The 57,671-nt window shown below is 43.1% G+C and carries 49 protein-coding genes and 1 tRNA gene (1 of these 50 running past the window's edge); 21 read left to right on the forward strand and 29 right to left on the reverse strand.

The window, feature by feature from the left end; all coding sequences use genetic code 11:
• From ACN6KS_RS01105 to ACN6KS_RS01120, 4 genes are all read left to right on the forward strand, one after another.
• Positions 1 to 1,000 carry the 3' end of an ABC transporter ATP-binding protein gene (locus tag ACN6KS_RS01105; protein WP_440961136.1) on the forward strand. The gene continues 1,196 nt to the left of window position 1, outside the view, so only the last 1,000 of its 2,196 coding nucleotides appear in the window; its start codon lies off the left edge, out of view; its stop codon occupies positions 998 to 1,000.
• Positions 993 to 1,532, forward strand: coding sequence for a DUF1854 domain-containing protein (locus tag ACN6KS_RS01110; RefSeq protein ID WP_440961137.1), 540 nt, complete (start codon positions 993 to 995; stop codon positions 1,530 to 1,532). Before ACN6KS_RS01105 ends, ACN6KS_RS01110 begins: the two co-directional genes overlap by 8 nt.
• 186 nt (positions 1,533 to 1,718) lie before the next feature.
• A complete protein-coding gene (locus tag ACN6KS_RS01115; RefSeq protein WP_440961138.1) occupies positions 1,719 to 3,041 on the forward strand; it encodes an MFS transporter in 1,323 nt (440 codons plus the stop codon).
• Entirely contained in the window at positions 3,013 to 3,927 is a 915-nt protein-coding gene (locus ACN6KS_RS01120; RefSeq protein ID WP_440961139.1) for a polysaccharide deacetylase family protein, read from the forward strand. Before ACN6KS_RS01115 ends, ACN6KS_RS01120 begins: the two co-directional genes overlap by 29 nt.
• 37 nt (positions 3,928 to 3,964) lie before the next feature.
• Here the strand turns inward: ACN6KS_RS01120 and ACN6KS_RS01125 are convergent, their stop codons facing one another.
• Complete coding sequence (locus ACN6KS_RS01125; protein WP_440961140.1) at positions 3,965 to 4,384, reverse strand: hypothetical protein; 420 nt, start codon at positions 4,382 to 4,384, stop codon at positions 3,965 to 3,967.
• Positions 4,385 to 4,537: 153 nt separating this feature from the next.
• Between ACN6KS_RS01125 and ACN6KS_RS01130 the strand changes: the two genes are divergently transcribed.
• From ACN6KS_RS01130 to ACN6KS_RS01145, 4 genes are all read left to right on the forward strand, one after another.
• Positions 4,538 to 4,915, forward strand: coding sequence for a hypothetical protein (locus ACN6KS_RS01130; RefSeq protein WP_440961141.1), 378 nt, complete (start codon positions 4,538 to 4,540; stop codon positions 4,913 to 4,915).
• Positions 4,916 to 5,176: 261 nt separating this feature from the next.
• Complete coding sequence (locus ACN6KS_RS01135; protein WP_440961142.1) at positions 5,177 to 9,550, forward strand: bifunctional 2',3'-cyclic-nucleotide 2'-phosphodiesterase/3'-nucleotidase; 4,374 nt, start codon at positions 5,177 to 5,179, stop codon at positions 9,548 to 9,550.
• 137 nt (positions 9,551 to 9,687) lie between these two features.
• Positions 9,688 to 9,771: transfer RNA gene (locus tag ACN6KS_RS01140), tRNA-Leu, on the forward strand.
• Between the two features lie 120 nt (positions 9,772 to 9,891).
• Positions 9,892 to 11,286 carry an MATE family efflux transporter gene (locus tag ACN6KS_RS01145; RefSeq protein ID WP_440961143.1) on the forward strand — a complete coding sequence of 465 codons (1,395 nt, stop codon included), beginning with the start codon at positions 9,892 to 9,894 and terminating at the stop codon, positions 11,284 to 11,286.
• A gap of 53 nt (positions 11,287 to 11,339) precedes the next feature.
• Here the strand turns inward: ACN6KS_RS01145 and ACN6KS_RS01150 are convergent, their stop codons facing one another.
• The 4 genes from ACN6KS_RS01150 to ACN6KS_RS01165 all read right to left on the reverse strand — a co-directional run bounded on the left by ACN6KS_RS01150 (position 11,340) and on the right by ACN6KS_RS01165 (position 15,851).
• Positions 11,340 to 12,680, reverse strand: a complete 1,341-nt coding sequence (locus ACN6KS_RS01150) for an FAD-dependent oxidoreductase (RefSeq protein WP_440961144.1) — start codon at positions 12,678 to 12,680, stop codon at positions 11,340 to 11,342.
• Positions 12,681 to 12,856: 176 nt separating this feature from the next.
• Positions 12,857 to 13,612 (reverse strand): SDR family NAD(P)-dependent oxidoreductase, encoded by a 756-nt coding sequence (locus ACN6KS_RS01155; RefSeq protein ID WP_094869217.1) that lies wholly within the window; start codon positions 13,610 to 13,612, stop codon positions 12,857 to 12,859.
• Positions 13,613 to 13,765: 153 nt separating this feature from the next.
• Positions 13,766 to 15,133 carry a sensor histidine kinase gene (locus ACN6KS_RS01160; RefSeq protein WP_440961145.1) on the reverse strand — a complete coding sequence of 456 codons (1,368 nt, stop codon included), beginning with the start codon at positions 15,131 to 15,133 and terminating at the stop codon, positions 13,766 to 13,768.
• Positions 15,111 to 15,851 carry a response regulator transcription factor gene (locus tag ACN6KS_RS01165; protein ID WP_094877525.1) on the reverse strand — a complete coding sequence of 247 codons (741 nt, stop codon included), beginning with the start codon at positions 15,849 to 15,851 and terminating at the stop codon, positions 15,111 to 15,113. The genes ACN6KS_RS01160 and ACN6KS_RS01165 overlap by 23 nt, the downstream gene beginning before the upstream one ends.
• 158 nt (positions 15,852 to 16,009) lie before the next feature.
• Here ACN6KS_RS01165 and ACN6KS_RS01170 point away from each other — a divergent pair, with 158 nt between their 5' ends.
• Positions 16,010 to 16,657 carry a hypothetical protein gene (locus ACN6KS_RS01170; RefSeq protein WP_440961146.1) on the forward strand — a complete coding sequence of 216 codons (648 nt, stop codon included), beginning with the start codon at positions 16,010 to 16,012 and terminating at the stop codon, positions 16,655 to 16,657.
• Between the two features lie 135 nt (positions 16,658 to 16,792).
• Here the strand turns inward: ACN6KS_RS01170 and ACN6KS_RS01175 are convergent, their stop codons facing one another.
• Positions 16,793 to 17,731, reverse strand: a complete 939-nt coding sequence (locus tag ACN6KS_RS01175) for a DMT family transporter (RefSeq protein ID WP_440961147.1) — start codon at positions 17,729 to 17,731, stop codon at positions 16,793 to 16,795.
• Between the two features lie 140 nt (positions 17,732 to 17,871).
• Between ACN6KS_RS01175 and ACN6KS_RS01180 the strand changes: the two genes are divergently transcribed.
• The gene (locus ACN6KS_RS01180) at positions 17,872 to 19,215 is read left to right on the forward strand and encodes a PLP-dependent aminotransferase family protein (protein WP_440961148.1); all 1,344 of its coding nucleotides are present in this window, start codon (positions 17,872 to 17,874) and stop codon (positions 19,213 to 19,215) included.
• Between the two features lie 230 nt (positions 19,216 to 19,445).
• Positions 19,446 to 20,924, forward strand: a complete 1,479-nt coding sequence (locus tag ACN6KS_RS01185; RefSeq protein WP_440961149.1) for an alpha/beta hydrolase — start codon at positions 19,446 to 19,448, stop codon at positions 20,922 to 20,924.
• Here ACN6KS_RS01185 and ACN6KS_RS01190 read toward each other — a convergent pair.
• From ACN6KS_RS01190 to ACN6KS_RS01225, 8 genes are all read right to left on the reverse strand, one after another.
• Positions 20,906 to 21,880, reverse strand: coding sequence for a MerR family transcriptional regulator (locus ACN6KS_RS01190; protein WP_440961150.1), 975 nt, complete (start codon positions 21,878 to 21,880; stop codon positions 20,906 to 20,908). The two genes, ACN6KS_RS01185 and ACN6KS_RS01190, sit on opposite strands and share 19 nt — an antisense overlap.
• 162 nt (positions 21,881 to 22,042) lie before the next feature.
• Entirely contained in the window at positions 22,043 to 23,140 is a 1,098-nt protein-coding gene (locus ACN6KS_RS01195; protein ID WP_440961151.1) for a polysaccharide deacetylase family protein, read from the reverse strand.
• 15 nt (positions 23,141 to 23,155) lie between these two features.
• Positions 23,156 to 24,508 (reverse strand): 6-phospho-beta-glucosidase, encoded by a 1,353-nt coding sequence (locus ACN6KS_RS01200; protein WP_094869208.1) that lies wholly within the window; start codon positions 24,506 to 24,508, stop codon positions 23,156 to 23,158.
• Entirely contained in the window at positions 24,456 to 25,469 is a 1,014-nt protein-coding gene (locus ACN6KS_RS01205; RefSeq protein WP_094869207.1) for an N-acetylglucosamine kinase, read from the reverse strand. The genes ACN6KS_RS01200 and ACN6KS_RS01205 overlap by 53 nt, the downstream gene beginning before the upstream one ends.
• A gap of 30 nt (positions 25,470 to 25,499) precedes the next feature.
• Positions 25,500 to 26,489: a LacI family DNA-binding transcriptional regulator gene (locus ACN6KS_RS01210; protein WP_094869206.1), complete on the reverse strand. Its 990-nt coding sequence runs from the start codon at positions 26,487 to 26,489 to the stop codon at positions 25,500 to 25,502.
• A 133-nt stretch (positions 26,490 to 26,622) separates the two neighbouring features.
• The gene (locus ACN6KS_RS01215; protein ID WP_094869205.1) at positions 26,623 to 28,008 is read right to left on the reverse strand and encodes an ABC transporter substrate-binding protein; all 1,386 of its coding nucleotides are present in this window, start codon (positions 28,006 to 28,008) and stop codon (positions 26,623 to 26,625) included.
• Between the two features lie 53 nt (positions 28,009 to 28,061).
• The gene (locus ACN6KS_RS01220) at positions 28,062 to 28,940 is read right to left on the reverse strand and encodes a carbohydrate ABC transporter permease (protein WP_094869204.1); all 879 of its coding nucleotides are present in this window, start codon (positions 28,938 to 28,940) and stop codon (positions 28,062 to 28,064) included.
• Positions 28,937 to 29,830, reverse strand: coding sequence for a carbohydrate ABC transporter permease (locus tag ACN6KS_RS01225; RefSeq protein ID WP_036687229.1), 894 nt, complete (start codon positions 29,828 to 29,830; stop codon positions 28,937 to 28,939). Before ACN6KS_RS01225 ends, ACN6KS_RS01220 begins: the two co-directional genes overlap by 4 nt.
• 361 nt (positions 29,831 to 30,191) lie before the next feature.
• On the opposite strand from ACN6KS_RS01225, the gene ACN6KS_RS01230 reads away from it, so the two are divergent.
• Positions 30,192 to 30,989, forward strand: coding sequence for an ATP-grasp domain-containing protein (locus ACN6KS_RS01230; protein ID WP_440961152.1), 798 nt, complete (start codon positions 30,192 to 30,194; stop codon positions 30,987 to 30,989).
• Here the strand turns inward: ACN6KS_RS01230 and ACN6KS_RS01235 are convergent.
• The 3 genes from ACN6KS_RS01235 to ACN6KS_RS01245 form a co-directional block, all read right to left on the reverse strand.
• Positions 30,984 to 32,333 carry a bifunctional folylpolyglutamate synthase/dihydrofolate synthase gene (locus ACN6KS_RS01235; protein WP_440961153.1) on the reverse strand — a complete coding sequence of 450 codons (1,350 nt, stop codon included), beginning with the start codon at positions 32,331 to 32,333 and terminating at the stop codon, positions 30,984 to 30,986. The genes ACN6KS_RS01230 and ACN6KS_RS01235 overlap by 6 nt on opposite strands.
• A gap of 14 nt (positions 32,334 to 32,347) precedes the next feature.
• Entirely contained in the window at positions 32,348 to 33,394 is a 1,047-nt protein-coding gene (locus ACN6KS_RS01240; RefSeq protein WP_094869201.1) for a hypothetical protein, read from the reverse strand.
• Between the two features lie 67 nt (positions 33,395 to 33,461).
• Entirely contained in the window at positions 33,462 to 34,040 is a 579-nt protein-coding gene (locus tag ACN6KS_RS01245) for a hypothetical protein (RefSeq protein ID WP_094869200.1), read from the reverse strand.
• Between the two features lie 431 nt (positions 34,041 to 34,471).
• On the opposite strand from ACN6KS_RS01245, the gene ACN6KS_RS01250 reads away from it, so the two are divergent.
• The 4 genes from ACN6KS_RS01250 to ACN6KS_RS01265 all read left to right on the forward strand — a co-directional run bounded on the left by ACN6KS_RS01250 (position 34,472) and on the right by ACN6KS_RS01265 (position 38,818).
• A complete protein-coding gene (locus ACN6KS_RS01250; protein ID WP_094877514.1) occupies positions 34,472 to 35,854 on the forward strand; it encodes an ABC transporter substrate-binding protein in 1,383 nt (460 codons plus the stop codon).
• 156 nt (positions 35,855 to 36,010) lie between these two features.
• Positions 36,011 to 36,853, forward strand: coding sequence for a carbohydrate ABC transporter permease (locus ACN6KS_RS01255; RefSeq protein WP_094869198.1), 843 nt, complete (start codon positions 36,011 to 36,013; stop codon positions 36,851 to 36,853).
• Complete coding sequence (locus tag ACN6KS_RS01260; RefSeq protein WP_094869197.1) at positions 36,853 to 37,686, forward strand: carbohydrate ABC transporter permease; 834 nt, start codon at positions 36,853 to 36,855, stop codon at positions 37,684 to 37,686. The genes ACN6KS_RS01255 and ACN6KS_RS01260 overlap by 1 nt, the downstream gene beginning before the upstream one ends.
• Positions 37,687 to 37,786: 100 nt before the next feature.
• Positions 37,787 to 38,818: a LacI family DNA-binding transcriptional regulator gene (locus ACN6KS_RS01265; protein WP_440961154.1), complete on the forward strand. Its 1,032-nt coding sequence runs from the start codon at positions 37,787 to 37,789 to the stop codon at positions 38,816 to 38,818.
• A gap of 164 nt (positions 38,819 to 38,982) precedes the next feature.
• Here ACN6KS_RS01265 and ACN6KS_RS01270 read toward each other — a convergent pair whose 3' ends face one another.
• The 8 genes from ACN6KS_RS01270 to udk all read right to left on the reverse strand — a co-directional run bounded on the left by ACN6KS_RS01270 (position 38,983) and on the right by udk (position 45,542).
• Positions 38,983 to 39,213, reverse strand: coding sequence for a hypothetical protein (locus tag ACN6KS_RS01270; RefSeq protein ID WP_440961155.1), 231 nt, complete (start codon positions 39,211 to 39,213; stop codon positions 38,983 to 38,985).
• Positions 39,214 to 39,237: 24 nt separating this feature from the next.
• The gene (locus ACN6KS_RS01275; protein ID WP_440961156.1) at positions 39,238 to 40,350 is read right to left on the reverse strand and encodes a GerAB/ArcD/ProY family transporter; all 1,113 of its coding nucleotides are present in this window, start codon (positions 40,348 to 40,350) and stop codon (positions 39,238 to 39,240) included.
• 21 nt (positions 40,351 to 40,371) lie between these two features.
• A complete protein-coding gene (locus tag ACN6KS_RS01280; RefSeq protein WP_440961157.1) occupies positions 40,372 to 41,571 on the reverse strand; it encodes a Ger(x)C family spore germination protein in 1,200 nt (399 codons plus the stop codon).
• Between the two features lie 51 nt (positions 41,572 to 41,622).
• Positions 41,623 to 42,735: a GerAB/ArcD/ProY family transporter gene (locus tag ACN6KS_RS01285; RefSeq protein WP_440961158.1), complete on the reverse strand. Its 1,113-nt coding sequence runs from the start codon at positions 42,733 to 42,735 to the stop codon at positions 41,623 to 41,625.
• Between the two features lie 59 nt (positions 42,736 to 42,794).
• On the reverse strand, positions 42,795 to 42,923 hold the full coding sequence (locus ACN6KS_RS01290; RefSeq protein WP_440962357.1) for a Ger(x)C family spore germination C-terminal domain-containing protein: 129 nt from the start codon (positions 42,921 to 42,923) through the stop codon (positions 42,795 to 42,797).
• Between the two features lie 75 nt (positions 42,924 to 42,998).
• The gene (locus ACN6KS_RS01295) at positions 42,999 to 43,160 is read right to left on the reverse strand and encodes a hypothetical protein (protein WP_440961159.1); all 162 of its coding nucleotides are present in this window, start codon (positions 43,158 to 43,160) and stop codon (positions 42,999 to 43,001) included.
• A 3-nt stretch (positions 43,161 to 43,163) separates the two neighbouring features.
• Positions 43,164 to 44,756 (reverse strand): spore germination protein, encoded by a 1,593-nt coding sequence (locus ACN6KS_RS01300; RefSeq protein ID WP_440961160.1) that lies wholly within the window; start codon positions 44,754 to 44,756, stop codon positions 43,164 to 43,166.
• Between the two features lie 159 nt (positions 44,757 to 44,915).
• Entirely contained in the window at positions 44,916 to 45,542 is a 627-nt protein-coding gene (udk, locus tag ACN6KS_RS01305; RefSeq protein WP_042184138.1) for a uridine kinase, read from the reverse strand.
• Positions 45,543 to 45,699: 157 nt separating this feature from the next.
• Between udk and ACN6KS_RS01310 the strand changes: the two genes are divergently transcribed.
• Positions 45,700 to 46,812 carry a threonine aldolase family protein gene (locus ACN6KS_RS01310; protein ID WP_094869191.1) on the forward strand — a complete coding sequence of 371 codons (1,113 nt, stop codon included), beginning with the start codon at positions 45,700 to 45,702 and terminating at the stop codon, positions 46,810 to 46,812.
• Here the strand turns inward: ACN6KS_RS01310 and ACN6KS_RS01315 are convergent.
• From ACN6KS_RS01315 to ACN6KS_RS01330, 4 genes are read right to left on the reverse strand one after another with little or no spacing between them, the layout of a single operon-like run.
• Complete coding sequence (locus ACN6KS_RS01315) at positions 46,786 to 48,102, reverse strand: glycosyltransferase family 2 protein (RefSeq protein ID WP_094869190.1); 1,317 nt, start codon at positions 48,100 to 48,102, stop codon at positions 46,786 to 46,788. The two genes, ACN6KS_RS01310 and ACN6KS_RS01315, sit on opposite strands and share 27 nt — an antisense overlap.
• A 19-nt stretch (positions 48,103 to 48,121) precedes the next feature.
• Positions 48,122 to 49,669, reverse strand: a complete 1,548-nt coding sequence (locus ACN6KS_RS01320) for a lipopolysaccharide biosynthesis protein (protein WP_440961161.1) — start codon at positions 49,667 to 49,669, stop codon at positions 48,122 to 48,124.
• On the reverse strand, positions 49,644 to 50,771 hold the full coding sequence (locus ACN6KS_RS01325) for a polysaccharide pyruvyl transferase family protein (RefSeq protein WP_440961162.1): 1,128 nt from the start codon (positions 50,769 to 50,771) through the stop codon (positions 49,644 to 49,646). Before ACN6KS_RS01325 ends, ACN6KS_RS01320 begins: the two co-directional genes overlap by 26 nt.
• Complete coding sequence (locus ACN6KS_RS01330; protein WP_094869187.1) at positions 50,768 to 51,799, reverse strand: glycosyltransferase family 2 protein; 1,032 nt, start codon at positions 51,797 to 51,799, stop codon at positions 50,768 to 50,770. Before ACN6KS_RS01330 ends, ACN6KS_RS01325 begins: the two co-directional genes overlap by 4 nt.
• Before the next feature lie 228 nt (positions 51,800 to 52,027).
• On the opposite strand from ACN6KS_RS01330, the gene ACN6KS_RS01335 reads away from it, so the two are divergent.
• The 4 genes from ACN6KS_RS01335 (at position 52,028) to ACN6KS_RS01350 (ending at position 57,541) form a co-directional block, all read left to right on the forward strand.
• The gene (locus ACN6KS_RS01335) at positions 52,028 to 53,254 is read left to right on the forward strand and encodes a Zn-dependent hydrolase (RefSeq protein ID WP_440961163.1); all 1,227 of its coding nucleotides are present in this window, start codon (positions 52,028 to 52,030) and stop codon (positions 53,252 to 53,254) included.
• Positions 53,255 to 53,536: 282 nt separating this feature from the next.
• Positions 53,537 to 54,670, forward strand: coding sequence for an alanine dehydrogenase (gene ald, locus ACN6KS_RS01340; RefSeq protein ID WP_440962358.1), 1,134 nt, complete (start codon positions 53,537 to 53,539; stop codon positions 54,668 to 54,670).
• A gap of 804 nt (positions 54,671 to 55,474) precedes the next feature.
• Positions 55,475 to 56,734 carry a PucR family transcriptional regulator gene (locus tag ACN6KS_RS01345; protein WP_440961164.1) on the forward strand — a complete coding sequence of 420 codons (1,260 nt, stop codon included), beginning with the start codon at positions 55,475 to 55,477 and terminating at the stop codon, positions 56,732 to 56,734.
• Positions 56,735 to 56,812: 78 nt separating this feature from the next.
• The gene (locus ACN6KS_RS01350) at positions 56,813 to 57,541 is read left to right on the forward strand and encodes a protein-glutamine gamma-glutamyltransferase (RefSeq protein WP_440961165.1); all 729 of its coding nucleotides are present in this window, start codon (positions 56,813 to 56,815) and stop codon (positions 57,539 to 57,541) included.
• Positions 57,542 to 57,671 lie beyond the last annotated feature (130 nt).

Consider the following 57,671-nt stretch of genomic DNA (forward strand, 5'->3'; position numbering starts at 1 on the left):
CGTTGGTACGCTTTTAATTTGGTATTATGGCGGCAGAACGGTGCTTGACGGACAATTATCTATTGGTACGCTAATCGCTTTGGTTACTTACCTGGGGATGCTCCTCGGACCTTTGCAGTGGGTAAGTCAAATGATCAATTGGGCCAGCCATGCGATTTCAGCAGCAGATCGGGTCTTTGAAATTATGGATACACCATCGGATGTGCCTGATACGACGAACCCAGCTGATATTGGTCGTGTTAATGGTGAGGTAGAGTTTAAACAGGTCACTTATGGATACGAAAAGCATCACCCTGTGCTCAAGAACGTGGATTTAAAAGTAGGCGCAGGAGAGATGATTGGTCTGGTCGGACATTCAGGTGCTGGGAAGTCGACCTTCATCAATATGATTTGCCGATTCTATGACACAGATGAGGGCACCATCACCATCGACGGAGTGGATATCCGAAATATTAGCCAGTCTGACCTCCGGAGTCAGATCGGTGTAGTGCTGCAGGAGACATTCCTGTTCGACGGCACGATTGCTGAGAATATCGCTTATTCTAAACCGGATGCTACAGAGCTAGAAATTATGCGTGCTGCTAAAATTGCCAATGCACATGACTTCATCGTTCAGCTACCTGATGGCTATGACACAAGGGTAGGAGAACGTGGGCATAAGTTATCCGGAGGGGAGAAGCAGCGAGTGTCTATTGCCCGAGCAATAATTCACGATCCGCGGATTCTAATTCTGGACGAAGCAACGGCTTCTGTGGATACAGTGACTGAGCGGCAAATCCAAGAAGCCATCTCGCGTCTGGTCAAAGGTAGAACGACATTCGCCATTGCTCATCGATTGTCCACTTTAAGAAATGCCAATCGGCTCGTCGTGCTGGAACGCGGTAAGATTATTGAGGTGGGTACGCATGAAGAATTGCTAGCAGTAGAAGGGGCTTACTTCAAACTGGTCGAGGCACAGAAAGAAATGTCCCAGATCAAGGGGGTAGAAGTGCATGAGTGATCCAATCAGTGTCAGTGATGAATTGAAAGCTCAAGATAAAGATCCCTATGAAATTAACATTTTAGAACCGGGTCTGATTTCCTTTAACCGTAGTCAAGGTGGGGTATTTCAAGGGGTAGTAGAAGGTAAGGTTTATGAAGAGCTAATCCTTTTTCGTATATTTCCTTTTCAATACAACACCCAGTATATTTCTGTGAGGAATTCTAAGAGTGAGGAGATTGGTGTCATTCGTGACATTGATCAGCTGGATGAGGAAAGTCGGGGGGGAGTGGACAAAGAATTGCAGCTGCGCTACTTTCTTCCCGTTGTGACCCGAATTGATTCCATCAAACAGAAGGCAGATATGTGGATTTGGGAGCTGCAAACGAATCTGGGGCAGACTCGTATCGTTATGCGTAACCTGCATGAGCATATGCAATACCCGAGTCTTAACCGCATCATTCTGACTGACGTCAATGGAAAAAGATGCGAAATTCGTGATTATTCCACTTTGGATATTCAGAGTCGGAATAAGCTGAAAGACGTTTTATAGTGGCAGAAGCAAAGTGCTTGGTAGTTTATACTACTGAGCACTTTTTTTTGATCTGTGTAAACATGCGCGGTTATCCCTCCATTTATGATGAGGAGACGCATTAGATTGGAGCAAATTTGTCACTAAACTTCCAGCATATGTGGTAATATATTACAACTAGATAATTTACTATATGGAGGTATGTGAGTGAAGCATAAATGGATGAACTCGCCGTACACCTTTGCTTATGGAATGTTTGCGATGATGGTTCCCAGTCAGGCTTTTAGTTCTTTTTACAGTTATTTTTATGTGGAGAAATTGGGCTTGGGCATTGGACTTGCTACACTGGCCAGAACAATCTTTCTGATCTGGGATGCGGTGAATAATCCGTTGTTTGGATATTGGTCAGACCGGACAAATACCCGCTATGGTCGGCGTAGACCCTGGGTGTTCGGATCGATCCCTTTGTTTATGCTGGCGTTTGTGCTGGTGTTCTCTCCCCCCGGCGGTTTATCTGAGAATGGACTCTTCACTTGGTTTCTAGTGACGCTTATTTTCTATGAGGCTGTGGCTACGGTCTTGTGGGTGAACTATGGCGCGCTGCTTCCGGAGCTCTTCCGTGGAGATCGTATTCGGGCAAAAGCCTCGGCGATTCAGCAAGGGTATCAAGTGGTCGCTCTGTTAATCGGTACGGCTCTAACGCCAATCCTTTTCGCAGCGATTAACTTCTCTAATATGGCTATTGTGTATGCCTGTGTCTTCGGCGTGTTTATGTTCTTATGCATGATGAACGTTCAAGAGAAGAAAGAGACTACTAAGACCGAACCATTGAAGCTCATTCCGGCGTTTCGGGAGACGATTCGGAATAAGAAGTTCTGGGTGTTTAATATTTCGAACTCTTTTGCCCAAACGGTGAATGGACTTGTAAGCTCGATGATTCCCTTTTATGCAAAATATGTTCTACATATTTCAGAAACACAGGTGTCTATTATGCTCGCAGCTGTCTTTGTCTCGGTTATTCCATTAGTGTTCGTGTGGTATTGGATTATTCGTAAGATGGACGGGGTCAAGGCATGGCGGCTATCGCTTATCCTATATGCTTTATCTGTCATTCCGCTATGGTTCGGTTATGATCTTGTAAGTGGTGTAGCCGCTGGTATTGTTGTCGGTTTCGGACTAGCAGGATTTCTAGTAACCCCGGCAATCGTAGGTGGCAAAATTATTGATGAGGATGCGGAGAAGACAGGTCTGAGAAGAGAAGGCATCTATACCGCGGTAAGCGGATTTATCACTCGTTCGAGCGGATTAATCTCGGCGCTGGCTTTTTTCATTGTAGGGATGATCTTTGGTTACAAGGGTGGCGATGATCCAGGGTCTGATCCAGAAGCAACGTTCCGGTATTTAATAAGCGTGGTGCCGTTATGTCTGCTAGCCATATCTGTTGTCATATCTTTTACGATTAAATTCACATTTACGGGGCAATTGAGAGGTGATGCTGACTATGAGCAAAAGATTAATCATCAATTGTGATGATTTTGGGCAAAGCCCTGCCATGAATCAGGCGATTATGCATCTGTTAGAAGAAGGAAAAGTATCTTCAGCGACGATAATGGCGGTGGCCCCTGGATTCGAGGAGGCAGCTAGATGGTGTAGCCGTAGGCAACAACGAAATGTGGGCCTTCATTTGACAATGACTAGTGAGTTTGAGGCTTTACGCTGGAGCAGCCTGACGGGGGACTCTTCACTACATGACGATGGCGGGCATCAATATAAGACGGTAAAAGAGTTTGAACAGGGGGCGCAGACAAAAGCTGTGCTAAAGGAGATTGTTGCGCAGTATGAGAGAGTGAAACAATCCGGCATCGTGATTAGTCATGTAGACAACCATATGGGAAGTTTATATGGCATGGAAACGGGACGCAGCTTGCTTCCGCAGACGTTGTGGAGAATTTCGCGCTGGGGATTGCCATCACGGTTCTTTCGATACATCCATCCTGAGGATCCCCTGTTAGGATCGCTGAAAAATATTGAACGTCCTGTTGCACTTGGATCCGGGCTGGCCGATACACTTGGAGTTCCGATTCCTGATTACTTGTTGTCGCATCCCTTTGGTGTAGATGAGGGTGAGACGTACGATCGTTTCAAAAAATCTATTATTGATAAGCTATATTCGCTACCTGATGGTGTTAGTGAAACCTATATTCATCCCGGAATCGACGATCCATGGATGCTTGCAAATATACCACATTGGGAGAAGCGAGTCTGGGAATACCGTCTACCCTTTGATGATGATTTTACCTATGCGATTCGTGATGCTAGTGTTGAATTGACGGACTATCGCTACGTACAGGAGCATCTAAAGCGCTCACGGGTAAGATCTGCGGGGATACTTTTGAAGAAACTGATAACTTCATGAGGAAAAATAAAAAGACACCTTGCGGGGTGTCTTTTGACTATCCCATTAAACCCTTCAGCCCATTCAAGAATGGAGAAATAGATCTAATCATATTGTAGCCCATTTTCATAACCGGCATTGTTCTTTGGATCATCCCTACGAAGCCCATAATTCCACCGAATCCTGAAGCGCCTGAACTTGCACCCTCGGCAGCGCCAGCAGCCCCTCCTCCCATTCCGAAGAGTGAGCCGAATAATGGCATGAGTCCGGATACGTTCGCTTTCCGGGAGCGGGAAGAAGTGTGTTTTTTTGATTTTTTGTTTTTATTTTTATTTTTACGTGGTTTGGAAAGGGTCAATCCATCCTTATCGAGGCCAGTTATCCAACCTACATACGTACGTCCATCATGAAGCGTAACGCACACAGGTCTACCCTTGAGCTGTTCAGCTCGCTTGCGAATTTTTGCTCTGTTTGACATTTGTGGATCACCTCATTGGTCTATTTAATTATATATTACTCAGATATTCCGGTGTTGCTTGTGCGAGTTCATCATTAATATGAAAATAAAGTCCAAAAATTGATGAGGAGAGGTTATAAGATTTGAATAACAATTAGTGAAGGGGGTGGAAGGGTGTTATCTGCATGGATTGGGAGTATTACTTTTGCGGGAGCGGCGATTCTTTACATATTACTGTCTTTAGGATTACCTTATGGTGAATTTGCAATGGGTGGCAAACATAGAATCATGCCCTCACAGATGAGGATTGCGTGTGCGATCTCAGTTGTTATACAATCGATTGCAATCTTGTACTTGTTGCAGGCAGGAAACGTGATTTCTATAGGATTACCTTTTGATAGAAGCGTATGTTATTTTTTCGCAGTCTATCTAATTCTCAATACCGTAATGAATATATTATCGAAGAGTAAAAAAGAAAGACTTGTGATGTCACCTTTGTCTTTAATCACGGCAATTTGCTTTGGGTTTACTGCCATCATGAGTGGGTCTTGAGAGAGTTATTGTCAGATAAAGATTCGACGCTTTTAGACCTTATGTATGCGCTTTCTTAGGGTGCATCTGTATAAGGTGTATTTTTTGTATGTCTAGAGACTCTTGATCTAATAAAAACACAATGTGACCTAGGTCTTTCTTCACACGTTATTATATTTGACACGAATTTATATTAATTTTACAATCCTATACTTTTTCGTCATGTTTGTGTGATATAATATCACCGAAATTATGTAAAAATACTAGGGGGAATAAATCTTTATGGGATGGAAGACACGATGGAACAAGCCTCTCGCTTCTGTACTAGCAACTGCAGTGCTTTCAGCACAGGTACTAGGTGGTGTCGTTTTGGGTACGGTTTGGAGTCCGGACAAAGCCGAAGCCGCATCCGATACCACAGCCAAACTACGGTTGATGAGCACCACGGACGTACACACGAATGTCTACGGCTGGGACTATTTTAAGAATGCAGCCTCTACAACAGTAGGGCTCGATCGAACGGCTACGTTGGTTACTTATGCTAGAAGCGAATATCCTGTTAATAATCTTTTGCTCGACAACGGGGATCTGATTCAAGGTACTCCACTGGGGACTTATATTGCGAACGAAAGTAACCTGATGGAATCAGAGACCAAGCTACACCCTATGATTGCGGCTATGAATATTATGCAATATGATGTGGCCACATTTGGTAATCATGAATTTAATTACGGACTGGAATTCTTAAATCGTACTATTAAAGGCTATGATAATAATCCATTGAGCGGTGCCGATTTCCCATATGTAAATGCCAATATATATATTGATGACAAAGATGGTAATCCAGATAATGACGTAAATGCTTTTAAACCTTATGTAATTATCGACAAGACGATAATGGATAGCGATAACCAACCTCAGGAAATTAAGGTCGGCGTACTTGGCCTTGTAACCCCTCAGATTATGGAATGGGACAAGGTTAATCTGGAAGGCCGTGTCATCGCCAAGGACATTGCAGAAACTGCAGCGAAATTTGTTCCTGACATGAAAATTCAGGGAGCCGATGTAATCGTAGCAATGGCACATACCGGCTTCGATGCAACTGCAGTTGCGGGTACTGATGCAGAAAATGCTATCAATCTTTTAAGCAAAGTTGAAGGCATCGATGCGATTACCTTCTCACACACCCACAAAGTGTTCCCAACAGGTGACAATGCAACGCTTGATGCTTCTTTTAAAGATCCATTAACAAAACTACCATATAATAACGCTCAATCCGTTGTTGATAATGTTTACGGCCACATTAATAGTACTCCGGCTGTACAAGCAGGTTATGGTGGGGGTTACTTGGGTCTGATTGATCTTAATCTGGTGCAGGAAGCCGGCAAATGGAAAGTCGACAAAAAGAACTCTAAAGCTTCGACCCGCTCCATAGCCAATGCTAAACCGGATGCTGCTGTTGATGCTGCTGTTGCAGCAGACCACCAAGCTACTATTGACTATACAGGTCAAGAGCTCGGCGTTACTACCGCTCCGATGAACAGCTATTTCGCAATGGTTCAGGATGATCCAACCGTGCAAATTGTTACCAATGCCCAGAAGTGGTATGTGGAGAAGTATATTAATACTAACCTTCCACAGTATAAGGATCTTCCAATTCTCAGCGTAGGTGCTCCTTTCAAGGCTGGACGCAACGGTCCTTCTGAGTATACGAGTATTGAGAAAGGTCCGCTGACTATTCGCAGTGCGAGTGACTTGTACCTGTATGACAACACGCTGAAAGCTATTAAAGTCAAAGGCTCTGTTGTTAAGGAATGGGTTGAAATGAGTGCGGGCGCATTTAATACCATCGATGTGAAAAGCATAGCTTCACAAAGTTTGCTCAATGGAGATTTTGCGGTTTATAACTTCGATGTCATTGATGGCATTAAATACACAATTGATGTAACTAAACCTGCAAAATATACCCCTACCGGAACAATTAACGATGCTTCATCGAGTCGTGTGAAGCAAATTACGTATAACGGTAAAACGTTGGATCCGAACCAAGATTTTATTGTTGTGACTAACAATTACCGCGCAAGTGGTGGTGGGAACTTCCCGGGTGTGAAAGGTTCAGAGATGGTAGTCGATTCTCAGGATGAGAATCGCCAGATCCTCATGGACTACATTAAAGAAGTAGGTACTATAGACCCTTCTGCAGATGGCAACTGGTCTTTGGCTCCTATTTCAGATGAAGTGAATATTACGTTTACATCGTCACCGGATGCAGCAGCGGTTATGCCATCCAACATTAAGGACACTGGTGCAAAAGATATTAAGGGATTTAGTATTTATAAACTGGCTCTCCCAGTTAAAGATGTAGAAGTTCACCTTCTGGGAATCAATGATTTCCACGGTCAACTGGATACAGTTTCTACAGTAAGTAACAAGAATGTGGGAACAGCTGCTATTCTTGCGACTTATCTGAAGGAAACACGGGCTAAATATGACAATGCTCTACTCTTCCACAACGGAGATTCCGTAGGTGCATCCGCTCCTGTATCCTCGCTTGAACGCGATGAACCGACGATTGAGTGGATGAACATGATGGGATTTGATGTGGGTTCCCTGGGTAACCATGAATTTGACCAAGGTGTCGATGCACTAATGACGCAACTTTATGGCGGTGTGGACCCTAAAGACAGCAATGTTACCCACAAGGGTACGAATTTTGACTATGTGAATGCCAATGCGGTGAATGCCAAAACTGGCGACCCGATTATTAAGCCTTATGTAATTAAAGAAGTGGGCGGTGTGAAAATCGGCTTTATTGGCCTTGTAACGAAGGCTACACCAGGCAAAGTTTCGCCTTCCGGCACAGCTGGCGTATATTTCCTCACTCCTGAGGAGGAAGTGGCAGCTGTTGAAAAATATGCTAAAGAGCTTCAATCTAAGGGTGTTGAAACGATTATCGTGCTTGCGCATGATCCTGCCACAACTAAAGATGGCAAAACTACAGGTGAAGCAGCTGATCTAGCTAATGCGCTTCCTGCCAACTCCCCTGTTGACGTTATCGTTGCTGGTGATAACCATGCTCTGGCAAATGGAATGGTAAACGGCAAACTGATTGTACAAGCATACTCTTACGGTACTGCATTTGAAGATATCAAGCTGATCATTGATCCTAAAACAGGTGATGTGAAGGAAATGTCTGCTGTAGTAATCTCGACCTTCCATGACGGTGTAACACCGGATCCGGAAAGTGTAGCGCTGGTTAATACTTACCTTGAGAAACATCCTGAACTTACTCAACCAGTAGGTACAACAGACGGAACTATCACTCGTACTGATGCATACAACAATGAGGCTGCGCTTGGTAACCTGATTGCTGACGCTATGCGTACTGCTGATTTCGGTGATGGTGCAAAGGCTGCTGATTTTGCCTTTATGAATCCAGGTGGTATTCGTGCGGATCTTCCAAAGGGTCCTGTGACCTTCGGAGACCTTGCCAAAATTCAGCCATTCGGCAACACGCTTGTGAAGCTGACACTGACTGGAGCGCAAATTAAAACGTTGTTGCAACAGCAATGGAATGTAAAAGCTGATGGAACATCAGATATCAAAACGCTGCAAATTTCGGGATTGAAATATACAGCAGACATGTATCTTCCAGTAGCTGATCGCATCGCGAGTCTCACATTAACCGATGGAAAAGCAATTAATCCTACGCAGAAGTATACAGCTGTAGTAAACAACTTTATGGCTGCAGGTGGGGATAATTACAAGGTTCTGACTGAAGCTAGTGACTCATTGGCTGGGCCTATTGACTTGGACGTATTCTACGATTATATTGTGAACACATTTGATAGAAAAGAGATTAAAGCAGCTATTGAAGGTCGGATTGTTAACAATTTGAAGGAAGTTAATCCTACACCGACACCTAGTCCAACGGCAACACCAACACCAACGTCAACAACGGCACCAACAACGGCACCAACAACGGCACCAACAACGGCACCAACAACGGCACCAACAACGGCGCCAACAACAGCACCAAAACCAACAGCAACACCAGCGCCAACACCAGCACCAACAGCAACACCAGCGCCAACTACTGCTCCAGCAGCAAACTTCAAAGATCTGGGTAAGGTAGCTTGGGCACAGGAAGCTATTCAAGCATTGGCTGCTAAGGGCATTATAAAAGGATTGGATGCAAATACTTTTGCGCCAACCAAAACAGTGACTAGAGCAGAGTTTATTACGATGCTGGTTCGCGCATTGAATCTGACGGGTTCGGCAACAACCAGTTCATTCAGCGATGTTAAACAAGGAGTTTGGTACACGGATTCTATCGCCCTTGCGGTGAAAGCCGGACTTGTAAAAGGCTCTGGAAATGGTAAATTTGAACCGGGTCGTGAAGTGACTCGTGAAGAGATGGCGATTATGATTGCTAATGCATTGAAGGATAAACTACAGCCGATTGATAAGAATGCAGCGCTGGGCAAGTTTGCAGACAAGTCCAGTATTGCTCCTTACGCACAGGACGCTATAGCACAACTGACCCAAATGGGAATTGTTAACGGTGTTGAGGGTGGTAAATTTGCACCTAAGGGCATAGCTAACCGCGCTCAAGCGGCAGTCATTATCTACCGTATGCTTGAACAAGCTTCATAATCCGATAGTTCTTCTAAAAGTGTATCGATGATCCCTAATAGGGACTCGGTACACTTTTTCTTTTCACATTAGGTATTGCCCTTTGCGCTAATATATGATAATTTAGTTCTGCACTGCATGGTTCTTTTATATTTTGTGCGGTCGTGGCGGAATTGGCAGACGCGCACGGTTCAGGTCCGTGTGGGTTAATCCCCGTGGAGGTTCGAGTCCTCTCGACCGCATACCTAAGTGCTTATAAATTAGCTGTACTTTTGAATTGCTCTTCAACCTGAAGAGCCTTTTTCTATTTATAAGGATATTTCAAATTTGGATAACTCTAATGTAAAAGAAGTGAAGCGAAGATGGAACCTATTGTAAATGTCAATACGAAGCGAAGTGTGCGGTTTCTTGAAAAATATTTTTCAGGAGAATCGTTAGATTATCGCCATATGATTGCTTTATTTATCCCTATTCTGGTAGATCAGGCCTTTATAGTGGGGCTGAATCTAGTGAATACGGCCATGATCAGTTCGTCCGGTGTGGCGGCTATCAGTGCGGTGAACATGATTGATTCCCTTAATCTTTTTCTCATTAGTGTGTTTATCGCGGTATCAACAGGTGGTACGGTTGTCGTAGCGCAGTATAAAGGAAGCGGCAATAGTCTTATGGTATCAAAAGCTACCGCAGGCGCCACTTCATCGGTTTCCCTTATGGCTTTTGTTATTGGTATGTTTGGCATTCTTTTTCACAATCCGCTGCTCAACTTACTATTTGGAGCGGCCTCGCCAGAGGTAATGCACAACGCCCGAATCTATTTAATTGGGAGCTGCATCTCCTATCTTGGAATAGCTGTGGTAGAGGCAGTTTGTGGTGCTCTTCGAGGAATCGGAAGGACGAGAGCCTCGCTTGCGCTATCGCTCATTATGAATTTAGTTTACGTCCTCTTGAATCTCGTATTTATTAACCTTTTGCATATGGGCGTTCTTGGGATGACCATTTCTATAAATATAGCCCGATATTTGGGTGCGATATGCGCTCTTTATTATTTGTTCCGGATGGACAATGAATTGCATATTCGAATTCGTGACTTATTGGTTGTTCAATTCTCTATGCTCAAAAAAATAATGTTCATCGGTATGCCTTTTGCGGCAGAGCAGATGTTCTTTAATGGTGGTAAGATTCTGACGCAAGTCTTTATCGTCAGTCTCGGTACTTACGCGCTTGCTACAAACGCTATTGCCTCTTCCTTTGCGGGGATTATGCAAATTCCGGGTAATGCGCTGTCTTTGACGATTATTACAGTGGTCGGACAATGTATGGGAAGCAATAATGTTAAGGATGCCCGGAAATTTATTAAATCGTTTCTCGTAGCATCTTCCCTTTCCTTTGTGGTGATGGGATTGTTAGTTATGCCTTTCTTCCATCCGCTAGTGTCGATGTTCCATCCACCTGCAGAGATTGTGAGGGATATCTTCATAATTGTACTTATTAATACAATCGTACAAATACCGCTGTGGTCTGTTAGCTTCTTAACACCGTCAGCGCTTAGAGCAGCGGGGGATTCCAAGTTCACATCTATGGTGTCTATGTTGAGTATGTGGTTGTTCCGTGTAGTACTCGGATACCTCTTAGGGATTGTTCTCGACTTTGGTCTACTTGGGGTTTGGTTAGCTATGAACTGTGAGTGGGGAATTAGAGGATTCATATTTCTACGGCGCTTCATGGGTAAGAAGTGGGTTCAGCATCGTGTGATATAGTAAAAGTAAAAGACACCCCGTGTGGGTGTCTTTTGTTTGCCATGCGTGTAGTATTATTCTTTGATCTGTGAGAACAAATCATTCAAAGCTTCACTCATTGTAGGGTGAGTAAAGATATGATCTCTCAGAAAGGTAAAATCTTGCCCTGTTTGTATTGCCATGCTCACGATATTAATCACTTCGCTGGATTCCGCACAGAACAATGTAGCTCCTAGGATTTTATTGGTTTTTGCATCTACAATTGCTTTTAGGAAGCCCTCGGTTTCATTGATTAAGCGGGCACGGGGGATAGCTGCTGAAGGTAACTTAGCGACTTTGATTTCAAGTCCTTGTTCCACGGCGGCTTCTTCACTTATTCCTACTCTGGATAGTGGGGGATCAATAAATACGCTATATGGAACAACGTCACGGTCATTTGTGGTATGGGAATGATCCCCGAAGAGATCATTTCTTACAATTCTATAATCATCTAGTGAGATATAGGTAAACTGTAAACCGCCTTTGACATCGCCGAGAGCCCAAATATGGGGAACAGTGGTTTTTAGAGAAGGGTCTACCTTAATGGCCCCCCGATCGGTCACTTCAACACCGGCGGCTTCTAAATTTAAACCCTCAATGTTTGGTTTTCTCCCCGTTGCAACTAACACAGCATCGACTTCCAACTCTTGAATAGTACCGTCTATAGTATAGGAGATGATGGCTCCGTCATTAACATCCTTCAGTCCTATAATCTTTGCATTCAGTTTGACCTCAATGTTCTTCTTGGTAAAGGTTTGGAGGACGGCGTCCGCGACATCGCGGTCTTCTTTAGGAATGAATTTCGAGGAACCCTCCAGCACCGTAACCTGTGAGCCGAATTGACTGTAGATCGAAGCGAATTCCAATCCAATATAACCACCACCAATGATGGCTAGTTTAGTTGGGAGCTCCTTAAGATCCATAATGGATGTGCTGGTATATACGAACTTACTATCTTGTATCCCATCAATAGTAGGAATGATGGTTTCAGCGCCCGTATTAATGAAGATTTTATCGGCGGTTAAGATTTTCGTCTCACCTGCATCCTTTACTTGGACTTCGTGATCCGATAAGAAGGAAGCTTCACCATTGATAACTTCTATATTCTCGTTCTGATTTAGATTATCGTAATTTTTTTGGCGTAGACTTGAAATAAGCTGATCCTTATTATGGACCGCTTCTATATAATCTTCCCCTTGATGGGCTTGATAAGCTAAGGATTTCGTAGGGATACAGGCGATGTTAATGCAAGTTCCACCGTACATTTTCTTAGAGCGTTCAATCACGGCTACTTTCCATTTTCGATTAGCTAGTTCTGTGGCAAGGGTCTTTCCACCTTTACCGAAACCAATAATAATAGCGTCAAACTTGTTCATTTTAATACCTCCGGGTCACACAGGATGTTTTAGATTATGCATATGCATAAATAGCATGTTACTTTATTATTACCCTAAATCCGAAGGTCATTAAACGAATAATAAGGAGAATTGAAGGCAAAAAAGAGATCTCCAAAAAAGGAAATCTCTTAGTCATTCATAGGATAGAGTATAATTTATCGTAATTTAATCGATCCACCATCGACCATGATCGTTTGACCCGTAATATAGTCGGAATCTTCGCTAGCTAGGAATACTGCAACACGGCCGATATCACTTTCCAGCTCGCCCAGTCTTCTCAAAGGGATCTTCGAAATCATGCTTTGGTAGTACTCTGGGTTCGCTTCTGCCCACTCCATCATGCCAGGTGAATTAGCGATAGGAGAGATGAGGTTTACATTGATCCCGAATGGGCCAAATTCATTGGCGGCTACACGAGTAATTCCGCGGATGGCTTCTTTTGCGGCCGCATAGGAACCTTGATTGACATCGCCATTAATCCCAGCGCCCGATGAAAAGTTTATAATCTTTCCTTTAGTTTCTTTTAAATAAGGTAGTGCGGCTTGCATGAAATAGAAGGTAGGATAGAATCCGGTGTTAAAAGATAAATCCAAATCCTCCTGTGTCATTTCTTCGATCGAACTCATTCTAGATGCATGTGCATTGTTGACCAAAACATCTATTTTTCCAAACTTCTCAGCCACCTGCTGTGTAATACCTGAAAGTTTATCGTGCTCCATTAGATTGGCTTGAATGAAGATTGATTCAGGTTGATATGCTTGTAATTGCTTAATGGTTTGGTTACCAGCTTCTTCGTTGAGATCGATAATAACTACCTTGGCGCCTTCTTTAACAAATGCCATGGCCATTCCTTTACCGATACCGCCAGCTCCACCTGTAATGATTGCAACTTTCCCTTCGAGTCTATTCATGTTGACATCTCCTTATTTGAAAAAAATGTTGCCGCATGTCCAAACCCTTATCTGTATTAAGGGATAATTGTTCTTCTCCATACTTTACCCAAATTAGTAACTAACTTTACTATGAAGTGAAATTTATATCATTCCCACCTCATGAGTTTAAAATTAATTATGGATAAATAAAGGGAAGCCTATGGAAATTATCGCTCCACCATCTCTACGGTTCCCCGCCGTGATCAGACCTCCGGAGCGCTCGACGATCGCACGGGATATGGCTAGGCCTAATCCTGATTCACCATCTTTTCCTTTAACAAATCGGTGGAACAGGTATGGAAGCAGGTCTTCTGAAATGCCAGGACCATCATCACTAACGGATAGTTGAACTTGTTCATCTTTAATAAAAGCATGAATGTAGATATGTTTGTTGGCATAACGAGTGGCATTGGAAACTACATTCAGAAGGGCTTGCAGCAGCTTATCTCTATCAGCCCGGATCGTAAGTGGCTTACAATCATCGTAGGCTACATGTAGGGTCAGCCCTTTTTTTATTAAAAGAGGGTTCATACGTTCAATCGTTTCTACGACTAAATCATCCAGAGAGATCTCGCTAGATCTAAATATATCCTCTTCACTATCCAGCTTGGCAAGTAGGGTCATCTCCGTAACGAGTTTCTTCAGACGACTACTCTCACTCATAATAATATCCAGACCTTTATCGATGCCTTCCCCTTCAAAGATGCCATCCTTGATCCCTTCAGCATAACCAGAAATAGACATCAACGGGGTTTTTAATTCATGGGAGGCATTCTGGAAAAATTGCTTCTGCACGTGGTTAAAACGATTCAATTCGCCAGCCATGTCATATACAGATTTAGCAACAGCGCCAATCTCTCCACCAGCTTTAATCAGCTTAACTTCAGAGAAGTGGCGTTCTTTTACCTTTTTCAGCTCTTGCTGTAGCTTCATTAGAGGTTGGATTAGTTTTTTTGTGATAAATAGAGCAAATAGGAACATAAATGCGCCTGCTGCACCGAAAACGATCAGTAGTCTTTTGAGCAGCGCTTGTTCAATCGTTGTAACTGCACTCATGGGTGTAAGCAGAGTTAGCGTGCCTATTGGCGTGGCTTTCACTTCTGTTATATATCTGGTATCTGTTCCATTCCAAATGCTCTGGAGATCAGAGGTCTGACCTGCGACAAACTGCGAAGTGGAGTCTAGCGTGATCGAACTCATATTCGATGAGGTGGACAATACTTTTCCTGTCTCATCGCTAAGAATGGCTTCGACGTTTGCTGCGCCTACAGAGGAGGACATGAACGCTGGCAATGTACGGATTTCAGTCTCTATATCGGCCCTTTGTGCACTCTCTTGAATCATAGTGGCTGACATGGCTGTACCAAGGGTTCGTAATTCCGCCTTTTGTGTTCCAACGAAATGATTGAGCAGCACGAAGTGGATCACGAAAGCGGTAATAGACAGGAGTAACACCAATACAATGCTAAAAGCAAAATTAATCTGATGAGCTAGCTTCATTGATTTCCACTCCTTCCTCAATACGCATGCGATAGCCATGTCCCCACACGGCTTCAATCGGCAGCAGATCCAGCTTTTTTCGCATTCGTTTAATTAAATGGTCTACGGCACGGTCGCTCCCGAAATAGTCATCGCCCCATACATGGGTTAGTAGCTCATCTCTTGTAAATGCGCGATTCGGAGAAGTTGCGAACACTTTTAGAAGGGTGAATTCTTTGCTAGTGAGTTCAATCTCCTTTCCATGCCAGAACACTCGTCTTTCATCCAATAATAACTGTAGGTGGCTAACTTCAATATGCGTCGGTGTGTGTGGACTACTACTTGCGGATTCCATTGGATTACTCATTTTATACCACCGTTGTAACTGGCGTTTAATGCGAGCAACTAGCTCCCGAGGGCTGAATGGCTTGACCAGATAATCATCACTGCCAAGCTCTAAGCCTAATATTTTATCCACTTCATTATCCCTTGCGGAGATCATAATAATGGGTACTTCGGCTTCATTGCGAATTCGCCGGCAAAATTCGTACCCGTCCATGCCGGGCAGCATAACGTCGAGCACCCACATATCCGGGGGGCTTGTCTGCCATAAGGTCCATGCTTCCTCAGCGCTGCCAAGGCCAATCGTGCGGTAATTTTCTTTTTGTAAATAAGCTTCTACAAGATTACGTATATGTTGATCATCGTCTACTACGGCAATGAGATAGTTGGTATTCATTTCGTTACCTCCAGATTATTCTTCTACAAGTATATCAATCTGCAGGTGGGTATAGGGGTCTGCCATCGTTTTTCCACAAATTAACCAATGTTATGCCACACCCCTTTTGTATGCTTGGACTTGTAAGATCATTCAAATCGATGAGGAGTGTTGTATTTATGAATCAACAGATGTTATTTAAAAAGTTAGCGTTGTCCGCCCTACTAGTGTCCGCAGTTGCCGCACCGACTGCAGTGAACGCAGCTAGTGAAGCTAAGGATCAAAGCGCGAAATCAACAAAAGCAGCGGTGGTTACTCCAGCAACGAGTGGAGCACTTTCTGTAACCTTAACTAAGATAGATTGGGTAGATCCTTTGGAGCTAGCTAAGACCTATGCACCTAATACCCTAGAAGATTGGAAGAAAACTTTGGACGAATATTATAAGAATGCTGGATTCAGTGTGACCGGAGCTACCGGGCTTGTGCCTGCGCAACCGGTGGAGGGAGTTCAATTCACAAAAGAAATTCTATCCGACGATGCCCTGCCAGTGAGTTATATTGAAGCGGGCCACAGTGCTCAATTAGTATTGCCTGATGATATGGAGCGGGATACTGAATTCACTACTACTTCAATTAAAGCTGTAGCAGCGACTTCAATAGCAATTTCCATGGCAGACCTTAGTGAAGCTGATAAAGCCTTTTTTAAAGCTCAAGAAGATCTGAATAGTGCAGCTAAATCCAAGGATGCCACCGTGATTAAGGAAGCTCTGGCTAATCTGTTGGACCATTATAAAGAGAAGATCAAGGATCTAGAAACAGCTAAGTAACAGCAATTAACGCGGCTGGGTACAAAGTAGAGATATTGAAAAGGTAAAAGTATAAAAAGACACCTCGAGGGGTGTCTTTTTTTCATGATACGAAGAATGGCTAAGCAATAATTCCTGCAAATCTGCAGGTTCCCTCTAATCCAACTCAATTCCACTCTTTACTTGAAGCCTAGCCTTTTTGCGCCAATTCACTCCGATTACCCCGGCGATAATCATCACGGTGCCGGTCCAATGGTACCATTCCAGTTGTTCATTCAGCAGAAGCACACCGCCGAGAATAGAGACAACCGTCGAAAGACTGCCGAAGATACTCACGCGGGATGCTTCCATTCGAGATAATGCGTAGTTGGAAAGGAAGGAGGTCACGAGGGAGGAGAGTACCCCAAGATAGATCATGGAGAATATGAATTTAGGCTCCTGAAAAGGTGTGAAATATTGATTCAAGGTTCCTGCCGAACCATGCTTAATGATGGAAAGTCCATTGAAGAATATAAACCCGAATAAAGTGATCATATAGGTAAGTTCCTTGGGACTCCAGGTACGTGTTAGCTTTCGGGCTGCGACGTTATAACCGGCAAGGGATAATGCTGAGATCAGTATGAGTAAAACTCCCCAAAGACTAGAGGAAGATATACTGACACCCGGAATGGCAAAGATAAGAATAATGCCCGCAACCGAGATTAGTGTAGAGATCTTCTGAAAGCCGCTCGTAGTTTCCTTCAAGAACAACGTCGCCAAAATGATGGTGAAGATAGGCATGGTCGCCTGAATAATGCCTGCTACAGATGAGGTTGTATGCAGAAGCCCGAAGGCTTGAAGCGTAAAATACAACGAAGGGTATAGTAGAGCAAGTGGGATTACCACTGCTGCCTTGGATATTCCGAACTTCACCCGCCGCCACCCTGGAAATGCAAATAACGAAGCGGCAAGGAAAGATAATGTGAAGCGGTGAGCTAATGTATCGAATGGGTCAGAGGCGGTTAAGGCCATTTTTACAAATATAAAAGAAAATCCGACAATAACAGCATTCAAGACCGCAGCTATGATCGCTTTTTGAGTAGAAGATTTATTCATCAGTATGACCTCCAAAGTGTTGCGCGCATTTAGGACCGGTCCTGTTATGCTCTTTATTCTAAGGCTAGAATAGCTATGCTACAATGTAATTATTATTCATCTGTACCGGTACAAATTAGATTCGGAGGAAGGTGAAGAGGATGTATAAGTATTCGGAAATAATCAATGATCTAGAATTACAAATCGTTGAAGACACGTATCGAGAAGGCGACAAGCTACCCTCTATTCGGGAACTAGCACTTCGTTATGATTGCAATAAGAGCACGGTGATTCGTGCACTCCAGGACCTTCAAGATAAACATCTAATCTACGCAGCTTCAAAGAGCGGATATTATGTCATGAAACGCAGTGGACAGCGGAAAGAGGAAGGTTCGCACTGGATCGATTTTACGGCATCTGCACCAGACCCTGATATTTTTCCATATCTGGATTTTCAACATTGCATCAATAAAGCGATTGATATGTACCGTAAGGATCTGTTTATCTATGGAACACCGCAGGGGCTGCCGTCTCTTATCCGTGAAATGCAGCGACAACTGGCTTCTTATCAGGTATTCGCTGATCCAAAGCAGATTTTTATCACCTCTGGTGTGCAGCAGGCCCTTGGACTCTTGACCCGTATTCCTTTTCCGAATGGTAAGGAGCGAGTATTGATTGAACAGCCGAGTTATCCTTTGTTTATGGAGTATTTGAAGACATATGAAATCGAGGCAGAGGGGATACGGCGTTCGGATGATGGGGTGGATTTGGATGAATTAGAGCGGTTATTTAAAACTGGTGAATTTAAGTTCTTTTATACCGTTCCACGGTTCCATAATCCGCTGGGCGTTTCCTTTACACGAAATCAGAAGAAGGCGATTGCCCAGCTTGCAGCTAAATACGATGTGTATATCGTAGAGGATGACTACATGGCAGATTTGGAGCAGGATGCGAAGCAAGATCCGATCTATGCCTATGATAATACATCACATGTTATTTATTTAAAAAGCTTCTCCAAGATTATATTCCCAGGTCTGCGCGTTGGTGTGGCCGTACTTCCCGAGGTGCTCTGTGAGTCCTTTAACCGATTCAAAAGACTGATGGATATAGATAGCTCTATGTTGTCGCAAGCTGCGCTGGAGTTGTATTTGAAAAGCGGGATGTTCGAGCGCCACCGAAAAAAAATGCGTTCCTGCTACGGAAAAAGATCAATGCTCCTCCACGATTCGATTATGAGGGAGGCAAATGCAGCGTCTGAAGAGCATTATTCCTATGTTCCAGCCAGTCAGCTAGGTGTTCATACTTATCTGAAATTGGAGGATAACCTTAGAGCAGAGCAGATGATCAAACGGCTGCAAAAAAAGTCCATTCGAGTGGAATTGGCGGATAGCGGTTACCTTTCCTATTTTGCAAAAAAAGAGAGGATTCTAAAGCTCAATGTATCTAGTGTAAAAGAGCCTGATATTTCTTCTGGCATTGCACAGGTGATTCGAGAAATACGCTGAAGTAGCATCTTATGGATGTTCTATCTTAATAAGATCCATCAGTTGAGAGGCGACCTCCAAGCTGTTATCTTCCCCTCAATTATGCCCCAATCCTCATTTCTCGTAACCCATAGTTTTTCTCTATCCTCCATTCAGTGAATTAAATAGGTGTTTGATTCTCCTCTAACAGGAGGTTTTATACTTGGTTCAGGTCGACAGCCTGTAGAGAAATCCAAGGAGGATTATAGATTATGAGATGGATTGAAATCATGCTTGTCTTATTTAATGTATTGATTTTGAGTGGGTTAATACTAGGACGCCCCAAATCACAACGCGGGTGGCTGATAGGCGGCGGAATTTCTGCTGCTTTACTGCTTGTCCACGCTTTCGTGGAAGGCTTGCGGTGGCCGATGATCCCAATGTATCTGGTCACACTATGGGCGATTGTAGGAGGGGTAAGGCCTTTCTTCCGATCCACAGCAAGGGCAGAAAGAAAGCCGCGACAGCGCTGGAGGGCGCTAATTCTCGGAGGAGTTGGAGTGGTTTATGCTGCTGTGTCCATTGCGCTGCCGATCCTATTCCCTGTATTTTCTTTTGCGGAGCCCACAGGTCCTTACGCGATAGGGACCGTCACCTACCATTGGACCGATTCTGCAAGAGAAGAGAAATTTACGAAAACATCCGGTGATTCCCGCGAATTAATGGTACAAATCTGGTATCCGGCAAGTTCGGAGGCTACTGGAAAAAAGGTGCCATATTTATCTGATCCTGCTCCGTATATAGAAGGACTGCATGAATTTTTGCACTTGCCGGAGTTTTTATTCTCAGGATTTAAGCTAGTCAATACCCATGCTATTGCGAATGCCGGATTAGCCGATACAGAATCTAAATATCCTGTGCTGCTCTTCTCGCATGGATTTATGGGCTACAAGAATCAGAACACGTTTCAAGTCGAGCAATTGGCAAGTCACGGCTATATTGTCGTTGGGATTGAACATGCTTATAGCAGTGTAGCTTCAGCATTTCCAGATAAGCCTGTGGTGAAGTTTGATTCAGAGGGGAAAATGGGCTATGAGCAAATGAAGTATTCTTTTATGGATCGGCGTAATGAAGTCTGGGTAGAAGATGCGAAGTTTGTGCTTGATCGAATGGAGGCCTTGTCTGCGAACGACCCTAGCGGTCTGTTTACTGACCGGATCGATCTTGAACATATGGGCATGTTCGGACATTCCTTTGGGGGAGCCACGACGGTGCAAATGCTGCTGGATGATCAGAGAATACAAGCAGGCATCGATATGGATGGGGTACTTTACGGTGAAAAGCGGATTCCTGCAGACGGCCTAAAGAAGCCTTTTTTGCTCATGAGTGCCGATGAAACGTTAAAAGGAGTAGACCAAACCACTGATGAAGAAATCGCCGCATTGGGAGCGAACAGAGACGAAATTACAGCCTACTATAATGAGATGTTTGCCCGTTATGAGCCGGTAACCGTTGGCGGAAACTATTGGATGACATTCAAAAACAGCACACATATGAGCTTCTCCGATCTATATCTGCTCACCCCGTTGTTTAAATGGATGGAGGGCATGGATGTGCGTGGAACGCATGAGCTGATTAATGAGTACACGCTCGATTTTTTTGACCATTATTTGAAAGGGCAGCCCTTGCAATATTTGAACATCAACCTGGGAGACCATCCGAAGTTCACACTTCAACAAGGCGCCGAATGAGCGTTGTCCTGCTCGAGTTTCCATTGTAATCCTTGCATCAGCAAGGCATTTCCTTTTACAATAACATCCCATTTGGGGTTGAGGAGCAGGCACAGTTTATTAAAGCGTTCTATCCGTTTGGAAGGAGCAGTTTGCATGCATTGAGCATATTGGCGGAAAAAGGCAGCCTTATCGCGGAACTGCTCTGGACCTGCATACATCATCACAAAATCTTCAACAATTGCCTGTACAACAGCGCTGTCTGCTGATAATTTGTGTTGCAGGGCTGCCTCCACCCGGATTCGGATACTCTCCAGCGTTCTGATCCAGGATGCAGCGGGAACACGAGGGTGCTTGACCATATTTAAGAAGGGTAGTTCGAATCGGACGAGCTCCTCCATGTACTGCGCATCATTCATTAGCGCTTGCAGCTCATTCCAAGCTACGGTTTGCCCGGCCGTCACTTTGACTTCATTGATAATATATTTATTGAACAAATACAAAAAAGTATTCTGCCATTCGGACGGCAATTGACCGAGCGGCTGTATTTCTTCTATTTTGCTGGAGATGAACTCGTTTCGTTTAGCAGCATTCATGGACAAGGAGTCAGCCAGCTCATTCATGTAATCCATGGAATTGCCTGATGAATGATGCTCTTGAGCTTGGCGTAGAATCGAAATCATATTAGTCAGTGTACTAACCTGCGTCTCCAGTGCTTCGATTTGCCAGTTGAGTGCTGTATTGAGCTGAATCTCTCCAGCGATGACTTGGCGAATCTCGTCAATGCCGAAGCTCAAATAACGCAGTGTTGTGATCAGCCGCAGGCGGGAAATATCTTCGGGCGTATATAACCGATGTCCACCTTCGCTATGACTCGATGGCTTCAAAAGATCAATGTCGTCATAATAACGGATGGTTTTAATGGTTGTGCCCAGCAGCTTAGCCGCCTCGCCGATGGTTTTGGTGTCTTTACGCAAGAAATCACCCCTTCTGATGGAATCATACGATGTTAAAATTGATTGTACCGAAAGGAACGACAACTTACAATTTGCCATTCCCACAACGCAAAACAGCGATCCACCAATAATGGGGGACCGCTGTTTTTTAGCGCAACTATTTATCAGTATGGATGATGTCTCTTATTGATCTTCTAGAATCTCTGACTGCCAGCCTATCTGTCTGCACATTTCGCTCATCTTGCGGATATTCAGCCTTGCCTCAATCCGGGTTAAGCCCAGTCTGATCGAAGTATCAGCAGCCCAGCGAAGTAAGTACACTAAGGTATCGGCTTGCGCTTCTTTAGCCGCATAATCTAATAATATGAGGGTATTGTCTACGACACCGGCGCGTACATATCCCCAATAGCTGCCATCAAATTGCCGTAGGGTAAACAACTCGCGATCCTCTGTCACTCCAACCTCTACTAGTGGACTCTCCAGATGCTCCAGCCACTCCTTTTCAGAAGTGAAATGCAGTGTATATTGCGGAATGTTCCACTCAGTTGTCTGGGCCGCGAGATCGGCAAGCTGCTTACAATTTTCTAAAGGGACCCAATTTTCCGCGGAATGATCTAACTCCGCCGGAACTTCTACGGCTATTTTCCAAGGTCTATAGTTTACTTCTACGCCAATGGACCCTAGGATCTCAGGTACGCCGACACTCTCCAAGCCTCTTTGCTTGGCGATCCGAATAAGTGCTCTTAATGCATCCGGTGAACCCTTTGCAACATCATTGCTATGCATAACCACAATGGTTCCATTCTCTAGCTTAGGTTCAACGTTGGCAACGATTTCTTCTGCAGAAATACCTGCCCAGTCTCCGCAATCAACGCCCTCAATATCCAGATAATCGCCCCATTCTGTCAGCCAATCGAGATTCTCACCCCGGTAGGAGCAGTATGGAAAACGCATGAAATTGGGAGACGGAAGACCTGTTGCGTCTTGATATGCCAGCTCAGTCAGCTTCAATTGCTCTAAGAATACCGTCTTTGGTACTTGGGCCATTCGCCGATGATGATACGTATGCGGAGCAAGCACATGACCCCGGGAGAGAATTAATCTCGCCTTCTCTGGATGCTGATCCATCCATTCTCCAGTGAAGAAGAAGGTACCAACCGCCCCTTCCTCCTCTAGAACATCCAGCCATAATTCAACGGGAAGCTGGGAAGGCCCATCATCAAATGTAAACGCGCATAATGCTTGGTTGACATCGCCTTTCCAAACCGCTTTAGCTGACATATTGACGCCTCTTTTCTATGATTGTTTGCCAAAAAAGTTCGGCAAGAACTCTTTATTGGCTTCCAGCATTTCATCCAGCATCCGAACCGCCACATCTACAGATGGAACGAGTGGATGATGTACCATTGCCTGAAGGGCAAGCGCACGATCCCCTGTTACAGCGGCATCAATGGCTAGCTGCTCGTAGGTTTTGACAGCATGAATAAGCCCTTTGGCCATCGGTGGAATCTTAGTCAACGGTAAAGGTAGTGGTCCGTTCTTGGTGACAACACAGTTAACTTCAATACTTGCATCATCTGGCAAGAAGTCCAGTATGCCACGGTTAGCAACATTTAAGGTCTGGATGTCGTTTGAACCGTTATGGAGCGATCTCATGAGATTAACTGCTGCTTCTGAATAGAAAGCACCACCGCGTTGTTCTAGCTGTTTCGGTTTCTCGCTCAGCTCTAAGTTGGCGTATAGCTCAAATAGCTCTTCTTCTACGCGTTTGACGACTTCAGCACGGTTGATACCTTGCTTAAACGACTCCATCTGCTCTTCGAGCATGGCATCTGTCATATAGAAATATTTCAAATAGTAGGAAGGCACGGCGCGAAGAGATTGTAGGAATTCTGGATTCCACTCTCGGGCGGGCACGTTCTTGGCACTGTAGCCCTCTGTGAGCATGTCATCCAGTTTATCTTCACCATCAACGTCGATTCGAGTAATCCAGTGCAAGTGATTCAGACCCACAAACTCAGCATATACACGGTCGGCAGCTACGTTATATTTGGAAGATACTTGCTTGATTAGGCCGATAGGTGCATTACAGAGACCGATACTCTTTACTTTGGAGTATTTCAGAACAGCCTCAGTGACCATTCCTGCAGGATTGGTGAAATTGAGCAGCCATGCGTTAGGAGCCAGCTCTTCAATATCCCGGCATACATCCAGAATGACAGGGATCGTACGCAGTGCCTTCATCATTCCGCCAGGACCTGTCGTTTCTTGACCAATGACACCATATTTAAGAGGAATCGATTCATCACGTGCGCGGGCATCAAGCATACCGACACGCATCTGTGTGCTGACGAAGTCTGCGCCTTCGATAGCCTTGCGGCGGTCTGTTGTAAGATGAACTTCAATCGGTAGCCCGGATTTCTCAACCATACGTTTAGCGAGATTTCCAACAATGTTCAGCTTGCGAAGTCCAGGTTCGATGTCTACGAGCCATAGTTCACGAACAGGAAGCTCCTTGTAATGAAGAATAAATCCCTCTACCAATTCGGGTGTATACGAAGAACCCCCACCGATAACTGCGATCTTTAATCCTTGATTAGTTGCCAAGATCAACCACTCCTGTCTTTTTTGTTTGTTGGATCGATTCATAATCTTGAAATTGCCGCATACTCTCATACACTTCACTACTAAGGGTCAAACCATCTTGATCCATCGCGGACCATACGGCACCTACTACAGGCTCTGTGGCAAGAGTCACCACAGTTGCATGTGGGGCTGCGGCTTGTACAGCTTTCTCAATAGGTCCGCGAATCCAGCCGCGATCCCCACGGGTTAGCAGACTTCCCGCCAGAACCACATCGAAAGTATCCTGCTCCATCCCAAGCTTGTGGATGACTGCAGCAGCGGACTTCCCTAACTCAACGCCTTGCCGATTTAGAATCTCTAAGGCTACAGCATCTCCTTCAGCTGCTGCTTCGAAGAGCAAGCGTGCAGCATGAACAGGGACCCTTTTCCAATGATTGAGGAAATCATTAAACATATCTGCAACTTCCTCATAACCTAGCAAGTTGAGTAGAAGTCCGGTTAAGAGGGTAGGTTGTTCCCGTCCATCCCAAGCTCTTATGACAGAACGAAAGACTTCAATGTTGAGTGCACCGCCACCGCCGAAGTCACCATACATGTAGTCAAAACCACCACACTGATAGTGCTCTCCTTGCGTGTTTCTGCCAGCCGAATTGGTGCCTGTGCCGCAGATTAGTGCAACTCCATAAGGGCGAGTCGTCCCTGCACGTAATCCGATCATGGTGTCACAGTTAATGGTGTAATTGATAAATCCGATCTCGCGAATCATTGGATGGAGAATAGCATAATCGGCCTCGCGGTCAGCGCCGGCAAGCCCAAGATAAGTATGTTGGATGTCCTCCAATCGGAGTCCGGCCTCATTTAGTGCCCCGAATGTGGCCTCTCGAATACTGTTGGCTGCCTCAAGGGCGCCTGTCTGGTGGTTGCCGTTACCGCTCCTGCCCTTACCGAGAACATTGCCATGTTCATCGCATAGCAGAGCATAGGTTTTGGTGCCTCCACCATCGATTCCCAAGTAGTAAGTCAATGGTTGTCACTCCTTGTTTATATTATTTAATTACTTGGAAGTAGTAGATTCCCGTACTATTAACTCTGGGTCAATCTTTACACCAGCTCCGCGCTTCATCTTTCCGGAGATGCGCTTTAAGAGCATTTCGGCAGCTGCTAATCCAATTTTGTCCGAGGGCTGACGGATCGTTGTTAAATATGGATGAAGCTGTGAAGCGATATAATGATCATCATAGCCAATCACAGCTACCTGTTCGGGTACCCGGATGCCAGCTTCCATCAGCGCGTTGATGACGCCAAGAGCGATATTGTCATCGCCAGCGAATACTGCAGTAGGTAACTGTCCTTCGTTCAGCCAACGCTTACAGGTATCGTATCCCATTTCAATTTCGAATTCGCCATGTACAATTTCAAATGGAGTAAGATCTTTTTCCTCAAGCGCTTGTAGGAATCCGGCACGCCGCTCCCGTGTACTACGGAACATTTCCTGTCCACAGAGATGAGCGATTGATGTATGGCCGAGCGCTAACAGATGACGGGTAGCCATATATCCGCCTTTGAAGTTGTCGATTGTAATAGAGTAGGTGTCATTCTCAGGCTTTTGGTTATCGATTAGTACATAAGGGATGCCTCGTCGTTTCATTTCCACAATATAATTGTCCTCTTCTATCGGAGAGAGCAGAATCAAACCATCTACACGATCTTCTTGGATCAAATAATGGCTATCATCCGATTCGATGCCTGTTGAGATGGATATGGCTGAAAAATAACCATGCATCGCTAATACTTCATTCAGCTCTTTGACCACTGCGTCAAAAAAGGAATCCTGCAGCGTGGTGACAATAATACCGATAATTCCCGTCTTACCGCTTGCCAGACTGCGTGCCGCTGCATTAGGGCGATAATCCAGCTCTTTAATGGCCTCCAGCACCTTCTGGCGATTATTCTCGCGTACCGATTCGGCCCCGTTTAAGACCCGGGATACGGTTACAACGGATAATCCCGACTTTTTGGCTACATCAAAAATACTCACTTTCATCTCAAGCTCTCCTCGCGGCAGATTTTCCGATCCTGTTTTCTACCTTCAGTATACAGGGTTGGCAGACTGTCCGCTGAACGTATGATTTCAAACAGGCATACCGTCCCTAAAGGGACGGCATACTTGCCAAATATTAACGATGAATGATCTCCGTAACTTTTTTCTGAATCGTCGTCATCACCTCTTCCACCGTCTTATGTCCAGTTTCTACTGGCTGCAATTCATTAATGAACATGTCATTAATTTGCGAGTAGTTGGTGATCAAATGGTTGTAGGATTCGAAGCCATAGTTCACAGCACCCTCGTAGACATTTTTGATATCTTGTGGATCGATGCCGTCAAAATGTTTATAGTAAGCTTCAGCAGCTTCGGTGTTGACGGGTGGGTTACCGCCACTAAGCTCAATGGATTTCTCCTGCACTTCGGTAGTGATCAAATATTTGATCCATTCCAAAGCTTCCTTCGGATGTTTGGAGTCCTTCAAGATCAGCAGCGGATCGACGTAAAGTGTGCTGCGCACCTTATCGTTTCCTCCCCATGGTACAGCGGCTACGCCGATTTTGAAGGGAAAGTCATTCGCACCTGCAAGGTTCCATGAGCCACCGATAGACATCCCGATTTTACCTGCAACGAAGGGATCGCCGTTCTGTCCGGCTACGCTTTTGCTCCACTCAGAGGAAGGGGAGACCTTATCTTTGAAGACGAGATCAAAGAGCTTGTTATAGGCGGCAATCACTTCAGGGGAATCAAAATAAGTCTCAGAAGGCACACCGCCATTAGTCCATGTATCCTCTGAATAAGGCTGCGCTCCAAAATATAATGGCCGCATATCGCGTTCAGACCAGGTAAAGTCTACGCCATATTGTGTTTTGGCAATATCATCGGAGACGAGAGTCATTTGTTTAGCTTGGTCGACCATCTTTTCAAACGTCCAGCTCTTATCTTCATAATCGCTTGTTGGGTAAGTCAGCTTGGCAGCATCAAACATGTCTTTGTTATAGAGCATTAAGGTGACATACATATTAACTGGGATACCATATGTGTGATCTTTAACCTTATAGATATTCATGAGGTTCTCTGGGATGTTGTAATCCGCTGGCTTGAAACCATCCTCTTTAATTAGGTCGGTCAAATCGAGCAGCATATCCTTGTTGTAGTATTCTGCGAAACCTCCATAACCCCAGTGACTTGTCACATCTGGTGATTTGCCACCGGCAATTAGCGTTTGCAGCTTGCTGTCGAACTGCTCATAAGGTGCTTTTTCCACTTTCACTTTAATGTTAGGGTGCTGCTTTTCGAAATCAGGAATTAATTTCTCAACAAATGTCCGGTCCTCTGAATCTATTGTGTAATGGGTGATGGTTACCGTTTCTGCCTTGCCTCCTGAATTGGTCGAGCCGCCATTTCCTTCGGATAGAGTGTTACCAGCCGATTTACCTCCGCTACAGCCTGACAATGCCAGAACAACTAGCATGGTTGTTGCAAGTAAAAGCGCACTACTTTTCCTGTTCTTGTTCATTAGCTAAACCCTCCATGATTTCAAGTATATTTGGCCGCCCTGTTGGCGGATTATTACTTAATCCCTGTAAGTACAATCCCTTCGACGAACTGTTTCTGTGCTACAGCGAACAGCGTAACGATTGGAACCATAGCCAGAACTGAAGCGACCATCAGCAGATGCCATGGTGGAATGCGGAATCTCGATGAGGTGAGAGAAGCCATCCCGACGGGTAGCGTGAACTTCTCTGAAGAGCTTAGGTATAGCACCGGTGTAAGCAGATCGTTCCAGTTGTAGATAAAAGCAAAGATAGCTACAGTGGCAAGGGCAGGCTTGGAGAGTGGGAGTGCTATAGTAGCCCACATCCGTATTTCGCCGCAGCCATCAATGCGCCCGGCATCAAACAGCTCTTCAGGCAACGTGGAGAAGAATTGGCGCAGCAGGAAAATGTTATAAGCTGAGCCGAAGAAAGCAGGCACAATCAAGGGTAGAAAGGTGTCGATCCAGTTCATTTGTGAAAAGAGTACGAATTGCGGAATCATAATGGCTGGATAAGGCAACATCATTGTGCTCAATAATAGAATGAACCATATCTGATTCCCTTTACCTCTAAATCTGGCGAATCCATAGGCGACCAGCGCCGAAGAAATTAATGTACCTACAACGCTGAGACCGGCGATAATTAAACTGTTTTTGTAAAGCGTACCGAACTGCAGGGTATCAAAAATTTCTGTGTAATTGCTCCACTGCCAGCTCTCCGGTAGAAAGGTGGGCGGGAACTTCAGCATCTCGCGTTTGGACTTAAGTGAAGTGGAGACCATGAAGAACAAAGGAAGCAGCATTAGAAAGGTTGTAACTACTAAAGTGATAAAGCTGAAAATCTTAACAGGTTCCACTTTCCGGCGGCGTCTTGTTCCTTTAGTCTGGGGGCTTAGCGCTCTTACTGTACTCATTTGCGTCCGCCTCCTTCGTAGTGAACATAACGGTTAGATAATTTCATAATTAGTGCGGTGCACAGCATAACTACGATGAGGAGTACCCAGGCCAAGGCTGAGGAATAACCGGCACGATATTCTTTGAAAGCACTGGTATAGAGATTATAGACATAGAACCAGGTTGAGTAATTTGGACCCCCTTGAGTCATGACAAAAGCTTGGGTAAAGACTTGGAAAGAATCAATCAGCCCCATAATTAGTTGAAAGAGCAGGACAGGAGAGATCATTGGTAAGGTAATGTTCAAGAAAATTCTGAAGCGTCCAGCACCGTCAAGATTGGCTGCTTCGATCAAACTGGCCGGTACGCCTTGCAGTCCTGCGAGGAATAAAATCATTCCTGAGCCTGCTGTCCAGAAAGTCATGATGATTAAGGCGTATAGCGCAGTGTCGGGGTTCATCAGCCAAGCCGGTCCATGAATGCCGAACCAGGAAAGAATGTAATTGAAGAGCCCGATTTGCGGGTTGAAGATCCAGTACCATAGCAGGGACATAGCCACGCCGGATACCATACTTGGAAAATACATTGCTGTTCGGAAAAAGCCGCGGAGAGGAATGGTCTGGTGGAGCAATAGCGCAAAACCAAGACCAAGTGCAAGCTGGATGGGAACACCGATGAAGGTATATCTCAGCGTGACAACCACCGATTTCCAGAACAGGTCATTGTGAAACATCTCTGTGTAGTTAGCGAGCCCGATGAACTTAGGTGGGTGAATGATGTCATAATCAGTGAAGCTGAAGTAAAGCGATGACAAAATAGGATAAAGGGCGAATACAAGGAAGCCGATAATCCAAGGAGAAATGAACAGATACATATAAAACGTCTGCCGCCTGTTCTCGCGATTGATCATGACACATCAACCTTTCAGTTTTAAAGTATAAGCGCTTTAACTTTTGATCGTGACAACACTATTTAATAGCAATAATACTAGAAACTCAAAATCAAAAGTTTAACCGCTTTAACTTTTTGGTTCGCTTGATAAGCTTATCATAGAGGATGATTAATAAATAATCAACACTTATTTTTTCTGTAAAAGCGTTATCAGTCATAAAACATAACATAAACTCTATTTATTTTCTGAGAAACAGCCTATTTATCAAGATTTTGAGTGTATATTTGTTAGTTTAACTAACATATAAATATGTTTTCGATTGATATTTCTCATGCTATGATTAGGTTTGGTATTATTTTGTTGGAAATGAGGAAACTGAATGACGACTAGGCCTTACTTAAAAATGATCCAGCATTCTGTTACAACCTCAGGGATTACCTTTGAGGAAGTTACACCGAATTTCGTATATAGAGCGTCGGATGGATTGAAATCCTTTGTGATGGTAGACGCTGAAATAGGTCTGAATAGTAGTGCCTCTACAATTATTGCTATGAGTAAATCTCTAACTTATGACGTTCTGCACAAAGGGGATGTTGCGGCTGTAGAACATACCTATTTAGCACATCCCGACGCAAAATTTAATCATTCAGATCCTTATGAATTAGCCGAGCGTTCTTTTTATAAGTTCAATAAGCAGGTAGTTGTGAAGCAGGATAACGGGGCGCAGGGAAATCATGTTTATAAAATTAATGAGATAGCCGATCTGCACGAAAAGCTGGATTTATTATTTTCTTTGCAGCTTAATGGGGCGATAGGTCCTTATTATGAAGCGGAGATTGAGTATAGAATCGTAACTTTTAATCATCAAGCGCGTGTATTCCTTGGCAAAAAAAGAGTGCATTCCTGGAAGCATAATTTGATTAATGGGGCTCTTGCGATTGAAGTTAACGATCATGCCAAACGAGTGGCGCTAGCGGAGCTTGCTTCCCGGGCTTCTAAAGCACTAGGCCTTGATTTCTGCTCCGTAGATATTTTAGAGACAAATCAAGGCCTCATGATTATTGAAGTCAATCATAAGGTGATGTTAGATGAGTATTGTAAGCAGAATCCAAGTGAGGTGCCAGCTCTATCTGATCTTTATAGGGAAGTAATACTCCAGCGCTTGGATCAGTTATAATCCGATATCGAGCAGCGATTGCCCGAATAATCGTTTGGCGTTTCCGATAAAGGTTTGCGTGCCGACAATAACAATAATTTCGGAGGAAGAGCTTGCTTTTAGGTGTGAGAGAGCATCCTCCAAATAAGGGAACTCGTAGCTTTTTTCGATAAAATGTTTGGCGATATGAAGTGCATCTGTAGGAAAAGAAAGATGACTTATATCAGGCTTTGTGACGATGATTTGCTCCGAGACCGTACACATCATTTCAATAACTCCTGTATAATCCTTATCTTTAGGGACACCGATGATTGAAGTTACAGAGCGGCTGCGGTCAGGATTAACGAGTTGAATAAGTTCAGCCAAATAGCTTGCAGATTCTTTATGAATCGCCCCATCAATAATCGTTAATGGATCATGAGAGATCACTTCACAGCGCCCCGGCCACTGCAGTTTTGCAAAACAATTGCCAACGAGTTCCCTATTGAGGGAACCTCCTGTAATATCCTCACATAGTGCGACTGCAGTAGCTGCATTGAGTGCTTGAAACTGCCCTAATAACGGAATCGTTAAGGATGGATAAATCGCTTGTTTTGTCCGAATATCAAAAGTAGTTCCAACCGGTCCAATCGCAATAGAATCAGTCCCAAATTGCTCCTCATAATACTGTGCAGAATGGGCGCTAAGGTTCTCCTTTATAGTCGCGAGTACGCTCGGTTTCTGTTTGCTGATATATACGTTTGTTGCTTTATTTTTGACGATGCCCAGCTTATGAAGCGTAATACTGTTTAGGTCAGGTCCCAAATTAGCTACATGCTCTTCCATAATCGGAGTGATGACAGCCCAGTTATTCTTCAGAACATTGGTGTCATCAAATCTTCCACCTCTTCCGCATTCAATCACATTGAAGTCAGTAAGATTCTCCTTGAAGTACAACGCCGCAATCGCTAGACCTACACCAACAGGACCTTGATACTCATCTGTGGCAAGCTGATCTTCAATCCTTTGGAATTCATCGCCAACTATATTTCCTAATCGTACAAAATCGTCCGTGGATATGGCCTTCCCGTCAATCCGTATTCTTTCGTTGAAATCAACCAGATGGGGTGAGGTGAATAAGCCCACTTTATATCCTAAGTGACTTAACAAAGAGGAGATAAATCTAGAGGTGGAGCCCTTACCTTTACTGCCTGTGACTAGTATGTATTGTTGATCTCGATCCGGATTTCCGACTAGATCCAGCAATGCTCTGGTGAATTCCGGTCGTCTAACTTGTTCATCCAAAGATTCTGTGATGTTGTTAATGGCTCTCAGATAAGAGCTGTAGATCATATCTTCTACCTGGGATTGTGAAGTGAATTTCACGATCATCGCTCCATTTAGTTAATTTTTGCTCGTTCTTCGGATAGTGTTGTATAGATGATGATCGGAAGTAGTACAACGGAAATACCAACAGTCAGAGCGATGCTCCAGTTCAAATCCTTATACAGCTGCACTACTGTAAACAATAAAGCGATTACGGGCAAGACCAGCTTATTTAAGTGTTTTAAAAATAGAGAGTTCATGCTTCTTTTTACAGTAACCGATGTGCCGATGTTGGGGATTTCTAATTCATTTCGTGACAAAGCAGTGATTCCGATAAATAAGTGGCTGTCGATAAATTTAAGCTGCTCATTCTCCTCATTTAGCTTGATTAGCTGGGCAATATGCTCCGTATCTATGTCTAAGATGGGGACGGCGATTTCTTTATGGTTGTAGGAAATGACGATTTTATCGGTCTCTTCCATGCCCAGCAGTTTTCTAACATTGGGGTGAATTCGGCATAAGTTTTGGTGCTCATCAAAAGGGTAGGGATGTCCTACTCTTAGCGTAAGCTCTCTTTTGCCAATAAAAAGATTTCCTAATGCGGTTAAGGGCCGTTTGATTCCCAGATGTATAAGTTTATGTATGCCTGGCTTGGATTGAGGACTTGTTCTTGCACGGGTAATGATTAGTTGATCATCCTCAGTGGCCTGAGTCTCAAGCAACAACATGATGTACCTGTTGAAATACAGCGTATTCGGCTTGGCTGTGTGATCCTCTTTTAGAGTGATGTTTATGCGAAAGCCATTCTTAGGATTAATCAGCTCGACATGATTCGAATATTTACGGACGAGTGTTGGACATGCTTTGACATAAGGTTTGGCAATCTCGTTCACTTTAGGAATTCCCCGAAGGATTGTGTTGTACTCCGGTTTAGTGATGGTTAATCCTGTTAAGGGGCAGTCTCCTAGCTTGTCCTTTGCTCTTTTAGATAATTGTATACTCCCTCTTGGGATATCACCTTTTGATAAAAGTAAACAGCTAACCTGAGTGCCATTCTCTGCTGTAAGCTCGACAAAAATATGGTGAACTAAGCCTAAATCAACCAGCTCATCGGGATTCATCGTAATTTCTTCTCTGGCAGTATAGCTTTGTTTGTCTAATATGGTGAAGGTCTGCTCGATGTTTATGTTAGGCGCCTCCCAATTGATTGATAATTTGTTCGAGGGAATGAATGGTTTTTTGGAATAAATCAAAGGATTTCGGGTTACGATAATTTCGATTAATTTCAATTTGAACACTTTGAACTAACAATTCTTTGGCTGAATATGAAGTGATCGTTCCGGGATGAGATGCAGAAAATGTATGGTTTTGATGAACATTGGTAATACCATTATTGAAAAAAATACGTACAACCTCATTTATATTATTTGCTTGTATGGATGTTCCGTGTAATGTGCCTAAATCCATATCGAATTCTCTATCTTTAGAAGCCCCATGCAGGTCTATAACGAATTTAATTTGATGTTCTTTGACAATTGTTCCAAGTGCAGCTTTATATTCTCCGCCAAGGATGTAATTGGGATCTTCTTTGGAGAAGCTATTGGAATAGATACAATGACAACCTGTGAGCTTTTGTAATAGCAGAGCAAGTGAACCTGTATACATATCCGCAGGTTTTAAAGCATTTTCTCTATAGTGGTTAATGGCATGCGGAGCTGACACAAGTACCGGGAGAGCGCCTTTTACAATGGTGTAGGAGGGCTCCACTCCAATATCGCCAAAATAATTATTATTAGAGAATTGTAACTCATACTTCTCGATCAGAGATAAGATATGCCATCACCTATTCCTATTTACTATTGTGAAATACAAGAAAGTATAAGTTTCACGTTTTATCTTATATTTTTACATTTCACGCTTAAACGATCACCGTCCTTACTTAGGACGCCGAAGGCGTTTATACTTATCTATTATAGCGTTCGAAGATTTCAGATGGCTAGTTTTACCAATAAAAAGGCTATTGTAATGTGGAAAACGGTGTGCTAATATTTCAATTGAAAACGTTACCGATAAGGATACCGGAAAAATAAAGAAGATTATTTAAGTCAATTGTAACCGCTGACATTATTTCGGTAGCGCTACTCGGAGAAACGTCTTCAAATGAAATCATTAAATAAAAAGTATGAGGGGGAAGAAAAATGAAGAACATCAAAAAATACTTAGGGCTCATGTTGGTAATGTCTATGGTTGTAGTCTTGGCAGCAGGATGCGGTAATAAAGAGAACAATACAGCAACAAATGATGGAAACGCTTCATCTGGAAAAAAAGGATCGGTTTACTTTTTAAACTTCAAGCCTGAAATTGCAGAAATATATGAAAAAATCGCTAAGGATTACGAAGCAGAGACAGGAGTTAAAGTGAAAGTCGTAACGGCTGCTGCAGGTACTTACGAAACGAAATTGAAATCGGAAATTTCTAAGTCGGAAGCACCTACGATTTTCCAAATCAACGGACCTGTTGGTTTTCAATCTTGGAAAGATTACACCTTGGATTTGAAAGATACTAAGCTGTACAGCTATCTATCCGACAAAAGCCTGGCTGTAACTGAAGGTGAAGGTGTATATGGTATCCCTTACGTAGTTGAAGGATACGGTATTATTTACAACGACGCGATTATGAAGAAATACTTTGCGCTACCTGATAAAGCTGTGTCGATCTCTTCCACCACTGAAATCAATAACTTCGACACTTTGAAAGCAGTAGTAGAAGATATGACCGCTAAAAAAGATCAACTGGGTATTAAAGGCGTATTCGCTTCCACTTCCCTCGCTGCTGGTGAGCAATGGAGATGGCAGACTCACTTGGCTAACTTGCCACTGTACTATGAATTCAAGGACAACACTGAGTTTGATAACACAGTTCTTGCCGGTTTAGCCTCTAAAGAAGTTGAATTCAAATACAATGATAAATTTAAAAATATCTTCGATCTTTACATCAAGAACTCTGTGACTAAAGAATCTTTGCTAGGCAGTAAGTCTGTAGCTGATTCCATGGCTGAATTCGCACTCGGTAACGCAGCTATGGTTCAAAACGGTAACTGGGCTTGGTCACAAATCAATGATGTTGACGGTAACGTAGTGAAAGCAGATGAGATTAAATTCTTGCCTATCTACACAGGTATGGAAGGCGAAGAGAAACAAGGTCTGGCTGTAGGTACAGAAAACTATTTTGCAATCAACAGCAAAGCATCTGCTGAGAACCAACAAGCTTCTATCGCTTTCTTGGAATGGTTGTTCTCCAGTGAAAAAGGTAAAGCTTATGTAACGAACGATCTAGGTTTCATCGCTCCATTCAATACCTTTGAAGAAAATGAAAAACCAGCAGATCCACTGGCTAAAGAAGTCTCCGCTTGGATGGAAAAAGATTTGACCTCCGTAGCTTGGACATTTGCAGCATTCCCAAGTGAAGAATTCAAAAATGTCTTTGGTGATGCACTCTTGCAATATGCTCAAGGGAATAAAACCTGGGATGAAGTTGTAACCATCTTTAAGGATACTTGGAAGGCTGAAAAAGCAAAATAAAAAAGGCGTGGAAAGATGATTGAATAGTTCTCAGTTGTCATACAGATATAAGCTTAGTGCCACTGGAGTCGAGACGGATTTCAGTGGCACTAAGCAACAATTCGAGTAAATTACATCTAGTTCATCATTTTCCATACTGAGATAGGAGAAGACTCCATGGAAAAATCGATAAGAAAATATTTTGCTCTTTTTGCGTTACCGACCATGATAGCCTTTGGGATCGCGTTTGTTGTTCCTTTTCTGCTGGGGATATATTTATCCTTTACAGAGTTTACTACCGTCAATGATGCAAAATGGATCGGGTTTGGCAATTACATTAAAGCATTTTCAAATCAAGAATTTCTAAATGCACTGGGTTTTACGGTTAAGTTTACAGTTCTATCGGTTCTTACGATTAATGTATTCGCCTTCATACTGGCGATGTTGTTAACTAGAAAGCTAAAAGGGACTAATGTATTTAGAACTATTTTTTTCATGCCTAACTTGATAGGCGGTATCGTATTAGGATACATCTGGCAGCTGATTTTCAATGGTATTTTGTACAAATTTGGAGTTACTTTAACCTCTGACGCAACTTATGGATTTTGGGGATTAATCATCCTTATGAATTGGCAATTGATAGGTTACATGATGATTATCTATGTTGCAGGTATTCAAAATGTGCCTAAGGATATAGTAGAAGCGGCAAGAATTGATGGAGCTTCACGTTCGAAGATTCTACGTAATGTGACGATTCCACTCGTAATGCCGTCCATTACCATTTGTTTATTCTTAACGTTATCGAATTCATTCAAATTGTTTGACCAAAACTTAGCGTTGACTGCGGGTGCTCCTTCTAAGCAGACCTCGATGTTAGCACTCGACATCTACAATACGTTCTACGGAAAAACAGGATGGGAAGGTGTCGGTCAAGCGAAAGCCGTCGTATTTTTTGCACTGGTAGCCTTAATCGCCTTAATACAACTTGTCATTACTAGAAGAAAGGAGGTTGAGAACTAATGCAACAGACTAGAGCAAAAGATTACTCCATTTTTACCATTTTGTTGGTCTTGGCCATTGCGTTCTTATCTCCGATCTTTATTGTTCTGATGAACTCCTTTAAAGGTAAGTTTTACATTAGTGATACACCTTTCTTACTCCCTAATGGAACTACTTTTGTTGGTTTGAAGAACTATACTAGCGGTATAGCGAAAATTGATTTCTTCAGTGCTTTCGGAATGTCCTTGTTTATCACGGTGTGTTCGGTTGCTGTAATCGTGTTATTCACTTCCATGACCGCATGGTATATTACTCGGGTCAAATCAAAATTTACAGGTATGATGTATTATGCTTTTGTGTTCTCAATGATCGTACCGTTCCAAATGGTTATGTTCACAATGACTAAAACGGCTAACGTTCTACATCTGGACAATCCAATCGGGATTATCTTGATCTATTTAGGATTTGGATCAGGGCTGTCTGTGTTTATGTTTAGTGGATTTGTGAAGTCTATCCCTCTTGAGGTTGAAGAAGCGGTTATGATCGATGGATGTAATCCGCCACAAGCCTTCTTTAAAGTGGTATTGCCGATCCTGAAGCCGATTGCTGTAACTGTAGCTATTCTTAATGTAATGTGGGTGTGGAACGACTTTCTATTGCCAGACCTGCTGATTGGTACAGAATATAAAACGATTCCTATTGCGATTCAGTACCTAAAAGGTGGATATGGATCGATTGACATGGGAGCTATGATGGCGATGCTGGTCTTAGCGATTGTGCCAATCATTATTTTCTACCTGACTTGTCAAAAGTACATTATCGAAGGTGTCGTTGCAGGAGCCGTTAAGGGTTAAATAGAATATGTATGTAGAAGCGAGTAGGGTGCTTTTCTTGTTGAGTCTTTTCTTCAAGAATCCCCTACTTTCTTATTTAACGTGTAAAGGAAAGATAGAGATGGAGAGACTGACTATTATAGATATCGCTAAATTATGTGGGGTTGGCGTGACTACAGTATCTAGAGCTATAAATAATCATCCGGATATTAATGAAGAAACAAAAGCGATGGTTATGAAAGTCATCAAAGAAAATCATTATGTTCCGAATAACAGTGCCAGAAATTTAAAACGTTCCGATTCGAAAACGATTGCAGTATTGATCAAAGGGATATCTAATCCATTTTTCAGCCCAATGATTAAAGTATTTGAAAAAGAGATCCAGCGAAAGAAATACTCCTTCATCCTACAACGTGTCGATGAGAATCAGGATGAGATCGAAGTGGCGATTGAGCTGGAGAAAGAAAAGCGCCTGAAGGGAATTGTGTTTCTGGGGGGATTATTCTCACACTCTCAAGAAAAATTACAGCAATTGACGGTTCCATTTGTCCTGAGTACGATTGGAATGACGGAAGAGTTTGATCTAAGTGACTATTCTTCTGTATCTGTAGATGACTTTAATGAGAGCTATAAAATTGTAGACTATTTATGTAATCTAGGGCATGAGAAAATCGCAGTCATTACCGCGCCTGAAGATGATGTGAGTATCGGTAAATTGAGATATGAAGGGTATAAGAAGGCTCTTTCTGATCATGGAATAGCTTATAATGAACGGTTAGTACGGCGAATGAAAGAGGATATTGATAGTTATAGTATGGAAAACGGATATGCGGTTACAAAAGAACTGCTGGAGACAGGGGAAGAGTTTACTGCTATTTTTACCTTATCAGATAGTATGGCTATCGGCGCTTGTAAAGCAATATTTGAAGCGGGCAAGCGGGTTCCAGAAGATTACTCAGTAGCTGGTTATGACGGCCTGGATATTTCCTTCTATTATAATCCTTCCATCACTACCATCAAACAGCCAGTAGTTGAAATTGCGGAAGCGACGATTAAGATTCTTTTTGATCTCATTAATAAGAAGGTAAATCATGCGCATCAGATTTTCCCTGCAGAATTAATGGTTAGAGAATCTACGAGGTCTATATTGTAGCTTCAAAAGGTTTATATGTTTAAGTTTGTTTACGAATTGGGGTGGGGAGATAGAACCGCAAGAGATTAAACTTAATGATATCAGCAGCATCACACGGTTTTTCACCACATTCGGTGACCCTACTCGGATTCGGATTGTTACGTTATATGGGTTTAGTTCCATTTTTAAGATAACCAGGCACTTACCATGTCAGCTACGGGTTTATAGATAAAGATCATCCAACCTAAGGGGTTAGAGACTGAGATATGTAACGCATTAATAAGACTGAAGAAAGTTCCCAGCAACAGAAGAAATGAGAAAACCCACAACTCCTTGATTAATTTTTTTCTCCACATAAGAGGCACTTCAATGGCTATAATAACGGCTACAACTATGGCGATCACTACTATACCCAAATTTCACAACCTCCCAAATCAACTTTAGTTCCTAGAATTCAAATCTTTGCTCAAGGCTCTTCGAAACATACCCACACTTAACAACACCATGGGTAGAAATAGACCGAAGGTTATAACATAGTATACCCAATAATTATCAAATACCGCGTTATAATAGGTGAAATTCGGGGCGATGATTGGAGCGAGTGCAACCAAAATCAACCCTGTGGGTAAGGTCAACACGCGATACTCTTTTAATTTTAATAATTGGGATATCCCCAGAATGAAAGCATAGAAGAAGAAAGTTACTTTTATAAAGAAAGTTAACATCCATTGTAGAGCTATCAGGGCTTCCGCCCGCTCGAAGAATCCGCCAACAGATATGCGCCTTGCGATGTTATAACTGGGATATACATCTCTGGTCGTTAGATCCGGACCTAGTACCAGGATGGAAACGATGATCGTTATGAAAATGACAATACCTCCTAGAACGGTCCCATGTAAAAAGCTTCTTGTTATCTTTTGTTGTTGGTTTACATAAGGAAGGATCATTAGAAAAACAACTGGTTCTAAAAAGGTATAAGCCGTAATGGAGATACTTCCTCTCAGCACTGGTTTTATTCCATCTTCCAATATGGGCAGCATTCTAACAATCTCCATCTGAGGAATAATCGCGACCGTCAGGATCAGAAACAGGATAATAACCATAGGAGTAAAGATCTCACCAGCTCGTCCAATGACCTCAATACCAAGTCGCGTTGCCATAATCACGATAAATATAAATAAGAGTAGAATGGCCGGAATAGGAGTTCCGGGCAACATTTCTGAAATCACAAAGTCACTAATTTCCCGTATGCTTCCAACGACAACGATAAGAAAAAACATTAAAGTCATAAACGAAAGAATAGTCCCAATCCATTTTCCTAAAGCTTTTTGAATGGCCTCAATAAGCGTTAATTTGGGATATAACTTTGCGAACTTGCTGTACATATAGTTGGCTAGCAAACCTACTGCCAGTCCAATTAAAGTGGAAATCCATGCATTTTGCTTGGCGTAGTGTGTAGTGGAAGAGGGGATTATAAGGATGGAATCCCCAATAGTAAGGAGCATAACCAGTATGGTTAGCTGGCGAGCACTTATTTTTCCCTTTTCCAACATGGTTTCGTTCACTCCAATTTATCACTTCGTCTCTTCTAAGAAAGAATTCATTACTTTCCCTAACAGGCGAATCTTGATGTCCATCTTTATGCTCACTGGAAGGTTAACAAAGGTCTGATCCCAATCGTTCCGCAGTTTCTTCCACGCCTGCGGATTAGAGTGATGGATGGCTTCGCCGAATCCAAAAATATCGCTTTTGTATTCATTTTGTACCTTTTTAATTGTAGTTCCGAATAAATCTACTACTTTTTTATTGGCGATTTTCTCCAATTCGGTGATAGTTTTTGTGTCCGTCAGATTTAGATTTCTACATTGCACCTCTCCTATATCAACTTCCAAATGCTGCTCAATAGTGATTTCTGGTTTGTCACTATCCATGCTGCCTTTCATTTTGGAACGGGCTTTAAATACCTCAAGCGAAACTTTTTTACCTTCGGGACATGGGATATAGAAAACTGTGTTTTTCACCTTATTAGTTAAATAGTTATACACTTTTGATTCCTCTTGATTTAGCCAACCAATCAATTTGTCCTCCTTGAATACGGCCAATCCAGAGTATTCCAATTGTGTTGGAGAGTCTACCGTTTCAACATTCTTCGAAGTTTCCCCCACACCTACATTTCCATTGATGACAACCCCTGTTAAGATGGGTTGCTTACCCTTAGTTACAAGTTCTGTAATTAATGTTCCTAATGTCACAGTAGATGTAGGTGCCCAATGTTTCTCCGATGTTTCCAGGCTAGCGAACAATCGCACAGCAGGAATCTTTTCAAGACTGGTTAATATTTTCAAAGCATCTGCTGCTTTGGCATCCTTTGCCACCACTATAAAGTAATCATTTCGCGTCTCAGTATCTCTAGAGAAGAAATCAAGAACATCACTGATTCCCTCTCTAGCCAAATCTTCGCCGAGGACTAGGATTCGTAAATGAGAGATGTAAATTTTACGTGGACTAACGGTTGTGATTTTCCTAAGGGCTTCATATACGGTACTTCCCGTTGCTTTGTAAAGGTTGACGGGTGAATGAGGAGAGCCTCCCTTTGAGCCCGCGACTTGACTGGGTAAGACCACTTGCGCGGAAACTTGATATTGCTCTCCAATTTTATCGATTCCTATTCCTACGGCGATTGCGAGATCATTTAATTCTTGGCGGCTCCAGCAACCTGTTACAAAAATTTGCATAAGAATAAGAACACAAATCAGGAGCGCTCTTCTTTTCATGGGTTATTCCTCCGTTAGATCGTTCAATATTCGAAACTGCCTAAACCATCTTTAGTTTCGAGATTTCAGGTCTTTGCTCAGTGCGCTCCGAAATATGCCCACCCCTAACAATATCAGGGGGAGAAATAACCCGAAGGTTATAATATAGTACACCCAATAATTATCAAATACCGCGTTGTAATAGGTGGAATTCGGGGCGATAAGAGGTGCTAATGCAACCAAAATCAACCCTGTAGGTAGCGTTAGCACACGGTACTCTTTTAATTTTAATAATTGAGATAACCCCAGAACGAAAGCATAGAAGTACATAGTTACTTCGATAAACAAGGTTAACATCCACAGTAGAGCTATCATGGCTTCCACCCGCTCGAAGAATCCACCAACGGATATCCGCCTTGCTATGTTATAACTAGGATATATATCTCTGGTCGTCAGATCCGGACCCAGTACTAATATGGAAACAGCGACTGTCAGGAAGATTATAATACCGCCTAAGAAACAGCCTTGAAATAAACCTTTCTTTATCTTTTGTTGTTGATTTACATAAGGGAGTATCATTAGAAATACAACCGGTTCTAAGAAGGTATAAGCTGTAATGGAAATAGACCCTCTTAGCACAGGTTTTATGCCATCTTCCAATATGGGCAGCATTCTGAAAAGCTCCATCTGAGGAACAATTGCGCCCGTCAGGATCAAAAATAGGATAATAATCATAGGAGTAAAAATCTCACCAGCTCGTCCTATAACCTCAATACCGAGTCGTGTTGCCATAATTATGATAAAAATAAATAAGATTAAAATAGCTGGAATGGGGGTGCCTGGTAATATTTCACTGTTCACGAAATCACCGATTTCCCGCATACTCCCTACGGTAACGATAAGGAAATACATTAAGGTCATAAGTGATAGAATAGTTCCTATCCATTTTCCAAAAGCCTTTTGAATCGCCTCAATAAGCGTTAGTTGGGGGTACAACTTTGCGAACTTGCTGTACATATAGATGGCTAGTAAACCTACGACCATTCCAATCAATGCGGAAATCCAGGCATTTTGTCTGGCGTAGTGTGTAGTGGAAGGGGGGATTACGAGAATGGAATCGCCGATCGTAAGGAACATAACTAGTATGGTTAGTTGACGAGTACTTATTTTACCTTTTTCGAGCATGGCTTCGTTCACTCCAATTTATCATTTCATCTCTTCTAAGAAAGAGTTGGTCACTTTCCCTAACAGGCGAACTTACAGTCCATGTTAATGTTTACTGGCGGGTTAACAAAGGTTTGATCCCAATTGTCTCGTAGTTTCTTCCACGCCTGTGGGTTAGCGCGATGCATGACTTCGCCAAATCCAAAAATAGGTCTAGATCTCTACATTGTAATTCTCCTAAATCTGCTTCCAAAGATTGCTGAATGCTGATTTCTGGTCTGCCATTACGCAAGCTGCTCTTTATTTTGGAGTGGGCGATCTCCAAGCTTGTCGATTCCTATTCCTACGGCAATCGCAAGATCATTTAATTCCCGGCGACTCCAGCAACTTGTTATGAATATTTGTAAGAGTATAACTACACAAAGTAGAAGTGCTCTTCGTTTCATAGTTTATTCCTCCGTAAGATCTCCCGGTTTTTCCGGTGGTGGACTTTTTTCCCGAACGATATTCTTCTGATTGATTAGCCTAGGGCGGGTAAACATGGCCCAACGAGGCATTCGGAAAAAGGTGTCCTTTTGATCAACAAGATTAAACGGAGCTAACGGGCTCATATAAGGAACTCCAAAGGAACGTAAGCTGCACATGTGAAGAACTATCGCAATAACCCCAATGATGATCCCGAATAATCCAAAAGATGCAGCAAGGAACATCATTGGGAAACGGAGCATTCTGATCGTCAAGGAAAGGTCAAAGGACGGTAGCACAAAGCTTGAAATAGCCGTTATAGCGACGACAATAAGCATGGCGGCAGAAACAATGCCGGCATCAACTGCCGCAGTCCCAATCACGAGAGTGCCTACAATGGATACAGATTGGGCTATGGTTTGAGGCATTCGTACACTCGCTTCCCTTATAATCTCAAAGGCAAGTTCCATTAAGAGGGCTTCAATAAATGCTGGAAGCGGGACGCCCTCCCGTTGAGCAGCCAAACTGATGAGCAGGGTTGTAGGCAACATCTCTTGATGGAAGGTAGTGATAGCTACATATAAAGATGGGGCTAGCAGTGAAATGAATATACAGAAATAACGGAGCATCCGAACTAAGGTGCTGATATCCGCTCGTTGATAATAGTCCTCCGCCGTCTGCATGAAGGAAACGAACGTGGTAGGAACTGTCATCACAATAGGAGTTCCATCTACTAATATGGCTACTTTTCCTTCCAGAAGGGCAGAAGCAATCACATCAGGTCGTTCCGTATGATGAATAGTTGGAAATGGAGTATAGGTTTCATCCTCGATTAATTCCTCGATATAACCACTTTCCAAGATGCCATCGATGTCGATCCGATCTAAGCGTGTATGTACTTCTTGCACAGTCCCGTCATCTACAATTCCTTTGATATACATAATCGCTACATCTGTTTGGGTAACACGCCCAATTTGCTGCGTTTCTAACCAAAGGTTAGGGTCTTTTATTTTTCGGCGAATTAATGCTGTGTTGGTTCGTAAGCTTTCCGTGAAGGCTTCCTTTGGACCCCTAATAACAGTTTCGGTGGTACTTTCCGTTACACCGCGATCTTTCCAGCCACGCATTCCAATGGTGAACCCTTTGTTGTATCCGTCGAGTAAGAGAATCACATCTCCGGATAATAGTGAGGTCAACAAAGAATTAAACTCCGTCACATCTTTGATATCACCAACGGTAAGTATGTGATTTTTTAATAAGGAATAGTTGTTATTTTGTGATTCAAGATCAGGATCTGGAATGTCTAATAATAGTGATTCCAGAATGAAGTCTTGAATAGCCTTACTGTCTGCTAGTCCATCTGTATAGAAAATAGCTGCTTTGATCTGATGTTTTGAATCAATAAAGAAATCTCTGATTACAAGGTCAGTGCTATTTCCGAGCGTTGTTTTTATATGTTCAATATTATCTTGAAGGTCTTCTTTGAGAGGCACTTTAGGTAGTTCTTTGGTAGGATCGGGGTGCCCTAATGAAGGGTTCTTAAAAGCTTTTGTTATTGTTCTGTTCAGAAATCCCATAGTTGTTATCCCTCTTCCGCAAGCTGCTGTGAAATTAGCTATTACCAAAATACGGTGGGATTATTCTTTGAATAATCTATTACGGCTTTGGAAATGAGTACGTAAAAAAGCTGTCGAGAGAATCTCGACAGCTAAGATAAACGGAATCAATTAAGAACTCTAAGACGTCCAATCGTTATATAGATGCTTCTCAGTTAGGATGGACAACAACTGGATACCGACCTCATTATGGCCACCTTCTGGGATGATTAAATCGGCGTATTTCTTGGACGGTTCAATAAAAGCTTCATGCATTGGCTTAACCGTGCTCAAATATTGGTGATGGATCGATTGAATGCTCCGTCCGCGTTCCTCGATATCGCGGAGTACCCGGCGGAGGATGCGTACATCAGGATCAGCATCAACAAAGACTTTGATATCAAGCATATCGCGGAGGTTCTCGTCGGAAAGAACATGGAGTCCCTCGATGATTACAATGTTGTTTGGTTTCAGTTCTACAGTCTCTGTAGTGGAGCGGGCATGAACTGTGAAGTCGTACACCGGTGCATATGCGGTCTGATCTTCACGCAGACATTTAAGATGCTCAATAAGCAGCTCATTGTCGAAAGCGAAAGGATGATCGTAATTGATGGATTCACGTTCAGCGAAGCTGAGGTGTGAATGATCTTTATAGTAGTTATCTTGAGATATGAAAGTTACCTTTCCCGTTCCAAGACGGTCAATGACGGAGCGGGCTACGGTTGTTTTTCCCGAGCCGGTGCCGCCGGCGATACCAATGATAAGCATGTGATTCAATAACCCTCCCTAAGATTGCCGTTGCAATTCCAATATTGTAGCACAGCGCTCATGTTTTTTCACCTTAGATCGGGTAAAATTAAGATGGGATTTTTTGAAATTCGTCTATATTAGGGACAAGGCAAACACGGAAGGGGCAATTCTACCAATGAACGGAAAAAAATCAGTGCAAGAGGCCTTTAATGAAACGACGTATCGGATCGTAGGACATGGAAATCGAGAGGTTCAAGTCTTGAAGGAAGCCTTTGAAGCTGTAGAAAATAGTACACCGTCTGATATTTATGGATCGGGGAAGGTTATTGAGGATTTTCAATCGGAGATGGCGAAGCTTCTGGGTAAAGAGACAGCGGTCTTCTTTCCGAGTGGAACAATGGCACAGCAAATCGCTTTAAGAATATGGTGTGATGAAAAAGGACTCAAGAGCGTCGCCTATCATCCTTTATGTCATTTGGAGATCCATGAGCAGGATGGGTTGAAGGAACTGCATCATATTGAGCCTGTCCTACTTGCGAACAAGGATCGACTAATCACCTTGGATGATGTATTACATATGAAGGAAGATATTGCTTGTCTGCTGCTCGAATTGCCGCAGCGCGAGATTGGTGGACAGTTACCGGAGTATAAGGAGCTTGAAGCGATTTCTGCACATTGCCGTGCTCGGGGAATTAAGCTGCATTTGGATGGCGCAAGATTGCTTGAGACGCTTCCCTATTATGGCAAGACAGCTGCTGAGATCTGCGCCCTCTTTGATAGTGTCTATATCTCACTGTATAAAGGAATCGGAGGAATTGCAGGCGCGATTCTTGCAGGCGGTGAGGCGTTTACGAAGCAATCGAAGATATGGAAACGGCGGCATGGTGGCGACCTAATCAGTCTGTATCCATACATTATTTCCTCTGATTATTACTACCAGCAAAGAGTAGATAAGATGCAGCAGTATTACGAAGGGGCTAAGGAGCTTGCTGCTTTAGTTAATCAATGTCACGGGGTGACTACGTTACCTGCTGAGCCTGTCTCCAACATGTTTCATATGCATTTTCAAATGTCTAGGGAGAGCATTGAACCGATCCTGTCTTCTGTATATGAGTCAACAGGAATCGGTTTAAGCGCAGCGATAAGACCAACGGGAGAAGATACTTCTTATTGTGAGATCAGTATTGGAGACAAGTACGCCGACATTCCTAAAGAAGAGGTAAAAGGATTCTTGTTGCTGCTCGATAAGCTAATGCGCGAGTCATCTTCCGAGCAGTGTTCGAAGTAACGAGATCCGTAATAATTGCTTTTTAATAAGCTTCGTACGGAATTCATTTCTTAACTGATTGTAAATAGGCGGGCAATGGTTAAGAGCCCAATGATACATGAATTTAAAGTCTGTAGCGTCTTTTGCAGAATTTAATAAATAGTAGGAGATCGTATCATAAGCATTATGGTTAAACCATTCCGCCATTTCTGGCTCGCTATATCCATATTTCTGAACGGCCATATTCTTAATCAACAGCTTCTCCTCCAGATTCTCAATTAAGAATCCCTGACTCAGATTAAAGGTGATATTGTCCCCGTGTAATCTGTATACACCGGCAAGTGTATCTATGAAGCCGGCATCACCGACCAACAAGGAACGCAGATAAATAGAAGCATCATTAACCATGTTCATATTTAGGATATCCATAGCTATTAAAGCCTCACGCTTAAAGACAGTTGTTAAGGTGGAGGAGGGCTTCGGATATCCTTTTTTCTCGAAATTCATGAAATAATCCTGCTTCTTAATAATCTTGCTTAGCTGTAAGCTGCTGATCTTCAGTTGCTTGGCCTTTGAAAATTCAAGAAAAACATTAGCAGCCACAAATGATATTTCGGGATGGTGATTGTGAAACTCTACAGCCTTACTTAAATAATTCATGTCAATCAGATAGTCATCATCATCGAGAAAAAGAACATACTCACCATTACCATGAGCAGCAAAAGCTATACGGCGATTATTTCCCGGCCCGCTGTTCTTTTCGTTTCGCATGTAGATTACCTGTGACTCGCCTCCGAAGCTTTGATGCATTAACTCTTCCGTGCCATCTGTAGAGCAATCATCAATAACTGTAATCTCTTTATGCGGATAGTCCTGCATTAAGATGCTTTGGATCGCTTGATTTAGGAATGCCTTTCTATTGTAGGTAGTGATAATGACACTGACCTTAGGATAATCGGCAAAGGAAAGGAGAGCTGAGTCTGAAATAGCCATATCTGAGGACTGATGTTTGATTGCGACGATCCCATGGATTAACCCGTCTATCTCTTCGTTTACGATACTGAATTGCTCTGACAGATAGAATCTTATTGCATCCTCTGAAGCTCTCCCTGTGAGATAAGCACGGATCACTTCGGATAGGGTTTCTAGAAAGGTTTTGATTTGTGGATTTTGTTCTTTATCTAGGATCAGGCGGCATCGTTGAAAGATTTCCTGATCATCCATTTGAAGGGCAGATGAATGGTTTATTTCATCATTCAGGTCATTTAGAAAGACGTAACAGGCTTGCTGCAAAACCTCGCTATGATCCATTTCGAGTCCTCCTGATGTGTTATTTAGATACACCACTTACCTTAGGTCTAGCCAGAACCTTATGCTTGAGCTTCGCCCGATATCCTCTGAGATGCTCCCATGTATACAGGAAAACTTCCCGTTCCATTAAGGAGGCGATCACGAAATATATAGGCAGGATTACAAGCCCTAGCAGTACACCCCACAACATAAGCCCCACATAGGAATGGATTCGGATAGGGATGGCGCTAGAGATCAGAATAATGCCCGCAAAAACCACTGCATTCGTTAGCCATCTTCTAAAGGTGACCCAAGGGCTCCGATTCAGCAGATGTTTGCTAGCATAGACCACAATATCTACGGAGCGGTATAAGAGGGCGGCTATGGTTCCCATCAGTACACCGTAAATTCCCATAAAGATTACAAAGACAATAGAAGCGACTAGATTGATTACCGATTCTAGAATGGAACGGTTCTGTGTTTTCTTGAAATGTCCGGCAATTGTTATCACATTATTGGAAGAAGCTCTGGCATTGGTTAATAATTTGATGACTACGAACAAGACCGGCAGCCACATATCGATATAATTCACGTCGTTTACCCCTGCGGTATACAATTTCATAAAAGGTAGAATCAGAATATAGGCCACTGTTAGTATCGAGAAGATGAGCCCCATAAAATACACTTCGTAAGCATCATAAAATTTAATAAAGGCCTCTTTACTCTCATGAAAGCTCTGACCGAGAGCAGCTTTCACGCTTCCGTTTATGGTTTGGACGATGTTATCAACAATCGTAAAAATCATGTTGTACATGACATAAATGCTGACGATCTTTAAGTTCGTAAATATAGTCAGGATCAGCACGTCGGTATTTCTAAACACCAAGTAGGAGATCTCATGGACTAACACGGAATTTTTTTGACCAATGGCTTCATAGTCTGGTTTGAGAGTTAGGTTGATCCATTTGTAATGTTTATTAATATAGATATAGAAGACGACGATTTGAAGTACGGTTAATATGAAATAGGAAGCTTGCACAGCGATGATGTTAACCCCTTGAAGCAATAACAGAATCCGAATCACATTGTTCAGAATGTTAGCTACAGTGACTATAGATGTCTCTACATAGCTTTTTCCCTCTGCAGCAAGCAGAACTTTGAATTTTCCTTGAAAATAATAATTGATCGCCCCGCCCATTCCTGTGAGTAAAATAATGAGCATAATCGATAATTTATCGATTTCAGAAGTAATCACTAATGGATACAGGGTGGCGATTAGAAGGACGGCGAAAAAATAATAAATGCCTGTTTTTTTATAATAGCTGGAGGTGGCGGCCAGAATAGAGTTGATATGGTTCTTATCATCCGAAGCCACTGGCTTATATAGGGCTTGTATCGAAGCGGCTCCTACTCCGGCTTCCAGCAGGGCCAAATAACTAATGATCTGTACAATAGAAGCGATTAAACCATTGGCTTCAGAGCCATAGTTGACCATAATCAGTCGGGGGATAAAAAAACCAAGGATGATCGTGATGAGCTGACTCCCGAGTCCAAAGGATAAGTTAAGAATGCTCCGCTTGGCTCTCATAACGTATCCTCCTTTCGTAAAGCGATAAATACTTATCCAGCTGCTCGAAATGTTCTTCGGCATGTTTGACCTGCGGCGTGACATCCATGCAGTGGGTAATCATACTATCAAACACCTGTACAGGCTGGAGCTGCTCCAGTGTAGTGAAATCAGCATATAATCCTTTGAACTGGACATCTTCCATTACGTTGATCATTTTTTGGCTGTAAGCCACAGGAAACACAGGTTTGCCCAATACCCAGCCCAGGATCATCGCATGGAATCTTGAAGCAACTATAAAGCTGGAATTGGCTAGAACGGACAAAACCTCTTCCATATTTGTTTTATATAAATGCACTTGGATGGCATCCTCATAGGAGGGCCCCATAAGATTCTGGATCTCTTCAATCGCCAGCTGGTCCCCTTCATGTTCACAAAAGGACATGAAATGAACAGCGTAGCCTTTTTCAATGAAATAAATTGCGAGTTCTTTCATTTTTTCATAATAGAGGTTGTCAAAGCCGTTCAGACCTTTAATAGAAGGCTTAATGACGGATAAGACAATGTAATCCTCGGGTTCGGCTTGAGGATCTGGTGGATCAAGCTGAAAAATAATATCTGGCGCTAAACGGACATTATCCAGATCCTCAAATAAATCATAAGAATATTTTTCTCTAAAGCAGATGTCGGTATAGTCCTTAAAAATGCGCTTGTGTTCCTCGTAATATTCTTTATCTGTATAAGGGCCGAAATTCGATCCTAATAAATAGTAGGGCTTATTCTTATTCCGAATGGTTTCTGCGTTCTTGAAATGCTCTGACCAATGCTCTGCCTGCATAAAGATCGAGCCGCCGATATGAACGACACCATCGGAGTGATCGGCCACATATTTTTGCGCCAGATTATGTATCTTTAACCTTCTGCAAATAAAGGCAATGCCTCTAAAGAAGAATGTATCGGAAGGATACACTCTGAGGTTCTTGATCTCTTTGAAGACCAGCTTGTATAAGCGTGGAGCGCAGATTCTGAATTCGGTATCCGGATACCTCTCACATAACACCTTTATGAATAAATCATCGCCCAAATTAAATTCGGTATAGGCATAGATCAGCAGCTTTTTCATATTCTAAATTCCTTTCGCTTGAACCTGGATAAGCTTTTCTCCACAGAAATGAATCTGTGATATAGAAGCGGGGAGATTAAGAATGTTCGGATATAAAGGGCTAATCTTCGATCATTACCTCTATAACGTCTTATGAGTTCATACATTTCTTGGTTTAGTTCCGGATAGGTATGATCGATGTCGCGAAGTAACTTCTGAATGCTTTCGCCTTCTGTCTCATTTAGACAGGTTTTTAGGTTGAAAAAGTAATTCTCGATCAATTCGCGATTTCTTATATAAGGAGATATCATATCCAGGTTCTCAAAGGGATGGGCCTCGAAATAAGCATCGACCCGTTTGAATACATCAACGACATCAAATTTATTCACATTATAGCTATTGGAAATCGACGTATTTCTTTGTAAATAAAACGATAATATATCCGGTAATGTGATGACTCTAGTAGCTCTGGATAAAGCTTTGTAGATAAATTCCTGATCTTCTCCATTCACACAGCGTTCCGTATATTGGAGTTCGTGAAGGAGTAATAATTCCCGTTTGTACGCAATGCTCCCTGTCCATATTCGCAAGCTTTTGTTCACGAAAATATGAGTCAGCGCTTCACTGCCTGTGATGTCGCTATATGCAGAGGCGTAGCTCAAAGTAGCAACTCCATCCTCTGTGACATGGCTATATCCCCAGCAGATAATTTCGGGGTCAGATGGTTGAGTATAGGTATGAACGGTCCTTACTAAATCTGTAGAGATATAATCATCTCCATCCAGAAACAGCACATAGTTGCCTGTGGCTTCTGCTAAGCCTCTATTTCTAGCCGCACTAACCCCTTGATTCTCTGTTCGAATGACTTTGCAAGAAAGCTCGGGATGAAGTGAGAGGATCTTTTCTATCACATTGTAGGTGTGATCCGTAGATCCGTCATCCACGATAATGACCTCAAAATGCGGTTCACTTTGGGCAAGGAGTGTATCAAACATAGGGGTCATATAATGTTCAATATTGTATACAGGGACCACAATGCTTAGATTCATGTGCTGGCTCCTTTCCTTGGTAGAACTGGATAAACAGCTATCTTAAGCTTACCCTTCGTATCAAAAGATTGTATATACTACTTTAGTTTACTTATGGCTACCTCTAATTCGTTGTAACATCACGTGAATAATAATTATTACAGTATGTAAAATGACAATCATATCGATTGGTATAACATATATAGAAAGTCTATAAAATCATGAACGCTCGAAGCGGAGGGACCTGCGATGCAGCTGCAAAAAATATTCGCGAACGGAGAAAGATTAAAGAATACGATAGAGGCATTTGCGGATTATGGGCGTACAGATAACAACGGCGTGACCCGGTTATCGCTGACGGAAGAGGACGTGAAGGTTCGAAATTATTTTCGTACCTGTTGTGAAGAATTGGGCATGTCTGTGAAGGTGGACGATATGGGCACGATGTACGCCACGCTTGCGGGTGTAGAGTCTGGGCCGCCTATTGTGATTGGCTCGCATATGGATACTGTGAAAAAAGGTGGAAGATTCGATGGCGTTCTTGGGGTAATCGCTGGACTAGAGGTAGTCCGCACACTCGTGGATCACGGGATAAAACCGAAGCTACCGGTGACCATTATGAATTTCACAAATGAAGAAGGGGCTCGCTTTGAGCCTTCGATGATGGCTTCTGGTGTGCTGGCCGGTAAGTTCGATAAGGCAGAAATGTTGAATAAAAAAGATCCGGAGGGCATTGCCTTTGGCGAAGCGCTGGAGGAAAGTGGATGTAAGGGGGAAGCGAGTAATCGAATTACCGAAGCCACTGCTTATTTGGAGCTTCATATCGAGCAAGGTCCTGTGCTAGAACAAGAAGAACTGTCGATTGGTCTGGTAGACTGTGTAGTTGGTATGGCCTGTTATGAAATTGAGGTGACGGGAGAATCGGATCATGCGGGCACCACGCCTATGGCAATGCGTAAGGATGCCTTGTTCGCTGCCACGGATTTGATCACGGAGCTTAGAAGCAAGCTTAGTGCGCTCGACTCTGAACTGGTGTATACCATGGGCAGAATGAATGTGCTTCCTAATATTCATACCGTTATTCCTAATAAAGTGATTTTTACGATTGAGGCAAGACATAAAGATATGGAGATTGTCCGTAAGGTGGAAGCCATTATTCATAGCTTGCCGGAGATGCTACTGGACTGTGTAGTAAGTAAGACCAAGCTTTGGGGCAGAGAGACGGTTTGGTTTGACCGGGGAATATGTAATTTAGTGGAGCAAGCGGCACAAGCCTTGGACTATTCTAACCGGAAGATCGCAAGTGGCGCAGGGCATGATGCTCAGTTCGTAGCAAGCTTTCTGCCATCCGCGATGGTGTTTGTACCTAGTGTGAAGGGGAAAAGTCATTGTGAAGAGGAGTTTACCTCCAATGATGATTGTGAAAAAGGGGTAAATGTAATCCTAGAAACAGTGTTGTTATTACTGTCAAATTAATACGCGTTACTAAACATAACATTACATGATGGTAGTAGTGCTTTAATTTCATACAAAATCGTCAAAAAGGCACTCTAAGCAGTGTCTTTTTTTATGAGATAATGATTAGGGTTGTGTTGGGTACCAAATGAACCTGAAGTTGATAGGCAGTTTAAGACGAAACCTTTGTGTAAAAACACAATGATGATAGATAATATTTTAATTTTTTACCAAATTGGAAATACTAAACGTATGTTATTATTCTTTACATAAGGGATCTACATTAGACGGGAGAGATGAATGATGATTATCGGAGTGCCTAAAGAAATTAAAAATAATGAGAATCGTGTAGCCATAACACCTGCGGGTGTAGTTAGCCTTATTAAAGAAGGACATCAAGTGCTGGTGGAAGCTGGGGCTGGTGTGGGAAGCGGATTTCCAAACGAAGAGTATGCTTCTGCCGGGGCAGAGCTGATTCAGGACGCAGCCACCGTCTGGAGCTCTGCCGAAATGGTGATGAAAGTGAAAGAACCGCTGGAAAGCGAGTACCCCTATTTCCGTCCAGGCCTTATCTTGTTCACGTATCTGCATCTTGCGCCTGAACCTTCTCTGGCCGCTGCGCTCAAAGATAAGGGTGTGTTTGCCATCGGGTATGAGACGGTTGTTCATGAACGTACCTTGCCGCTATTAACACCGATGAGTGAAGTGGCGGGCCGGATGTCCGTTCAGCTTGGCGCTCAGTTCTTGCAAAAGAACTATGGCGGACAAGGGATTCTTCTCTCCGGTGTTCCCGGGGTTAGTCGTGGCAAAGTTAGCATTATCGGCGGCGGTGTAGTAGGTACTAATGCCGCGAAAATGGCTATCGGATTGGGTGCCGATGTTACAATTGTTGACCTCAGTGCAGAAAGATTACGTCAATTAGATGATATTTTTGGTGCACAGATCAACACGCTAATCTCGAACCCTTACAATATTGCCAAAGTGGTAGCTGAGGCAGATTTGTTGGTAGGTGCGGTGCTGATTCCGGGTGCGAAAGCACCGAAGCTGGTGACAGAAGAAATGGTCAAGACCATGAAGCCGGGTTCGGTGATTGTTGATGTGGCAATTGACCAAGGTGGTATCGTGGAGACGATCGACAGAGTGACCACACATGATAATCCTGTATTTATTAAGCATGGCGTACTGCATTATTCTGTTGCTAATATGCCGGGTGCTGTGGCCAAAACTTCGACGATTGCTTTAACCAATGTGACTGTTCCATACGCCTTGCAAATTGCCAATAAAGGCGTGATCAAAGCGATTCAAGATAATGCCGGTTTAAGAAGTGGTGTAAATGTGGCTAATGGTAAAATCACTTGCCAAGCCGTGGCTGAAGCGCTTGGCGAGAAACATTTTACGGTAGAACAAGCTATGGAGCAGACGTTCACGATGAGCTAAATAGAGCTAAACAGAGCTAAATAGATGCGTTCATAGCGCTTGGAAATATTTGTAAACAAATAGACAGCAAATTTCCGTTATGGGAGTTTGCTGTTTGTTGTTCTGGGAGTAATATTTTCGGCTCAGTTCGGTGTGGGGAGGATCTGGCAGAAGTCTGCTAGTTTGATCTAGGAGGTAGCTAGGAGTGGCTTCAGTGTGCTAGATCCAGCAGAGATCTACTAGTTCGGTGTTAAAGGTTGTAGGACTGCGTTATGAAGATCGTTGGATCGGGTGGATGTTTGTTGGTGATGATTTTTAGGGAAATCCTCCCTATAAATTACGAAAAAAAAGCTTAAAATGCTATTTTTAGGGAATTTATCCCTATAAATACGAAGAATATCCCCGATTGTGCCTGAATTGGAGGAGTTATAGGGAGGTTTTCCCTGATTAGTAGCAGGCAAACCTAAAGAGACACAATTACAGGGAGGAATTCCCTAAAAACTATAAGGGGGCTCTCTCAAGTAGCGGTTTAAGTGTTGTCGCGCCACTCCGTCACCTCGCTTCTCGTCACCCGCATCAACGTAACCTGCAACTCCGTCCCGCGCAACTCCATAACCCCGCCATTCCGCAACCAACGTAACCTGTACTCAGTAACTCCGCCCCCACGGAAATCTATAACCCCGTAGCTCCTTCACCCGGCGATCTCAAGGTCCCAGCCATCGCGCCCCCATCCCATTATCTTATAGTCAGCGGGGAGCACGCATACTATAATAAAATCACTCTAAAGTACAAGGTTCGGCTATTTTTCAGGCAGGGGTGGGGCTAGTGACGGAAAAGGATCCATTGTTTGATCGTTTCTTCGATAGTATGGAATCGTTGGCGGATGCTATTAGTGAATCTCTTCAATCTCAAGTTACCATTGAGGACAGCAATCACCATGTGATTGGATACAGCTCCCATCAATTTGAGAGTGATTCTGCAAGAATTTCAACCATTATTGGAAAACGCGTACCTAACGCTGTCATTATTGGTTTGCGTAAGAAGGGGATTATGCAGCAGCTTGAGAACGCTACACGTCCGATTCGGATTCCTGCGGTGATGGAGGTAGGTCTTGGACCCCGACTCGCTATTTGCATCAAATATCAGAAGGAAATTCTCGGGTACATATGGGTAGTGGATGCAGGCAATCTAGTTGAGGGACACGCGGAGAATATCGTTGAGAAAGCGGCGGGCATCGTAGGGCGCTACTTATTGAAGCAGCGGGGGTGGAAGACGAAGCAGGAGAAGACTCAGGAGGATTTTTTCTGGAAGCTGCTCACCTCCCATTATGACAATGAAGCGAACATCAAGCAGGATGCGGAAGTTTGGTCAATTCTTTTGCCGGAGAAATATTATATTAGCGTGTTAGAGAGTGACAAAGTCATCAATGATCATTTTGTACTTCGGATTCGGCAAACTATGGCTTCCTATGCAGGCATGCAATTATTGTTTCTGACTGCAGAGCATAATCGGTTGATTATATTGTTTTCATTCAGCTTTCGTATGGAAGGGACGGGTGGACTGTCTTCTTTTATGCGAAAAATTATTGAAGATATGCGTAAGAGTGAGGGCTGTATGCTAAGCGCAGGCTGTAGCCTGGATTACACCGAATATATGTCGGCAGCCATTGCGTATTGGGAAGCGGGGTCCATTCTGGAGATCAAGAAGCTGCTGCCTTTTCATGGCCGAGAGTTATTATTGTATGAGGATATTGGATTTTGGGCGTATGTTCCGGCTATTATAGAGCAAAAACGTAGTCGAACCCGTAAAAGTCCTTTGCTGTATCCGCTAAAAGAGCATGATCGCGAGCATAAAAGTGATTTTCTAAAAACGATCGCCGTTTATTTATCACTCAGTGGAAACTTGAAGGAATCCGCCGTTTTTTTACATATTCATACCAACACATTGCTGTACAGATTAAATCGCATAGCAGAGATAACGGGAAAAAGCTTAAAGGATACGGGATACCGCACTTCTATATATTTGGATATTTTGACGGAAGAGACAAGGCAGCTTAATCAGTGGTTTGTTGAGTCACGGGAATAAAATGAATTAAGCACCAACTGGGCAACGAACACGTACAATAACCTATATTTAGAACCTATAATATTGGAGGGACTAAGCATGGTGAAGGAAGTTCGTTCACCCGATGCCCTTGACTTTGAACGGAAAATGAGAGACAGCATCGTGGAATCGGCCGAAGCTTTAAATAACAGTGGAGCGGATTTTGCAACATTTGATGAGTCGCGCTGCAACCCGCAGTTTTGGACGCGTACAGATATTGGAGGACTACAGCTGAACGCTGGTGTGGCGTCTTCGGTAGGGATTAAAGACATTTTTCAGAATGGACATTTATATGCCTTCGAATGCGCGACAGCCATGGTCATTGTTATGTACAGGGCGACAATTGAAGCTATAGGTGAAGAAACCTTTAATAGGTATTTTAAGGATTTGTTCTTATGGGATTGGAATTACGACGAGAATCTACGCTTAATTACGAACTATAATAAGGATCAGATGCTGCGGGGAGATATTGTGTATTTCAGGAATCCAGATCATGCACCTAGCAAGCCAGAATGGCAGGGTGAGAATGCGGTTAAGCTTGAAGAAGACCTGTTCTATGGCCACGGTATTGGGATAACTACTGCGGAAATCATTATAGACTCTCTTAATGAAGAAAGAGTGCCCGGAAGTAATACCTCAGCGTTTCTTACGAATGAATCCATTCATCCTGATTTTAACTATTTACAGAGATTATCTTCAGGTTCGGTCTTACCCGGAGCGGAAAATAGAGGCTCTGAGTGCACTGTGTTTTCAAGAATAGGGACTAGAAGTTACATTTATAAGATCTAAAAGCTAAGAGGGTACCAAGAAGAGTAATCTTCCTGAAAAAAGAGGCTGTCTCATAAGTAGATGTTCTACAAAAGAAACAGCCCATACTTATTCAATAGGCATTCTGGAACCAGTTCCCATCCGTTTGTCC

It is taken from the genome of Paenibacillus nitricinens, from assembly GCF_052056485.1.
Classification (GTDB): Bacteria; Bacillota; Bacilli; order Paenibacillales; family Paenibacillaceae; genus Paenibacillus_AQ; species Paenibacillus_AQ nitricinens.

Excerpts from the sequence above, each read along its gene's own strand:
- ACN6KS_RS01110 (WP_440961137.1), top strand. The coding sequence starts at position 993 with ATGAGTGATCCAATCAGTGTCAGTGATGAATTGAAAGCTCAAGATAAA.
- ACN6KS_RS01120 (WP_440961139.1), top strand. The coding sequence starts at position 3,013 with ATGAGCAAAAGATTAATCATCAATTGTGATGATTTTGGGCAAAGCCCT.
- ACN6KS_RS01125 (WP_440961140.1), bottom strand. The coding sequence starts at position 4,384 with ATGTCAAACAGAGCAAAAATTCGCAAGCGAGCTGAACAGCTCAAGGGT.
- ACN6KS_RS01135 (WP_440961142.1), top strand. The coding sequence starts at position 5,177 with ATGGGATGGAAGACACGATGGAACAAGCCTCTCGCTTCTGTACTAGCA.
- ACN6KS_RS01145 (WP_440961143.1), top strand. The coding sequence starts at position 9,892 with ATGGAACCTATTGTAAATGTCAATACGAAGCGAAGTGTGCGGTTTCTT.
- ACN6KS_RS01150 (WP_440961144.1), bottom strand. The coding sequence starts at position 12,680 with ATGAACAAGTTTGACGCTATTATTATTGGTTTCGGTAAAGGTGGAAAG.
- ACN6KS_RS01155 (WP_094869217.1), bottom strand. The coding sequence starts at position 13,612 with ATGAATAGACTCGAAGGGAAAGTTGCAATCATTACAGGTGGAGCTGGC.
- ACN6KS_RS01160 (WP_440961145.1), bottom strand. The coding sequence starts at position 15,133 with ATGAAGCTAGCTCATCAGATTAATTTTGCTTTTAGCATTGTATTGGTG.
- ACN6KS_RS01165 (WP_094877525.1), bottom strand. The coding sequence starts at position 15,851 with ATGAATACCAACTATCTCATTGCCGTAGTAGACGATGATCAACATATA.
- ACN6KS_RS01170 (WP_440961146.1), top strand. The coding sequence starts at position 16,010 with ATGAATCAACAGATGTTATTTAAAAAGTTAGCGTTGTCCGCCCTACTA.
- ACN6KS_RS01175 (WP_440961147.1), bottom strand. The coding sequence starts at position 17,731 with ATGAATAAATCTTCTACTCAAAAAGCGATCATAGCTGCGGTCTTGAAT.
- ACN6KS_RS01180 (WP_440961148.1), top strand. The coding sequence starts at position 17,872 with ATGTATAAGTATTCGGAAATAATCAATGATCTAGAATTACAAATCGTT.
- ACN6KS_RS01185 (WP_440961149.1), top strand. The coding sequence starts at position 19,446 with ATGAGATGGATTGAAATCATGCTTGTCTTATTTAATGTATTGATTTTG.
- ACN6KS_RS01195 (WP_440961151.1), bottom strand. The coding sequence starts at position 23,140 with ATGTCAGCTAAAGCGGTTTGGAAAGGCGATGTCAACCAAGCATTATGC.
- ACN6KS_RS01200 (WP_094869208.1), bottom strand. The coding sequence starts at position 24,508 with ATGAATCGATCCAACAAACAAAAAAGACAGGAGTGGTTGATCTTGGCA.
- ACN6KS_RS01210 (WP_094869206.1), bottom strand. The coding sequence starts at position 26,489 with ATGAAAGTGAGTATTTTTGATGTAGCCAAAAAGTCGGGATTATCCGTT.
- ACN6KS_RS01215 (WP_094869205.1), bottom strand. The coding sequence starts at position 28,008 with ATGAACAAGAACAGGAAAAGTAGTGCGCTTTTACTTGCAACAACCATG.
- ACN6KS_RS01220 (WP_094869204.1), bottom strand. The coding sequence starts at position 28,940 with ATGAGTACAGTAAGAGCGCTAAGCCCCCAGACTAAAGGAACAAGACGC.
- ACN6KS_RS01225 (WP_036687229.1), bottom strand. The coding sequence starts at position 29,830 with ATGATCAATCGCGAGAACAGGCGGCAGACGTTTTATATGTATCTGTTC.
- ACN6KS_RS01230 (WP_440961152.1), top strand. The coding sequence starts at position 30,192 with ATGACGACTAGGCCTTACTTAAAAATGATCCAGCATTCTGTTACAACC.
- ACN6KS_RS01240 (WP_094869201.1), bottom strand. The coding sequence starts at position 33,394 with ATGAATCCCGATGAGCTGGTTGATTTAGGCTTAGTTCACCATATTTTT.
- ACN6KS_RS01250 (WP_094877514.1), top strand. The coding sequence starts at position 34,472 with ATGAAGAACATCAAAAAATACTTAGGGCTCATGTTGGTAATGTCTATG.
- ACN6KS_RS01255 (WP_094869198.1), top strand. The coding sequence starts at position 36,011 with ATGGAAAAATCGATAAGAAAATATTTTGCTCTTTTTGCGTTACCGACC.
- ACN6KS_RS01260 (WP_094869197.1), top strand. The coding sequence starts at position 36,853 with ATGCAACAGACTAGAGCAAAAGATTACTCCATTTTTACCATTTTGTTG.
- ACN6KS_RS01265 (WP_440961154.1), top strand. The coding sequence starts at position 37,787 with ATGGAGAGACTGACTATTATAGATATCGCTAAATTATGTGGGGTTGGC.
- ACN6KS_RS01275 (WP_440961156.1), bottom strand. The coding sequence starts at position 40,350 with ATGTTGGAAAAGGGAAAAATAAGTGCTCGCCAGCTAACCATACTGGTT.
- ACN6KS_RS01280 (WP_440961157.1), bottom strand. The coding sequence starts at position 41,571 with ATGAAAAGAAGAGCGCTCCTGATTTGTGTTCTTATTCTTATGCAAATT.
- ACN6KS_RS01285 (WP_440961158.1), bottom strand. The coding sequence starts at position 42,735 with ATGCTCGAAAAAGGTAAAATAAGTACTCGTCAACTAACCATACTAGTT.
- ACN6KS_RS01295 (WP_440961159.1), bottom strand. The coding sequence starts at position 43,160 with ATGAAACGAAGAGCACTTCTACTTTGTGTAGTTATACTCTTACAAATA.
- ACN6KS_RS01300 (WP_440961160.1), bottom strand. The coding sequence starts at position 44,756 with ATGGGATTTCTGAACAGAACAATAACAAAAGCTTTTAAGAACCCTTCA.
- udk (WP_042184138.1), bottom strand. The coding sequence starts at position 45,542 with ATGCTTATCATTGGTATCGCCGGCGGCACCGGCTCGGGAAAAACAACC.
- ACN6KS_RS01310 (WP_094869191.1), top strand. The coding sequence starts at position 45,700 with ATGAACGGAAAAAAATCAGTGCAAGAGGCCTTTAATGAAACGACGTAT.
- ACN6KS_RS01315 (WP_094869190.1), bottom strand. The coding sequence starts at position 48,102 with ATGGATCATAGCGAGGTTTTGCAGCAAGCCTGTTACGTCTTTCTAAAT.
- ACN6KS_RS01320 (WP_440961161.1), bottom strand. The coding sequence starts at position 49,669 with ATGAGAGCCAAGCGGAGCATTCTTAACTTATCCTTTGGACTCGGGAGT.
- ACN6KS_RS01325 (WP_440961162.1), bottom strand. The coding sequence starts at position 50,771 with ATGAAAAAGCTGCTGATCTATGCCTATACCGAATTTAATTTGGGCGAT.
- ACN6KS_RS01330 (WP_094869187.1), bottom strand. The coding sequence starts at position 51,799 with ATGAATCTAAGCATTGTGGTCCCTGTATACAATATTGAACATTATATG.
- ACN6KS_RS01335 (WP_440961163.1), top strand. The coding sequence starts at position 52,028 with ATGCAGCTGCAAAAAATATTCGCGAACGGAGAAAGATTAAAGAATACG.
- ald (WP_440962358.1), top strand. The coding sequence starts at position 53,537 with ATGATTATCGGAGTGCCTAAAGAAATTAAAAATAATGAGAATCGTGTA.
- ACN6KS_RS01350 (WP_440961165.1), top strand. The coding sequence starts at position 56,813 with ATGGTGAAGGAAGTTCGTTCACCCGATGCCCTTGACTTTGAACGGAAA.